The organism is Bacillus sp. 11C, from assembly GCF_055486375.1.
Map to the genome: position 1 here is coordinate 115,344 of NZ_JBUPVZ010000006.1, position 51,719 is coordinate 167,062.

The 51,719-nt window shown below is 44.2% G+C and carries 46 protein-coding genes, 1 tRNA gene, 2 pseudogenes, 1 riboswitch and 1 other annotated feature (1 of these 51 only partly in view); of the genes and pseudogenes, 44 read left to right on the plus strand and 5 right to left on the minus strand.

Annotated features, from left to right (window positions below):
• The 9 genes from ACY3LV_RS10705 to ACY3LV_RS10745 all read left to right on the plus strand — a co-directional run.
• Positions 1 to 1,244, plus strand: the 3' portion of a protein-coding gene (locus ACY3LV_RS10705; RefSeq protein WP_464863761.1) for an AMP-binding protein. It extends 445 nt beyond the left edge of the window; 1,244 of the gene's 1,689 nt are visible here — the last part of the coding sequence; its start codon lies off the left edge, out of view; the stop codon is at positions 1,242 to 1,244.
• A 110-nt stretch (positions 1,245 to 1,354) separates the two neighbouring features.
• A complete protein-coding gene (gene fadR, locus ACY3LV_RS10710; protein WP_464863762.1) occupies positions 1,355 to 1,939 on the plus strand; it encodes a fatty acid metabolism transcriptional regulator FadR in 585 nt (194 codons plus the stop codon).
• Positions 1,940 to 1,953: 14 nt separating this feature from the next.
• The gene (locus tag ACY3LV_RS10715; RefSeq protein ID WP_087992367.1) at positions 1,954 to 2,730 is read left to right on the plus strand and encodes an enoyl-CoA hydratase; all 777 of its coding nucleotides are present in this window, start codon (positions 1,954 to 1,956) and stop codon (positions 2,728 to 2,730) included.
• Between the two features lie 14 nt (positions 2,731 to 2,744).
• Positions 2,745 to 3,518 (plus strand): electron transfer flavoprotein subunit beta, encoded by a 774-nt coding sequence (gene etfB / locus ACY3LV_RS10720; RefSeq protein WP_148962274.1) that lies wholly within the window; start codon positions 2,745 to 2,747, stop codon positions 3,516 to 3,518.
• A 35-nt stretch (positions 3,519 to 3,553) separates the two neighbouring features.
• Positions 3,554 to 4,531 (plus strand): electron transfer flavoprotein subunit alpha, encoded by a 978-nt coding sequence (gene etfA, locus ACY3LV_RS10725; RefSeq protein ID WP_087992365.1) that lies wholly within the window; start codon positions 3,554 to 3,556, stop codon positions 4,529 to 4,531.
• A 214-nt stretch (positions 4,532 to 4,745) separates the two neighbouring features.
• On the plus strand, positions 4,746 to 6,233 hold the full coding sequence (abfB, locus tag ACY3LV_RS10730) for an alpha-L-arabinofuranosidase AbfB (protein WP_464863763.1): 1,488 nt from the start codon (positions 4,746 to 4,748) through the stop codon (positions 6,231 to 6,233).
• Between the two features lie 323 nt (positions 6,234 to 6,556).
• Positions 6,557 to 6,871 (plus strand): thioredoxin, encoded by a 315-nt coding sequence (gene trxA / locus ACY3LV_RS10735; protein WP_087992363.1) that lies wholly within the window; start codon positions 6,557 to 6,559, stop codon positions 6,869 to 6,871.
• A gap of 135 nt (positions 6,872 to 7,006) precedes the next feature.
• Entirely contained in the window at positions 7,007 to 8,779 is a 1,773-nt protein-coding gene (gene uvrC / locus ACY3LV_RS10740; protein ID WP_148962271.1) for an excinuclease ABC subunit UvrC, read from the plus strand.
• Positions 8,780 to 8,843: 64 nt separating this feature from the next.
• A riboswitch (Lysine riboswitch) is annotated at positions 8,844 to 9,022 on the plus strand.
• A gap of 127 nt (positions 9,023 to 9,149) precedes the next feature.
• Complete coding sequence (locus tag ACY3LV_RS10745; RefSeq protein WP_464863764.1) at positions 9,150 to 10,379, plus strand: aspartate kinase; 1,230 nt, start codon at positions 9,150 to 9,152, stop codon at positions 10,377 to 10,379.
• A gap of 38 nt (positions 10,380 to 10,417) precedes the next feature.
• On the opposite strand, the gene ACY3LV_RS10750 is transcribed toward ACY3LV_RS10745, so the two are convergent.
• Complete coding sequence (locus ACY3LV_RS10750; RefSeq protein ID WP_087992360.1) at positions 10,418 to 10,864, minus strand: YslB family protein; 447 nt, start codon at positions 10,862 to 10,864, stop codon at positions 10,418 to 10,420.
• Between the two features lie 292 nt (positions 10,865 to 11,156).
• Here ACY3LV_RS10750 and sdhC point away from each other — a divergent pair, with 292 nt between their 5' ends.
• The 14 genes from sdhC to ACY3LV_RS10820 all read left to right on the plus strand — a co-directional run bounded on the left by sdhC (position 11,157) and on the right by ACY3LV_RS10820 (position 21,695).
• The gene (gene sdhC, locus ACY3LV_RS10755; RefSeq protein ID WP_003222512.1) at positions 11,157 to 11,765 is read left to right on the plus strand and encodes a succinate dehydrogenase cytochrome B558; all 609 of its coding nucleotides are present in this window, start codon (positions 11,157 to 11,159) and stop codon (positions 11,763 to 11,765) included.
• A 33-nt stretch (positions 11,766 to 11,798) separates the two neighbouring features.
• On the plus strand, positions 11,799 to 13,559 hold the full coding sequence (sdhA, locus tag ACY3LV_RS10760) for a succinate dehydrogenase flavoprotein subunit (protein WP_087992359.1): 1,761 nt from the start codon (positions 11,799 to 11,801) through the stop codon (positions 13,557 to 13,559).
• Between the two features lie 2 nt (positions 13,560 to 13,561).
• Positions 13,562 to 14,323: a succinate dehydrogenase iron-sulfur subunit gene (gene sdhB / locus ACY3LV_RS10765; protein ID WP_087992358.1), complete on the plus strand. Its 762-nt coding sequence runs from the start codon at positions 13,562 to 13,564 to the stop codon at positions 14,321 to 14,323.
• Positions 14,324 to 14,382: 59 nt separating this feature from the next.
• Complete coding sequence (locus ACY3LV_RS10770) at positions 14,383 to 14,826, plus strand: acyl-CoA thioesterase (RefSeq protein ID WP_148962269.1); 444 nt, start codon at positions 14,383 to 14,385, stop codon at positions 14,824 to 14,826.
• Between the two features lie 115 nt (positions 14,827 to 14,941).
• Positions 14,942 to 15,166 carry a spore germination transcription factor GerE gene (gerE, locus tag ACY3LV_RS10775; RefSeq protein ID WP_003184172.1) on the plus strand — a complete coding sequence of 75 codons (225 nt, stop codon included), beginning with the start codon at positions 14,942 to 14,944 and terminating at the stop codon, positions 15,164 to 15,166.
• 248 nt (positions 15,167 to 15,414) lie between these two features.
• Positions 15,415 to 15,855 carry a MarR family winged helix-turn-helix transcriptional regulator gene (locus ACY3LV_RS10780; protein WP_003222521.1) on the plus strand — a complete coding sequence of 147 codons (441 nt, stop codon included), beginning with the start codon at positions 15,415 to 15,417 and terminating at the stop codon, positions 15,853 to 15,855.
• A gap of 7 nt (positions 15,856 to 15,862) precedes the next feature.
• Complete coding sequence (gene racE, locus ACY3LV_RS10785) at positions 15,863 to 16,681, plus strand: glutamate racemase (RefSeq protein WP_087992355.1); 819 nt, start codon at positions 15,863 to 15,865, stop codon at positions 16,679 to 16,681.
• Between the two features lie 114 nt (positions 16,682 to 16,795).
• Positions 16,796 to 17,896, plus strand: coding sequence for a spore germination protein GerM (gene gerM, locus ACY3LV_RS10790; RefSeq protein ID WP_333561448.1), 1,101 nt, complete (start codon positions 16,796 to 16,798; stop codon positions 17,894 to 17,896).
• Positions 17,897 to 18,006: 110 nt separating this feature from the next.
• Entirely contained in the window at positions 18,007 to 18,744 is a 738-nt protein-coding gene (gene rph / locus ACY3LV_RS10795; RefSeq protein WP_464863765.1) for a ribonuclease PH, read from the plus strand.
• Positions 18,745 to 18,756: 12 nt separating this feature from the next.
• Positions 18,757 to 19,353 (plus strand): XTP/dITP diphosphatase, encoded by a 597-nt coding sequence (locus ACY3LV_RS10800; protein WP_148962265.1) that lies wholly within the window; start codon positions 18,757 to 18,759, stop codon positions 19,351 to 19,353.
• A 15-nt stretch (positions 19,354 to 19,368) separates the two neighbouring features.
• The gene (locus ACY3LV_RS10805) at positions 19,369 to 19,878 is read left to right on the plus strand and encodes a YfcE family phosphodiesterase (protein ID WP_464863766.1); all 510 of its coding nucleotides are present in this window, start codon (positions 19,369 to 19,371) and stop codon (positions 19,876 to 19,878) included.
• A gap of 129 nt (positions 19,879 to 20,007) precedes the next feature.
• A tRNA-Arg gene (locus ACY3LV_RS10810) sits at positions 20,008 to 20,081 on the plus strand.
• A 349-nt stretch (positions 20,082 to 20,430) separates the two neighbouring features.
• Positions 20,431 to 20,868: a Kelch repeat-containing protein gene (locus tag ACY3LV_RS10815; protein WP_464863767.1), complete on the plus strand. Its 438-nt coding sequence runs from the start codon at positions 20,431 to 20,433 to the stop codon at positions 20,866 to 20,868.
• Entirely contained in the window at positions 20,853 to 21,695 is an 843-nt protein-coding gene (locus tag ACY3LV_RS10820) for a Kelch repeat-containing protein (protein WP_464863768.1), read from the plus strand. The genes ACY3LV_RS10815 and ACY3LV_RS10820 overlap by 16 nt, the downstream gene beginning before the upstream one ends.
• A gap of 221 nt (positions 21,696 to 21,916) precedes the next feature.
• Here the strand turns inward: ACY3LV_RS10820 and ACY3LV_RS10825 are convergent, their stop codons facing one another.
• Positions 21,917 to 22,738: a YsnF/AvaK domain-containing protein gene (locus ACY3LV_RS10825; protein ID WP_464863769.1), complete on the minus strand. Its 822-nt coding sequence runs from the start codon at positions 22,736 to 22,738 to the stop codon at positions 21,917 to 21,919.
• A 212-nt stretch (positions 22,739 to 22,950) separates the two neighbouring features.
• Here ACY3LV_RS10825 and ACY3LV_RS10830 point away from each other — a divergent pair.
• Positions 22,951 to 24,216, plus strand: a pseudogene (locus ACY3LV_RS10830) (Kelch repeat-containing protein).
• A gap of 166 nt (positions 24,217 to 24,382) precedes the next feature.
• Here the strand turns inward: ACY3LV_RS10830 and ACY3LV_RS10835 are convergent.
• Both ACY3LV_RS10835 and ACY3LV_RS10840 read right to left on the minus strand, forming a co-directional pair.
• Positions 24,383 to 24,838, minus strand: a complete 456-nt coding sequence (locus tag ACY3LV_RS10835; protein WP_464863770.1) for a GNAT family N-acetyltransferase — start codon at positions 24,836 to 24,838, stop codon at positions 24,383 to 24,385.
• Between the two features lie 180 nt (positions 24,839 to 25,018).
• Positions 25,019 to 25,345, minus strand: coding sequence for a hypothetical protein (locus tag ACY3LV_RS10840; protein ID WP_464863771.1), 327 nt, complete (start codon positions 25,343 to 25,345; stop codon positions 25,019 to 25,021).
• A gap of 426 nt (positions 25,346 to 25,771) precedes the next feature.
• Positions 25,772 to 26,018: a binding site (T-box leader), on the plus strand.
• A 122-nt stretch (positions 26,019 to 26,140) separates the two neighbouring features.
• Here ACY3LV_RS10840 and ilvB point away from each other — a divergent pair.
• The 13 genes from ilvB (at position 26,141) to yihA (ending at position 43,231) form a co-directional block, all read left to right on the plus strand.
• On the plus strand, positions 26,141 to 27,865 hold the full coding sequence (ilvB, locus tag ACY3LV_RS10845; RefSeq protein WP_464863772.1) for an acetolactate synthase large subunit: 1,725 nt from the start codon (positions 26,141 to 26,143) through the stop codon (positions 27,863 to 27,865).
• Positions 27,862 to 28,380 (plus strand): acetolactate synthase small subunit, encoded by a 519-nt coding sequence (gene ilvN / locus ACY3LV_RS10850; protein WP_148962258.1) that lies wholly within the window; start codon positions 27,862 to 27,864, stop codon positions 28,378 to 28,380. The genes ilvB and ilvN overlap by 4 nt, the downstream gene beginning before the upstream one ends.
• Positions 28,381 to 28,403: 23 nt before the next feature.
• Positions 28,404 to 29,432, plus strand: a complete 1,029-nt coding sequence (gene ilvC / locus ACY3LV_RS10855; protein WP_148962257.1) for a ketol-acid reductoisomerase — start codon at positions 28,404 to 28,406, stop codon at positions 29,430 to 29,432.
• Complete coding sequence (locus ACY3LV_RS10860) at positions 29,419 to 30,975, plus strand: 2-isopropylmalate synthase (RefSeq protein WP_333517253.1); 1,557 nt, start codon at positions 29,419 to 29,421, stop codon at positions 30,973 to 30,975. The genes ilvC and ACY3LV_RS10860 overlap by 14 nt, the downstream gene beginning before the upstream one ends.
• A gap of 20 nt (positions 30,976 to 30,995) precedes the next feature.
• Entirely contained in the window at positions 30,996 to 32,093 is a 1,098-nt protein-coding gene (leuB, locus tag ACY3LV_RS10865) for a 3-isopropylmalate dehydrogenase (RefSeq protein WP_087992341.1), read from the plus strand.
• Between the two features lie 50 nt (positions 32,094 to 32,143).
• Positions 32,144 to 33,562 carry a 3-isopropylmalate dehydratase large subunit gene (gene leuC, locus ACY3LV_RS10870; protein ID WP_464863773.1) on the plus strand — a complete coding sequence of 473 codons (1,419 nt, stop codon included), beginning with the start codon at positions 32,144 to 32,146 and terminating at the stop codon, positions 33,560 to 33,562.
• A gap of 12 nt (positions 33,563 to 33,574) precedes the next feature.
• On the plus strand, positions 33,575 to 34,174 hold the full coding sequence (gene leuD, locus ACY3LV_RS10875; protein ID WP_087992339.1) for a 3-isopropylmalate dehydratase small subunit: 600 nt from the start codon (positions 33,575 to 33,577) through the stop codon (positions 34,172 to 34,174).
• Positions 34,175 to 34,292: 118 nt separating this feature from the next.
• Positions 34,293 to 35,297 (plus strand): DNA damage checkpoint antagonist DdcA, encoded by a 1,005-nt coding sequence (gene ddcA / locus ACY3LV_RS10880; protein WP_464863774.1) that lies wholly within the window; start codon positions 34,293 to 34,295, stop codon positions 35,295 to 35,297.
• Between the two features lie 226 nt (positions 35,298 to 35,523).
• The gene (gene tig / locus ACY3LV_RS10885; protein ID WP_087992337.1) at positions 35,524 to 36,798 is read left to right on the plus strand and encodes a trigger factor; all 1,275 of its coding nucleotides are present in this window, start codon (positions 35,524 to 35,526) and stop codon (positions 36,796 to 36,798) included.
• A gap of 271 nt (positions 36,799 to 37,069) precedes the next feature.
• Positions 37,070 to 38,332, plus strand: coding sequence for an ATP-dependent protease ATP-binding subunit ClpX (gene clpX, locus ACY3LV_RS10890; protein ID WP_087992336.1), 1,263 nt, complete (start codon positions 37,070 to 37,072; stop codon positions 38,330 to 38,332).
• Positions 38,333 to 38,484: 152 nt separating this feature from the next.
• The gene (gene lonB, locus ACY3LV_RS10895) at positions 38,485 to 40,143 is read left to right on the plus strand and encodes an ATP-dependent protease LonB (RefSeq protein ID WP_087992335.1); all 1,659 of its coding nucleotides are present in this window, start codon (positions 38,485 to 38,487) and stop codon (positions 40,141 to 40,143) included.
• Positions 40,144 to 40,322: 179 nt separating this feature from the next.
• The gene (gene lon, locus ACY3LV_RS10900; RefSeq protein ID WP_394715807.1) at positions 40,323 to 42,647 is read left to right on the plus strand and encodes an endopeptidase La; all 2,325 of its coding nucleotides are present in this window, start codon (positions 40,323 to 40,325) and stop codon (positions 42,645 to 42,647) included.
• Positions 42,644 to 43,231, plus strand: a complete 588-nt coding sequence (gene yihA / locus ACY3LV_RS10905; protein WP_087992333.1) for a ribosome biogenesis GTP-binding protein YihA/YsxC — start codon at positions 42,644 to 42,646, stop codon at positions 43,229 to 43,231. The genes lon and yihA overlap by 4 nt, the downstream gene beginning before the upstream one ends.
• Before the next feature lie 27 nt (positions 43,232 to 43,258).
• On the opposite strand, the gene ACY3LV_RS10910 is transcribed toward yihA, so the two are convergent.
• Positions 43,259 to 43,756, minus strand: coding sequence for a hypothetical protein (locus ACY3LV_RS10910; RefSeq protein WP_464863775.1), 498 nt, complete (start codon positions 43,754 to 43,756; stop codon positions 43,259 to 43,261).
• A 198-nt stretch (positions 43,757 to 43,954) separates the two neighbouring features.
• Between ACY3LV_RS10910 and hemA the strand changes: the two genes are divergently transcribed.
• The 7 genes and pseudogenes from hemA to ACY3LV_RS10945 all read left to right on the plus strand — a co-directional run.
• Complete coding sequence (gene hemA / locus ACY3LV_RS10915; RefSeq protein ID WP_464863776.1) at positions 43,955 to 45,322, plus strand: glutamyl-tRNA reductase; 1,368 nt, start codon at positions 43,955 to 43,957, stop codon at positions 45,320 to 45,322.
• A gap of 7 nt (positions 45,323 to 45,329) precedes the next feature.
• Positions 45,330 to 46,160 carry a cytochrome c biogenesis protein gene (locus ACY3LV_RS10920; protein WP_087992330.1) on the plus strand — a complete coding sequence of 277 codons (831 nt, stop codon included), beginning with the start codon at positions 45,330 to 45,332 and terminating at the stop codon, positions 46,158 to 46,160.
• 36 nt (positions 46,161 to 46,196) lie between these two features.
• Positions 46,197 to 47,138: a hydroxymethylbilane synthase gene (hemC, locus tag ACY3LV_RS10925; RefSeq protein WP_148962251.1), complete on the plus strand. Its 942-nt coding sequence runs from the start codon at positions 46,197 to 46,199 to the stop codon at positions 47,136 to 47,138.
• Positions 47,128 to 47,916, plus strand: coding sequence for a uroporphyrinogen-III synthase (hemD, locus tag ACY3LV_RS10930; protein ID WP_464863777.1), 789 nt, complete (start codon positions 47,128 to 47,130; stop codon positions 47,914 to 47,916). The genes hemC and hemD overlap by 11 nt, the downstream gene beginning before the upstream one ends.
• Positions 47,913 to 48,887 (plus strand): porphobilinogen synthase, encoded by a 975-nt coding sequence (hemB, locus tag ACY3LV_RS10935; RefSeq protein ID WP_464863778.1) that lies wholly within the window; start codon positions 47,913 to 47,915, stop codon positions 48,885 to 48,887. The genes hemD and hemB overlap by 4 nt, the downstream gene beginning before the upstream one ends.
• Positions 48,888 to 48,916: 29 nt before the next feature.
• Positions 48,917 to 50,209, plus strand: coding sequence for a glutamate-1-semialdehyde 2,1-aminomutase (gene hemL, locus ACY3LV_RS10940; RefSeq protein ID WP_148962248.1), 1,293 nt, complete (start codon positions 48,917 to 48,919; stop codon positions 50,207 to 50,209).
• A gap of 133 nt (positions 50,210 to 50,342) precedes the next feature.
• Positions 50,343 to 51,719: pseudogene (locus ACY3LV_RS10945) on the plus strand (LysM peptidoglycan-binding domain-containing protein); the annotation flags it as partial.

Sequence of the window (51,719 nt, forward strand, 5' to 3'; positions counted from 1 at the left end):
TAACCAGCATAAAAGACTATTTGCCTTTTCCGAAAAATATTCTTTATCCACTGACGCAAAAACAAAAAGTACAAATTGATTTTGACAAAAAGGATCACATTCACACGTTCGCCTCCAGCGTGAAACAGGAAAAAATGGAGCTCCTGACAATCCCAAAGATCGAGCCTGAGCATGATATCGCTGTTCTCCAGTATACCGGGGGAACAACAGGGGCTCCAAAAGGGGTCATGCTCACGCACCGGAATATCTTGGCCAATACCGAAATGTGCGCGGCTTGGATGTACGATGTAAAGGAAGGTGCTGAAAAAGTGCTTGCCATCGTACCGTTTTTTCACGTTTACGGACTGACGGCAGTGATGAATTATTCGATGAAGCAAGGCTTCGAAATGATTCTTCTTCCTAAGTTCGACCCGCTCGAAACGCTTAAAATCATCGACAAACAAAAACCGACGCTCTTTCCAGGCGCACCGACGATTTACATTGGCCTTTTGCATCACCCCGAATTACAGCAATATGATCTGTCATCCATTAAAAGCTGTCTTAGCGGATCAGCCGCACTCCCTGTTGAGGTAAAGCAGAAATTTGAAAAGGTGACTGAGGGAAAGCTTGTGGAAGGCTATGGTTTGTCTGAGGCATCCCCTGTGACGCATGCCAATTTTATCTGGGGGAAGAACAAGCCCGGCAGTATCGGCTGTCCTTGGCCGAGTACGGACGCCGCGATCTATTCTGAAGAGACGGATGGGTTTGCCGCTCCGTATGAGCATGGAGAAATCATTGTTAAAGGGCCGCAAGTGATGAAAGGATATTGGAACAAACCGGAGGAAACCGCCGCTGTACTGAGAGATGGCTGGCTGTTCACCGGAGACATGGGCTATATGGATGAAGAGGGCTTTTTCTATATTGCCGACAGGAAGAAGGACATCATCATCGCCGGCGGCTATAATATTTACCCGCGTGAAGTAGAAGAAGCGCTTTATGAACATGAAGCCATCCGGGAAATTGTCGTTGCAGGTGTGCCGGATTCCTACAGGGGGGAAACAGTAAAAGCATTTGTCGTGTTGAAGAAAGACGCAAAAGCCGATGCAGAAGAACTGGACGCTTTTGCCAGATCCCGCCTCGCTCCCTACAAGGTGCCGAAAGCCTATGAATTCAGAAAAGAGCTGCCGAAAACGGCGGTAGGAAAAATTTTAAGAAGGCGTTTACTTGAAGAAGATGCCGAAAATCATCATATCAATAACTCATGACATAAGAAAAAGAGAACACCTATGAATAAACTTGACAAAGTCGAAAATCCTCCTTATCATGAAAATATGAATGAATAGTCATTCATTTCAATAGGAAGGAACGATGAACTTTGAAGCAAAAACGGCCAAAGTATATGCAGATTATTGATGCAGCAGTAGAAGTCATTGCGGAAAACGGCTACCACCAGTCACAGGTATCCAAAATCGCCAAACAAGCCGGAGTAGCGGACGGCACCATCTATCTCTATTTCAAAAACAAAGAAGACATTTTAATTTCTCTTTTTAAAGAAAAAATGGGCCAATTTATTGAGCGGATGGAAGAGGACATAAAAGACAAGGAGACAGCCAAAGAGAAATTAGCGCTTGTGATTTCAAAGCATTTTTCCCTTTTGGCGGATGACCATAATCTCGCGATTGTCACTCAGCTTGAGCTCCGCCAGTCCAACTTGGAGCTGCGCCAGAAGATCAATGAAATATTAAAGGGCTACTTAACTATTTTAGAGGGCATTTTGACGAAAGGCATACAATCAGGCGAATTAAAAAACGGCCTCGATGTCCGCCTCGCCCGGCAGATGATTTTTGGAACGATTGACGAAACCGTGACAACTTGGGTTATGAATGACCAAAAGTACGATATAGCTGCCTTATCAGACAGCGTTTTAGAATTGTTGGTGTCCGGAATTCACAATAAGTAAAGGAGTTCTGTCCTATGAATGCAATATCACTGGCAGTTGATCAATTTGTGGCAGTTTTGACGATTCACAATCCGCCGGCAAATGCGCTTTCCAGCCGAATTTTAGAAGAGCTCTCCTCCTGTCTAGATCAATGTGAGACAGATGCAGGCGTACGAAGCATTATCATTCACGGTGAGGGAAGATTTTTCTCAGCGGGCGCTGATATTAAAGAATTTACATCGCTAAAAGGCAATGAGGATTCCTCAGAGCTGGCTGAGCGCGGCCAGCAGCTAATGGAAAGAATTGAAGGCTTCTCTAAACCAATTATCGCAGCGATTCACGGTGCTGCACTTGGCGGCGGTCTTGAGCTTGCGATGGCGTGTCATATCAGAATCGCCGCAGAAGATGCCAAGCTGGGGCTCCCGGAACTTAACCTCGGTATCATTCCAGGTTTTGCGGGAACACAGCGTCTTCCGAGATATATAGGTATAGCCAAAGCATTAGAGCTCATTGGATCAGGAGAACCGATATCCGGAAAAGAAGCGCTTGATCTCGGACTTGTTTCAATTGGAGCAAAGGATGAAGCAGAAGTGCTTGAAAAAGCAAATGCGCTTGCCGCTAAGTTTGCGCAAAAAAGCCCGCAAACGCTGGCATCACTGCTTGAGCTTCTTTATTCAAACAAGGTGTATTCCTATGATGGCAGCTTAAAGCTTGAAGCAAAGCGGTTTGGAGAAGCATTTGAGTCAGAGGACGCCAAAGAAGGCATCCAGGCATTTCTCGAAAAAAGAAAGCCTCAGTTCAAAGGCGAATAAAAGGGGATATGATCATGAATCTATTTGTACTGATGAAACGGACGTTTGACACAGAAGAAAAAATCGTCATTGAAGCAGGAAAGATTCAGGATGACGGAGCGGAATGGATCATTAATCCATACGACGAGTACGCGATAGAAGAAGCCATCCAGCTGAAGGAAAAGCACGGGGGCACGATCACCGCCGTCACTGTCGGCGGTGAAGAAGCGGAAAAGGAATTGCGTACGGCGCTTGCCATGGGATGTGACCAAGCCGTTTTAATCAACATAGAAGATGATCTCGAAGAACCCGACCAATATTCCATTTCTCAAGTTTTATACCATTATATGAAGGATCAAGAGTTTGATTTAATTCTCGGCGGAAATGTTGCCATTGACGGAGGATCAGGACAAGTCGCGCCTCGGCTTGCCGAGCTGCTGGATATTCCGTGCATCACTACGATCACCAAACTCGAAATCAATGGCACTGATGCAGAAGCAGAAAGGGACGTCGAAGGGGATGTTGAGAAAATCAAAACCACACTTCCATTGCTTGTCACAGCTCAGCAAGGTTTAAACGAACCGCGTTACCCATCGCTTCCGGGCATTATGAAGGCCAAGAAAAAACCACTTGAAGAGCTAGAGCTTGATGATCTTGATCTTGACGAAGAGGATGCCGAACCAAAAATGAAAACCATTGAACGTTTTCTGCCGCCGAAAAAAGAAGCCGGGAAGCTTCTCCAAGGTGATCCTGCCGAACAGGCAAAAGAGCTCGTCTCATTGCTCCGCAGCGAAGCTAAAGTCATTTAAAGCTTGGACATTCAAAGAAACAGGGGGATGTTAGAATGGGAAAAAAAGTGATCGTACTCGGGGAAATTCGCGATGGAGAATTGCGGAATGTCACCTTTGAAGCATTAGCTGCAGGAAGAACCATTTCAGGCGATGGAGAAGTCATCGGTGTTCTCATCGGAGAAAATGTACAAAACATTGCACAGGAGCTTATCCATTACGGAGCGGATAAAGTTCTCACAGCCGAGGATCCGAAGCTGAAAGCCTATACGGCAGACGGATACAGCCAGGTCATGAGGGTCATTATTGACCAAGAAAAGCCCGATTCGGTCATATGCGGGCACACGGCAATGGGCAAGGATCTCTCACCAAAACTTGCGGCCCGGCTGCAAACAAGCTTAATTTCTGATGCTACAGATGTAAGCGTTACCGGAGAAAATGTCGTATTCACAAGGCCGATTTACTCGGGAAAAGCATTTGAACGTGTGATTTCAACCGATCCCATGATTTTTGCAACAATTCGTCCCAATAACATTCAAGCTTCAGAAATAGACGCCGGCAGGTCGGGGAGTATCGAAAGCGTTGATGTTTCTCTTACTGACCTCCGCACCGTTATCCAAGAGATCGTGAAAAAAACAGCGGACGGCGTTGATCTCTCCGAAGCAAAAATTATCGTTGCGGGCGGCCGCGGAGTCAAAAGCAAGGAAGGATTTCAGCCGCTGCAGGAGCTTGCCGAGGTGCTGGGAGCCGCAGTCGGAGCTTCTCGCGGGGCGTGCGACGCTGACTATTGCGATTACGCTCTCCAGATCGGGCAGACCGGGAAAGTCGTCACCCCGGATTTGTACATCGCCTGCGGCATTTCCGGCGCCATCCAGCATTTAGCCGGCATGTCAAACAGCAAGGTCATTGTCGCCATCAATAAAGATCCTGAAGCCGATATTTTTAAAATAGCGGATTATGGCATCATAGGCGATTTATTTGAAGTGGTTCCATTATTAACTGAGGAATTCAAACAATTAAATATTCACTCGTAAAGGAAACCCCGGACTGCTGAAGTTCGGGGTTTTTTATATGTTTAAATATATACGTACAAATAAATATATAATGAAAAATATTGTTGACATGTACGAACATATATAATATGGTTACTTTAAAAGCGCTTACATTCATGCTGACTCCTCAGGCAAAAGACAGATCACATATTTGACTGTGGTGCTTTTCATATTCGTATGAAAGGAATGATCAGGCATGTCTAAACATCAAGCAGTGATCCAGACAGATATTGTAAAAGGAACCATTAACAAAAATATATACGGTCATTTTGCGGAGCATTTAGGAAGAGGGATTTATGAGGGGATTTGGGTCGGATCGGACTCAAGCATTCCCAATATAAACGGAATACGAAAGGATGTGCTGGAAGCGCTCAAGCAGCTTCATATTCCTGTCCTCAGATGGCCGGGCGGTTGTTTTGCGGACGAATACCATTGGGCAAACGGTGTCGGTGACCGAAAGACGATGCTTAACACGCACTGGGGCGGAACAGTTGAATCAAATGAATTCGGAACACATGAATTTATGATGCTTTGCGAGCTGCTTGAATGCGAGCCTTATATTTGCGGCAATGTCGGAAGCGGAACCGTTCAGGAAATGGCGGAATGGATCGAGTATATGACGTTTGATGCGGGCACGCCGATGTCAGACTGGAGAATACAAAATGGAAGAGAGGAGCCCTGGAAGCTGAAATATTTCGGTGTGGGCAATGAAAACTGGGGTTGCGGCGGAAACATGCACCCTGAATACTATGCTGATCTGTACCGGCGTTTTCAAACCTATGTCCGCAATTACAGCGGCAATGAAATCTATAAAATTGCAGGCGGCGCAAATGTAGATGACTTTAATTGGACGGACGTGCTCATGAAAAAAGCCGCCGGCCTGATGGATGGATTGAGCCTTCATTATTACACGATTCCGGGTGATTTCTGGAAGGGCAAAGGATCAGCGACAGAATTCACGGAGGATGAATGGTTCATTACGATGAAAAAAGCCAAATACATCGATCAATTGATTCAAAAACACGGTACGATTATGGACCGGTACGACCCGGAGCAGCGGGTCGGGCTGATTATTGACGAATGGGGCACGTGGTTTGATCCTGAGCCAGGCACGAACCCTGGATTCCTTTATCAGCAAAACACCATTCGTGATGCACTGGTCGCGGCTTCTCATTTCCACATTTTCCATCAGCATTGCCGCCGGGTACAAATGACCAACATTGCCCAAACGGTAAACGTTCTTCAAGCGATGATTTTGACTGAGGGAGAGCGGATGCTTTTGACACCGACGTACCATGTATTTGATATGTTTAAGGTACACCAGGATGCTTCTCTTTTAGACACTGAAACAACCTCTGCTGACTATGAATGGAAGGGGGAAACGCTGCCGCAAATCAGTATTTCAGCATCGAAACATGCGGAAGGTGATATCAATATCACGATTTGCAACATCGACCATCAAAACAAAGCGGAGACCGAAATTGAGCTGAGAGGTCTTAACAAGACTGCGGACCATTCCGGAGTCATTCTCACGGCAGAAAAAATGAATGCGCATAACACGTTTGACGATCCTCATCACGTCAAACCGGAATCTTTCAGCCGATATACCCTCAACAAAAACAAACTGAAAGTAAAACTGCCGCCAATGTCGGTCGTCTTACTCACGCTGCGTGCGGATTCTTAACGCGGGAGAGCGCCGGAGCTTCATGCCGGCGCTCTTTTTCAGGTTTTAAAACAGCTCCGGGAGGGCATGGTAAAGTACATGACAGTGAAGAGGAGATGTTAGCTTATGCTTCGTACAATTCTAATGATCATCGGGGCTATTGTAGTGATCGGGGCAATTATCAGATTCGTGTTTTAATAAAAGTGACATATCCCATTCAATCCAGATAAAAATGAGTAAACCGATTGTGATCAGGAAAAAATAATTTGTAAGCATTAAAATAGCGTGAACGAATGGGAGATGCTATACTAAAAATCATCATTCACAATTGGAGGAATTCAATAATGGCTATCGTAAAAGCAACTGATCAATCTTTCCCAGCTGAAACAAGCGAAGGCGTCGTACTGGCTGACTTCTGGGCTCCTTGGTGCGGACCTTGTAAAATGATTGCGCCTGTTCTTGAAGAACTAGATCAAGAAATGGGAGACAAACTGAAAATCGTAAAAATCGATGTGGATGAAAACCAAGAAACAGCCGGAAAATACGGCGTTATGAGCATCCCGACACTTCTTGTGTTAAAAGACGGAGAAGTTGTTGAAACTTCTGTCGGCTTCAAACCGAAAGAAGCGCTTCAAGAGCTTGTAAACAAACATCTTTAATTTACGGCTGCTTACATGCCAGAGCGATTCCGATTGAGGGATCGCTTTTTTTATTCGCCAATTGTGAACCATAGAGAAAAACAAACGTTCGTGTTAAACTGGAAACAAAGGACTAAATATAAGGAAGGGTAACATATGAACAAACAACTGAAAGAAAAACTCGCCCTCCTTCCTGATCAGCCCGGATGTTATCTGATGAAGGACCGACAGCAGACTGTGATCTACGTAGGAAAAGCGAAAGTGCTGAAAAACAGAGTGCGCTCCTACTTCACCGGTTCTCACGATGCGAAAACACAAAGGCTTGTGACGGAAATCGAGGATTTTGAATATATCGTGACGTCCTCTAATCTCGAAGCGCTTATTTTAGAAATGAATTTGATCAAAAAGCATGATCCGAAATACAATGTCATGCTGAAAGACGATAAAACCTACCCTTTTATAAAACTCACCCATGAACGCCATCCAAGGCTGGTTGTCACCCGCAATGTCAAAAAAGACAAAGGGCGCTATTTCGGGCCGTACCCGAATGTGCAAGCAGCAAGGGAAACAAAAAAACTGCTCGACCGTCTGTATCCTCTCAGAAAATGCTCCAAACTGCCGGACAGAGTGTGCCTTTACTATCATCTGGGCCAATGTCTCGCTCCTTGCGTAAAGGATATTTCCGAAGAGACGAACAGAGAGCTGGTTGAGAGCATTACTCGATTCTTAAAGGGCGGCTATAATGATGTCAAAAAAGAGCTTGAAGAGAAAATGCATGAGGCTGCGGAGAATCTTGAGTTTGAAAGGGCAAAAGAGCTTCGAGACCAAATTGCCCATATCGACTCAACGATGGAAAAACAAAAAATGACGATGAACGATTTAGTCGACCGTGACGTATTCGCTTACGCATATGATAAGGGCTGGATGTGCGTACAGGTCTTTTTCATCCGGCAAGGAAAGCTCATTGAACGCGATGTCAGCATGTTCCCGCTCTATCAGGAAGCTGATGAAGAGTTCCTTACGTTCATCGGGCAGTTCTATTCAAAAAACAACCACTTCCTTCCAAAGGAAATTTTAGTTCCGGACAGTGTAGATCAATCCATGATTGAGCAGCTGCTGGAAACAAACGTCCACCAGCCGAAAAAAGGACCTAAAAAAGAACTGCTCATGCTGGCCCATAAAAATGCGAAAATCGCGCTGAAAGAAAAATTCTCCTTAATCGAACGGGATGAGGAGCGCTCAATCGGGGCTGTGCAAAAACTCGGTGAAGCCTTGAATATTTATACGCCTCACAGAATCGAAGCGTTTGATAACTCAAACATACAGGGGACAAACCCGGTTTCCGCGATGATCGTGTTTATCGACGGCAAACCGAACAAAAGAGAGTACCGCAAATATAAAATCAAAACCGTTACAGGCCCGGATGATTACGGCTCAATGAGAGAGGTCGTCAGAAGGCGTTATTCAAGAGTGCTTCGTGAAAACCTGCCGCTGCCTGATCTGATCATCATTGACGGAGGAAAAGGGCAGATCAACGCTGCAAGGGATGTCATTGAAAATGAACTCGGTCTGGATATTCCCATCGCCGGTTTAGCGAAAGACGAAAAACACAGAACCTCAAATTTACTCATCGGGGATCCGTTGGAGGCGGTGTATCTGGAACGAAACAGCCAGGAATTTTACCTTCTGCAGCGCATCCAGGACGAGGTGCACCGGTTCGCGATCAGCTTTCACAGGCAAATCCGCGGTAAAAGCGCGTTTCAATCCGTATTGGACGACATCCCGGGTATCGGAGAGAAAAGAAAGAAAATGCTGTTAAAGCATTTCGGTTCTGTTAAAAAAATGAAGGAAGCAAGTCTTGAGGACCTCAAAAAAGCGGGTGTTCCCGCAGCGGCGGCTCAGCTCCTTTACGACAAATTGCAAAAATAATGTTGTCCTTTTAAAAAAGATCTGATAAAATGTGAATTAATTTCATAGTTAGATCGTGTTATATGGTGAAGATAGAGGTGCGAACTTCAAGAGTAAGCCTTTGGAGAAAGATGGATTCCGTGAAAAAGGCTGAAAGGGGAGGTCGCCGAAGCAAATAAAATCCCATCGGTGTTATTTGCTGGCCGTGCATTGAATAAATGTAAGGCTGTCAAGAAATCATTTTCTTGGAGGGCTATCTCGTTGTTCATAATCATTCATGATGATTAATTGATAAGCAATGAGAGCAAATTCCTCTCATTGCTTTTTTTATTGTGGACAAAGCGCTCTTTCTCCTCACCCGCACGAACCAAAATGTAAAGGGTGGTCATTCATGGGTCTAATCGTACAAAAATTCGGAGGTACTTCCGTCGGCTCAGTCGAAAAAATTAATAATGCGGCAAACCGCGTCATCGCGGAAAAACAGAAAGGCCATCAAGTCGTCGTAGTCGTTTCAGCTATGGGGAAATCGACTGACGCATTGGTCAGCCTTGCAAAAGACATCACCGATCAGCCGAGCAAACGCGAAATGGATATGCTGCTGGCGACAGGCGAACAGGTCACGATTTCCCTGCTTTCAATGGCCTTGCAGGAAAAAGGCTATGACGCGGTGTCCTATACTGGCTGGCAGGCGGGAATCCGCACGGAATCCGTACACGGAAACGCCAGAATTACAGATATCGACACTACAGTTTTAGCAGACCAGCTTGAGCAAGGAAAGGTTGTGATTGTCGCGGGATTCCAAGGCATGACGGAGAATTGTGAAATCACGACATTGGGCCGGGGCGGTTCAGACACAACAGCAGTCGCTTTGGCTGCCGCATTAAAAGCGGATAAATGTGACATATACACCGACGTGCCCGGCGTGTTTACAACCGATCCGCGGTATGTGAAATCAGCGAGAAAGCTTGCCGGAATCTCATACGATGAAATGCTTGAGCTTGCCAATTTAGGCGCCGGCGTTCTTCATCCGAGAGCCGTTGAATTCGCTAAAAATTACCAATTGCCGTTAGAAGTGCGTTCAAGTACAGAAACAGAAGCAGGGACATTAATTGAGGAGGAATCATCCATGGAGCAGAATTTAATTGTCAGAGGCATTGCGTTCGAAGATCAAATCACAAGGGTAACAATCTACGGGCTGACAAGCGGCCTAACCACTTTGTCTACCATTTTTACAACTCTTGCAAAAAGAAATATTAACGTGGATATCATTATCCAAACGCAGGCGGGAGACCATGATGCCGGGATTTCCTTCTCTGTTAAATCTGAAGACGCGGACCAGACTGTTGAGGTGCTTGAAGAGTACAAAGGCGCGCTGGAATTTGAGAAAATCGAGACAGAAAGCAAGTTGGCTAAAGTATCCATTGTCGGATCAGGTATGGTATCAAATCCTGGTGTAGCGGCTGAAATGTTTGCTGTACTGGCGGAAAAAAACATTTTAATCAAGATGGTTAGCACATCTGAAATCAAAGTGTCAACAGTCGTAAGCGAAAATGACATGGTGAAAGCGGTCGAAGCGCTGCACGATGCATTTGAGCTTTCAAAACACCCTTCAGCTGTGTAATCAAAAAAGGCGGGACTATGCAGTCACCGCCTTTTTGGTTACACGGGGTCTTTCATATCCCATTTCACAGTCAGAACCACTTTATCGGCTCTCTTTTTCACTTGTTCATATGATTCGGCAATCTGGTCATTCATCAATTGAATTTGTTCAGCGATAAAACCAGCTTCAAGCTGAAAGCATGGTTCTTTCTGATGTTTAAGGCGGTTGGAAATGATCGGCCCTTCAAGTTCAAATTCAAGCTCCTGTTTTTTAGCGCTTGTGTTAGTGAGGGTTCCCCAGCCCGCTTCTTCAAAGAAGGCCGGAAATTCCTCCCATGATTCAAGAGGAAACTTACGGGCGAGATGTTTCCCTGCCCAATACATCATGGAAGAGTAATCTTGGCCAAGCATATCTGGGAGAACGATCTCTCGTATTAGTTCGTAGGCATAGGCGTTCATTTCAATTTCTTTTAGATTGTCAATAGATCCTTCAAATTTAGACTTCATAGCTGTCTCCCCTCTCTCCTTCGTATATTATAGCCCAAAGAGGGGGGAGGATTACAGAATGATCCTGTAATTCTTATGAAAAATTAAGGGAGAAATATATATTGATAAAATAAAATTTTTGAATCAACTAATTAATTCGGAAAATTGTAATTTATGTACGCGTTTTCTTGACGCCCTTTTGAGGGAGGAGTAAAATGAAATTGTCAATAAATCTTAATAAAGTGCTTACAATTGAAAGAAGTGGGGGAAGAGATTTAGCACATTTCGCACTTATCAAACAGGGGGTAAAGTAATGTCTGGGAACAGAGAGTTTTATTTTCGAAGATTGCATTCCTTGCTTGGCGTCATACCGGTCGGCATCTTTCTCATTCAGCATTTAGTCGTCAACCAGTTTGCCGCAAGGGGCGCTGAAGCATTCAATAGTGCTGCTCATTTTATGGATAGTCTGCCTTTCAGGTATGCATTGGAAATTTTTATTATCTTCTTACCATTAATTTATCATGCAGTTTATGGTGTGTACATAGCGTTTACTGCAAAAAATAACGCAGGTCAATACAGCTATATGAGAAATTGGCTCTTCGTCCTGCAGCGTGTAACCGGTATCATCACCCTCATTTTCGTCAGCTGGCATGTGTGGGAAACCCGTATTGCAGCACAAATGGGCGCTGAGGTCAATTTCGACATGATGGCGAATATTTTGAGCTCTCCGGCTATGCTTGGCTTCTACATTGTCGGTGTTTTATCAACAATTTTCCATTTCTCGAACGGTTTATGGTCTTTCGCTGTTACATGGGGCATTACGGTAACGCCTCGTTCTCAAAGAATTTCGACATACGTTACGCTGATTATTTTTGTTGCACTGTCATACGTAGGCTTAAAAGCGATTTTCGCATTTGTATAAGAGTACTAGATTACTAGAGGGAGAGGGGCTATCATGAGTCAATCAAGCATTATCGTAGTCGGCGGGGGTCTTGCCGGCCTCATGGCGACAATTAAAGCAGCGGAATCAGGAATGGCGGTTAAGCTTTTTTCCATCGTTCCTGTCAAACGTTCTCATTCGGTTTGCGCGCAAGGCGGCATAAACGGAGCGGTCAACACAAAAGGGGAAGGCGACTCTCCGTGGGAGCATTTTGATGACACTGTATACGGGGGAGACTTTCTTGCGAACCAGCCGCCGGTCAAAGCGATGTGTGACGCGGCGCCTTCTATCATCCACTTATTAGACCGGATGGGCGTCATGTTTAACCGGACGCCTGAGGGCCTGCTGGATTTCCGCCGATTCGGGGGTACACAGCACCACAGAACAGCTTATGCGGGTGCGACAACGGGACAGCAGCTGCTTTACGCACTGGACGAGCAAGTGCGCAGATACGAAGTTGCGGGTCTGGTTACAAAATACGAAGGCTGGGAATTCCTTGGCGCTGTATTGGATGATGACAGAACCTGCCGCGGAATTGTTGCGCAAAACCTGACAAACATGCAAATTGAATCCTTCCGTTCAGACGCTGTCATCATGGCGACGGGCGGACCGGGAATCATTTTTGGAAAATCGACTAACTCCATGATTAATACAGGATCTGCTGCGTCGATCGTTTATCAGCAGGGAGCGTATTATGCAAACGGAGAATTCATTCAAATTCACCCGACAGCGATACCGGGCGATGACAAACTAAGACTGATGAGTGAATCGGCGCGCGGTGAAGGCGGACGCGTGTGGACATATAAAGACGGGAAACCGTGGTATTTCCTGGAAGAAAAATACCCGGCTTACGGAAACTTGGTGCCGCGTGATATAGCGACACGCGAAATATTTGATGTGTGTGTCAACCAGAAGCTCGGCATTAATGGTGAAAACATGGTGTATCTTGATCTGTCCCATAAAGATCCCAAAGAGCTTGACATTAAGCTCGGCGGCATCATTGAAATTTATGAGAAGTTCATGGGAGATGACCCGCGGAAGCTTCCAATGAAAATCTTCCCGGCGGTTCATTACTCAATGGGCGGTTTATGGGTGGATTACAATCAAATGACAAACATCCCGGGACTGTTTGCGGCTGGGGAATGTGATTACTCTATGCACGGCGGCAACCGCTTGGGAGCGAACTCCCTGCTCTCCGCGATATACGGAGGAATGGTGGCCGGACCGAATGCCGTGAAATATGTAAATGGCTTAGAATCTTCAGCAGAAGACATGTCTTCCTCTTTATTCGACGCTCACGTCAAAAAAGAAGAAGAAAAATGGGCTGACATTATGAGCATGGACGGAACCGAAAATGCCTATGTCCTTCACAAAGAGCTCGGTGAGTGGATGACGGCAAACGTAACGGTTGTCCGCCATAACGATAAGCTTTTGAAAACGGATGACAAAATTCAGGAATTAATGGAGCGGTTTAAAAAGATTAACATCAATGATACGACAAAATGGAGCAATCAGGGGGCGATGTTCACACGCCAGTTCTCGAACATGCTTCAGCTTGCGAGGGTGGTTACCCTTGGCGCTTACAACCGCAATGAAAGCAGGGGCGCCCATTATAAACCGGATTATCCTGAACGTAATGATGATGAATGGCTCAAAACAACAATGGCTAAACATGTAAGCCCGTATGAAGCGCCGGAATTTGAGTATCAGGATGTCGATGTATCACTGATAACGCCTCGGAAACGGGATTACTCGAAGAAGAAGGTGGCGAAATAATCATGAGTGAACAAAAAACCATACGATTTATTATCACACGGCAAGATACAACCGACAGTACGCCTTACGATGAAGAATTTGAGGTTCCATACCGCCCGAACCTAAACGTCATTTCCGCTCTGATGGAAATACGCAGGAATCCGGTTAACGTTAAAGGTGAAAAGACAACCCCTGTTACATGGGACATGAACTGTCTTGAAGAAGTGTGCGGCGCATGTTCAATGGTCATAAACGGAAAGCCCCGCCAGTCTTGTACGGCGCTTATCGACCAGCTTGAACAGCCGATTCGCTTAAAACCAATGAAAACGTTCCCGGTCGTGCGTGATTTGCAGGTTGACCGGAGCAGAATGTTTGATTCATTGAAAAAAGTAAAAGCGTGGATACCGATTGACGGTACGCACGATTTGGGACCGGGGCCGAGAATGCCGGAAAAACGCCGTCAATGGGCATATGAATTATCAAAATGCATGACGTGCGGCGTCTGCCTCGAAGCCTGCCCGAATGTGAACAGCAAATCGAAGTTCATGGGGCCGGCACCGATGTCTCAAGTCCGCCTGTTTAACGCACATCCGACAGGCGCCATGAATAAATCTGAGCGGTTAGACGCGCTGATGGATGAAGGCGGCCTTGGAGATTGCGGTAACTCGCAAAACTGCGTTCAATCTTGCCCGAAAGGCATCCCGCTCACCACTTCGATTGCAGCCTTAAACAGAGATACAAACTTACAAGCGTTCCGCAATTTCTTCGGAAGCGACAGAGTATAAGAAGAAAAAACCTCTTCCGCATGGGAGAGGTTTTTTTAACCATAAGGAGATGAGTAAAGATGAAGCTTCCCGCTTATATTGATATGCCGTTTCAAAAATGGAAAGCGTCCTTTTCTTTTTTTAATGAAGTATCCGTGCGATTTTCCGAGACGGACATGTTTGGACATATGAATAATGTAACGCCTTTTATATACTTTGAGGAGGCGCGGATTTCTTATTTTAAAAAGCTGAATATGATGAATCAAAACAAACAGACTATGACGGTCGTGGCAAGCCAGCAATGCGATTATCTGCGGCAAGTCATGCCTTATGAAGAGCTGCGCATCTATGTGAAAACAAGCGCCGTCGGCAGCTCATCCCTTACCTTGCATTATCTCGGAGAAAATCGGGAAGGCGAGCCCTGCTTCACCGGAGCAGTTGTGATGGTCCAAGTTTCAAAGGAAAGCGGCAAGACTGTCAGCTGGACGGATGAGGAGAAAGAAACGCTGCTCCATACACCATAAACTAATTCTCTTGTAAACGTCACCTCCTGTGCCCTTCTTACATAAGATATCTTGACTATATCAAAACCCATTCGTTTCTGATTCGCTCTCACCTTAGCAAGGAGGGTTACAATACTTGAAGGAGAAAGAATTTCAATCGAAGCCGCTGCTAACGAAAAGAGAAAGAGAAGTGTTCGAATTGCTCGTTCAAGATAAGACAACAAAGGAGATTGCAAGCGAGCTATTTATCAGTGAGAAAACCGTTCGAAACCATATTTCAAATGCCATGCAGAAATTGGGTGTGAAAGGGCGTTCGCAAGCCGTTGTTGAGCTTCTTAGAATGGGTGAGCTAGAGCTTTAATCCTTGCCGGTATTCCTTCTTTTCAGGAAGGAGCCGGTTATTGCTGTTTGTTTGGAGCGTTTGAAACCATATTTGGAATGCTATGCAGAACTTGGATGGCAAAGCTTAAAACAGTTTTTGCTATTTGATCTTGTTTGCCTAAAGTCCTCTAATTCTCTCGCGCGAGTCTTGCATTTTCTTCAAAAAAGAAGGAAAATAGACACGGAACGCTTTTGTGCGTAAGAGATCCTTGAGTGAGGGATGGACAAATGACATCAAAACCTTTGGAGCATGTTGCGGATATTGAAAAGTCACTCCGCCACATTGCCGCGATCATTAAGCAAAAAGGACGAGAAATCCTTAACCAATATGCAATTACGCCGCCGCAATTTGTCGGCCTGCAATGGCTTTATGAACTAGGAGATATGACAATCGGCGAACTATCGGGCAAAATGTATCTGGCATGCAGCACGACAACGGACTTAATCGACCGCATGCAAAAAAATGAGCTTGTCGAACGGGTCAAGGACCCGGCGGACAGACGTGTGGTCCGGATACATCTGCTGCCTGAAGGAGAACGGATTATTCAAGAGGTCATTACAAAAAGGCAGGAATATCTGCGTGATATGTTCGAAACGTTTACAGATGAAGAAATAGCCATCTTCGAAAAATCATTGATGAAACTGCAGCATGAAATGAAGAGAAAATGAGGCGATTTTGTTGGGGCAACCAATAGGAGTCATTGATTCCGGGGTTGGCGGTTTAACCGTTGCAAAGGAAATCATGAGACAGCTACCAAAAGAAAATATTATCTACGTCGGGGATACGAAACGGTGTCCATACGGGCCGCGTCCTGAAGAAGAAGTGCTTCAATATACGTGGGAGCTGACGAATTATTTACTCGAAAACCACCACATTAAAATGCTCGTGATCGCCTGCAACACAGCAACAGCGATCGCATTGGAAGACATCCAGCGAAGCGTCGGTATACCGGTGGTCGGAGTGATCCAGCCGGGTGCGAGAGCAGCGATAAAAGTGACGGAAAATCAGCATATCGGAGTCATCGGCACAGAGAATACAATTAAGAGCAATGCGTACGAAGAGGCGCTTTTGGCATTGAATTCTGACCTGAAGGTTGAGAACCTTGCCTGCCCGCTGCTTGTGCCTTTTGTAGAAAGCGGAAAGTTTCTTGACAAGACAGCAGACGAGATTGTCAAAACATCCCTGTATCCGTTAAAAGACACATCGATTGATTCACTGATTTTAGGCTGCACCCACTATCCTATTTTAAAAGAATCCATTCAGAGATATATGGGAGAGCACGTAAACATTATTTCGTCCGGCGATGAAACAGCAAGGGAAGTCAGCACGATTCTCTCATATAAAGGGCTGCTGAACCAGTCTCCGATTGTTCCGGATCATCAGTTCCTGACAACAGGAGCACGTGATCAGTTTGCGAAAATCGCAAATGACTGGTTTGGCCATGAGGTGGGCCATGTGGAATGCACTTCACTGCAAGAACCGATTAGAAAATAGCTTTGCCCGCAACGTTATGTTGCGGGTTTTTTCTGTTTTGCCGGAATTCTTCGGTCTATTTCCTGATAAGGGCTCGTATACATAATAGTACAAACAGCCTTAGGAGGGAAAAGTATGCTGAAAAAAGGACCTGCAGTCATTGGTGCCACTTGTCTCACCTCTGCCCTGCTTTTATCCGGATGCGGTTTGTTTCAATCTGATAAGGCAGCCGAGGAAATTGATCCGCCTCAAGACGTTACATACGTGAACGATGAAGCGGGGGCCGATTCAAATACAACAGCAGCCGAAAAAACAGAAAGTGAAAAAAACGATACCGCCAAAGCGGATCAAGCCGCATCTACAATCATGAGGGAGCTTTATCTCATTGATAAAAACGGGTATGTCGTTGCGCAAACGCTGCCTCTTCCAAAAAGTGAAGGCACGGCCAAGCAGGCGCTTGAATACCTCGTTCAGGGCGGACCTGTGTCAGAAATTCTTCCGAATGGCTTCAGAGCCGTATTGCCGGCTGACACAACCGTTAACGTTGACATCAAAAAAGATGGAACTGCAATCGCCGACTTCTCTAATGAATTTAAAAATTATAAGAAAGAAGACGAACAGAAAATTGTTCAATCCGTGACGTGGACGCTGACGCAATTCAGTTCGATAGATAAAGTGAAGCTGAGAATAAACGGCCATGAATTGAAGGAAATGCCTGTAGGCGGCACGCCGATCTCAGATGATTTAAGCCGTAAAGACGGGATTAATATGGAAACATCGGGCGTAAATGATCTTACCGCAACACATCCGCTCACCGTTTATTATTTGGCGGAAAATGAAGACAGTGAGTACTATGTGCCTGTGACGAAACGGATCGACAATACTGAAAAAGATGATATTTCTGCAGCGATCAACGAATTGGCTAAAGGCCCAAGCAAAGTGAGCGGGCTGTTAACAGATTTCAGTGATGACGTAAAGCTGGTCAGCAAGCCGAAAATCAAAGACGGACGCGTGACGTTAGATTTCAATCAATCCATATTTGGCAGCGCTGATGAAAAGACAAAAATGATTTCTTCAGAAGTGCTGAACAGCATTGTACTGACGTTAACGGAGCAGCCGAATGTAAAAAGCGTTTCCGTCAAAGTAAACGGGAAATCAGAGCTAGTAAATGAAAAAGGCGAAAAGCTCACTGAACCGGTCTCCAGACCATCTCAAGTGAATACGGGTAGTTTTTAAATTGAAATTTTTGATATACTAGAAAGAAAGAGGTTAGCGTTCCGGCTGCCTCTTTCTTTATTCAATTCCGGAACAAAAATGGTTTATGTACATACAATCGGAGGTAAAACATGAGACATGACGGAAGACAACATGATGAGCTGCGTCCAATCACATTTGATTTGGATTTTATCAGCCATCCGGAAGGTTCTGTTCTAATAACAGCGGGAAATACAAAAGTAATCTGCAACGCGTCTGTTGAGGATCGCGTGCCGCCGTTTTTGCGGGGCGGTGGAAAAGGCTGGATTACAGCTGAATACAGCATGCTGCCGCGGGCAACAAACCAAAGAACAATCAGAGAGTCTTCTAAGGGGAAAATCACCGGCAGAACAATGGAGATCCAGCGCCTGATCGGCCGCGCGCTTCGGGCAGTCGTAGATTTAGACAAGCTCGGTGAACGGACGATTTGGATTGACTGCGATGTCATTCAGGCTGATGGCGGAACAAGAACTGCTTCTATTACAGGAGCATTTCTAGCCATGGCAATTGCGATTGGCAAACTGCTCAAAGCGGGAACGATCAAGGCAAATCCGATTACTGATTTTCTTGCTGCGATTTCTGTCGGAATGGATAAGGAACAGGGAATTTTGTTAGATTTAAATTATGAAGAAGATTCTTCCGCTGAAGTTGATATGAATGTCATTATGACAGGCGGCGGCCGCTTTGTGGAGCTGCAGGGAACCGGGGAAGAGGCGACTTTCTCAAGGGAGGATCTGAACGGTCTTCTCGGTCTTGCGGAAAAAGGCATTCAGGAACTGATTGACAAGCAAAAAGAAGTGCTGGGTGATTCTCTGCCAGAACTGAAATAAAGACAGAAAGGCTTGATCATCATGAAAGAGGCAATTATTGCGACACATAATCCGGGAAAAGTGAAGGAATTCAAAGAAATCCTCGAGCCAAAAGGCTATGATGTCAAATCGTTAGCTGAAATCGGATACACAGAGGAGATCGAGGAAACAGGCCATACGTTTGAAGAAAATGCCGTTTTGAAAGCGGAAGCTGTTGCAAAAGCAGTGAATAAAATGGTGATTGCGGATGACTCCGGCCTGTCTATCGATAATCTTGGCGGCAGCCCCGGCGTTTATTCCGCGCGCTATGCAGGGGAACAGAAAGACGACCAGGCAAATATCGTTAAAGTGCTCGGCGAACTGAAAGGAATTGAAAAAGAACAGCGTACCGCCCGTTTTCGCTGCGCGCTGGCTGTGAGTATCCCCGGTGAGGAAACAAAAACAGTCGAAGGCCATGTTGAAGGATATATCGCTGAAGAACCGAGAGGAGAATACGGCTTTGGCTATGACCCAATCTTTATCGTGAAAGATAAAGATCAGACAATGGCTGAACTGACAAGTGATGAAAAAAATAAAATCAGCCATAGGGCTGACGCGCTTAAAAAGCTGTCTAAGCTTTTAGAGGCATAAGGAGGAAGCTTGTACATGAACGTGCTGATTATCAGTGACAGCCATGGGCTTGAAGAAGAACTCCAAACCATCGCGAAACGGCATGAAGCGGAAGTTGATCTCATGATTCATTGCGGAGACTCTGAACTCGAAATCGGGCATCCGGCATTGGATCCTTATAAGGTTGTAAAAGGAAATTGCGATTTTACAGGCGATTTTAAGGACGAGCTTCTTCTGAATGCCGGTTCAAAAAAAATACTGGTCACACACGGCCACCTTCACGGTATAAAACAGACCTTGTTAAACGTATACTATCGTGCAGAGGAGCTTGGAGCTGATATTATTTGCTTCGGGCATTCACACATCGCGGGAAGCGAAGTGCTGCGCGGAAAGCTGATGATTAATCCCGGCAGCATCCGGCTTCCAAGGGTGCGAAGGACAGAAAGCTATGCTATACTGACTTTAGAAAATGACGCCGCAACAGTGCGTTTTTACGACCAAGCAGGCCATGAAATTGACGATCTGCAAAACCGTGTCCTACTATGAAAATGTCATGAGGAAGAAATTTTTCTTCCTCATGAAAAAAATTCTAAAAACCGTTGACTTATTGTTGCATCCCATATATAATAAATCTTGTCGCTGATAGTTAAAGCGAAAAACGAAAACACAAACCGTGTCCCAGTAGCTCAGCTGGATAGAGCAACGGCCTTCTAAGCCGTCGGTCGGGAGTTCGAATCTCTCCTGGGACGTCTAAAAAAGTCTCAAACCATAAAAATGGTTTGAGACTTTTTTGTTTTGGGAATTTTATATTGTTTTGAATTTGAAAATTATTGAAAAAATATAAAAAATGTCGATCTCGATAAGCTTAAAAATAGCGAGAGCTTTTTAAATCGATAAGGAGCTTTATAACAATCTTTGATGGAAATCTTAATCAGAAGAAAAGTGAGCAGTTTAAATGGTTTAGTCTACGAAGGAGAGTGCTTCGATTTTAAGGTGGATGGGATTTATAAATTGATAAAAAATATTTGAAAGTTAAACTTTTGATAAGAAAAGACGATATTACAGGAGTTGGCTAATTTTATAAAAGGAGTGATAATATTGAAAAAAGTAATTTTAGTGTTTGTGCTGACTCTTTGCGGAATGATAAGCCCTTTTTATCAAGCGGATGCAACAGCAGAGGAAAAAGGATGGGTGAGTCAGGCTGACTTAACTGAACCAAGAAGCCATGCGGCAACAGCTGTTGTTGGAAATGACATTTATGTTATCGGTGGATTTGGTAAAAATAAATCAGCTACAAATACTACACTTGTATATGATTCTCAGAAAAATACATGGTTAAAGAAAGCAGATATGCCAATAAACTTAGCGGGATCAGCTGTAGCAGTAGTAAAAGAAAAGATTTATGTCATGGGAGGAAATAAAACTAATACGGATTCAAATCAAAATTCTTCGAAACTATTAATTTATGATACCAAAACTGATACGTGGGAAGAAGGGATAGATGTACAAAAAAAAGCTATTTGGGCACAGCGGTAGCCATTGATAACACTATCTATCTCATGACACAGCAGAATACATCTACACCTAGGCATTTTGCTTATGACACTTTATCAAAGACATGGACAAACAAAGCGAACCAACCAACAAATTCAAGAGCTGCCGCTTCAGCTGTTGTGAACGGAAAAATTTATTACTTTGGCGGGGGATCTACTAGTGGCGGAAAAAATATTTATGAATATAATCCGTCGAGTGATTCTTGGGAGAGGAAAGCGGATTTATTAAATCCTTTATGGTATACTTCCGCCGCTGTGTCGAATGGGAAAATTTACATAGTCGGAGGGTTCCTTTCTGCATCTACTACAACTACTAATAACGTTCAAGTGTATGACCCTGCATCTGATAAAGTAAGCATTATGGAAGAAAAAATTCAACATGCTCGCGCAGGGGCAGGGACAGTATCAATAAATAATGAGCTTTATACTGTTGGGGGAGCGCCAAAAAGCAATACGCAAAGTAATGCCTTTAACTCTTTAGAAAAATATACAATAAAAGAAACTGTGAATACTCCAGATCCAGGCACAGATGACGGTAACGGAACAAAACCAGATGATGAAACTGAATCTGATGACGGAGAAGCCCTCCTCGTCATCACGATGATTAACGGCCTGCAAAAAGAGTACCAGCTTCCAATGAAAGAAGTGAACGGCTTCCTCAAATGGTACAAGCAACGCGACGCTGGAGAGGGGCCGGGCTTTTATGAAATTGATGAGCACGACAACAACAAAGGACCCTTTGAAAGTAAAAAGGATTATGTTGTTTTTAACAATATTTTGATGTACGAAGTGAATAAGTACAAACATTAAACGTGTTATTAAAACCATTCAATATAGTGCTGGATGGTTATTTGTATGAGACTTTCTGAAGTTTGGAGTTTATAAAAGCCTTATTACAGTAGTTTTATCATAAAACTGTATGAAGATTTAAATAAACCAGTTACAAACAACGTTCTTCTTGTTTCTTTTCGATACTGAATATAAAAGGCTGCCTTACCAACACATCAAGGCAGCCTTTTACATATAATAATTTATTTGTTATTTAACGTATCATCATCCAAGCCGTTAACTTTTCCTTCTTTATTGAGACGAGGCTCTTCTTTTTTCACGGTGTCGGAAATGTGCTCATTCTCTTCGACAGTCCGTTTTCCGACAACTACTTCATCAGTGACAACCGGTTTTTTAGTCACTTCCAGCTTTTCTTCAACGATTGGCACTCTGATCTCTTCCGAATCGTTGACGGGAGAAGCGTCTGTTTTATTTTCATCCACTGGGCGGCGTTCGACATAAATTTCATCGTGTCTCACCGGGATGTCCATATCTCTTTGTTCTGTTTTCACTTCTTTTCCTATCTCGACTTCTCCAGTTTGAACGTCTTCCTTATCGACTTTCAACTGTTCTTCCCGCAGCGGCATTGTTTTTTCTTCTTTCGTTGTATAATCCGCCGTTTCATTTGTCGAAAAGCCGCCTGATAGGGCATGGCCGTTATCAATAGGCGGATTTACATTTGTATCTGTATCAACAGCTACAAGGAGTTTTCCATCATCCAGATCCTCTTGATACTTGTCTATTTCCCCAGTCGTGATATCCAAGTCTGACAAGCTCTTGCTGTGTTCAGCAGTATCGTCCATTGTAAAATAGTCTTTCAGTTTATCGAAAAATGACTCGGATTCGTCCTTATGTTCATCGACAGCCTGATTGACTTCTGTTCCGGTACGCGACTCAAGATAATCTGTATCTCGCCGGCTCGTCACAACAGCAATGTCGTCGGAATCATAACCTTTTGTTAATAAGCCTTCAATCGCTGCAATGGTTTCTTGCGGAGTTTCGTATACACCAACTATACTTTTCATATTAATCTCCTCCTTTATGAATTTGCATTTTATCGTTCATGTCGTTTTTAATTCCCGTTGCTCTTTAAAATAAACAAGATTGAAAACATCCGAGTTTTTTAGAGAAAACTTTCATTATAGAATTTCCTGAAAAATGAATATATAGGAAAAGATGTGAAAAAAAACCAAAGTCATGCCGATATTTGTTATGTGAAACTAATTAAATAAAGGGAGTGCTTTCTTTTGAAAAATGGTTCATTGTTTTTTTCTTATTCGTTATTACGTTGTTTCAATCGCTTCAAACAGTTAGCGCGGAAACAGTTGAATGGAAAGAAAGAGCAGATTTGCCTGAGCCGCGTGTGGGCGCAAGTAGTGGTGTGGTAGATGGAAAGATATATGTGATAGGTGGCGGGACAGTAAAATCAGGTACTTATGGGAATCAAACGTTTGTCTACGATCCTAAAACAAATGAATGGACAAGAAAAGCGGACATGCCCACGGAGAGGGGAGGAGCTGCGACTGTTACAGTTGACGGTAAAATTTATGTCATGGGTGGAAGGTCAACGATGGAGTTGTCAAGACAGTAGAAGTATATGATCCAAAAAAAGATACGTGGGAAAAATCGGATGGTCTCCCCTTTGAAAAAAAAAGTTCCAGCTTATAGAATTTATGCTGAAGCTATTGGAAAGAAAATATATGTTGTGGCCTATGAAAATACAAGATATGCAACGACTTACAGTTATGATCTCGAAACGAAGAAATGGGAGAAAAAACAAAACTTAAATGATCAAATCTATGCGGGTATTACAGCAGTAATCGATAATAAACTATATATCCTTGGCGGAACGCAATATACTGGTCGAACTGTTTATGTCTATGATCCAAAAAATGATAGCTGGGCAAGAAATGGTAAAGGATTCACAGCAGGATATTATTCTGCACTTGTTTATAAAGGGAAAATTCTGATGACTGGAGGTGTAAACCGAATTAAGGTGTACGATCCTAAAAGTCAATCAGCTACAGCAGTGACAAATCCGAAAGCACTATACAGAATGGCGCATTCTTCTGCCATTATTGATGATACGCTTTACGTCATCGGTGGAAGGGAGGAGACATCAAGTTTTGTTGGTGGATATGCAAATTCTAAAATTAAATCAGTCATATCTATTTCGTTAAAGGATTTAAACATACCATCTGATTCGGAGGAAACTCCGGGAGATAAGGATAATGGATCAACAACCCCTTCTGAGGATAACTCAGCAGAAGACGGAGACGCCCTCCTTGTTGTCACCATGGTAAACGGTTTGCAAAAAGAATATCAGCTGTCTATGAAAGAAGTGAACGGATTTCTCAAATGGTACAAGCAGCGTGATGCTGGAGAGGGACCAGGCTTTTATGAAATAGATGAGCATGACAACAACAAAGGACCTTTTGAAAGTAAAAAGGATTATGTTGTGTTTAAAAACATTTTGATGTATGAAGTAAATAAATATAAATAATTCATATAAAAACCATCCAGTGCTGGATGGTTTTTGTATGATAAAGCAATAACCGATTTTGTTCTGCTCTTCTTCTGCTCTATTGAATTTTAACGGGGAAATTGATGAAATATACAAAAGAGATAACATGAAATGTCCTCTGCACTTTACCATCAGAAAAAATATCTCACAACTTCTTCGTCATAAACACACTGTTCGGATCTTCAACATAGTCAGCAAACGGTTCACAGTACTGAAAACCAAAGCTTTCATACAATTTTCTTGCCGGCTCAAATGAAGCCATTGAACCTGTTTCTAAGCTTATCCGCTCATAGTCCCGCTCCCTAGCCTTCACTAGGATGTGCTGGAGAATTTGTTTGGCAACCCCTTTTCTTAAATGGGATGCAGACGTGCGCATTGATTTGATTTCTCCATGTCGGCTGTCCAGTTCTTTAAGCGCTCCGCAGCCGGCTAGTTCATTGCCCTCCCATGCGCTCCAAAATGTTATTTCAGGCCCTCTCAGTGTTACTGCATCTAAGGCATGGATGCTTTCTGGCGGGGACATGAGCGTCATGCTATGTAAATGCTCATTTACAAAAGAGATCACTTCATGCCCAGTTACATCATCTATTTTTATAAACAATTCTATACCTCCTCAAAAATTTGCAGGTTATCAGAACATATTTCATTTCATCATAATCATATTCCGTCTTTTTTCCAAATAGAAAGACAGAAAATCTGCCGGTATGAATCATTTTTGCAATGATTTGATTTGTGAAAGGCGTTTCAAGGCAAAAAAAGAGGCCGAAAACAATATTCGGCTTTAATATCGAAACCCTCCGTGAGCGCCAGGTGCTCCGCTGAATACGCCGGCGTGCGTCGCCGGGATACTGAAACCGCCGCCATGGCCGCTATAACCGGCACCTGCAAATTGCTGCCCGTAAAATCCTGATGCATATGGGAATGAGGAGTACATAGCAGATGGAGTGCTTATCGGGCTGTATGACTGGCTGTAGGGCTGACCGTATCCATAGCCTCCAAAAGGCTGATCGTTTTGCTGATAAAAGGAAGGAGCTGTCGGATAATATGGCTGCGGAAAGGTGGGAAAGCCCGCTGGGAACCCTTGCATGTCAGCTAATGATTTATTCATCGTATCACCTTTTCTTTACAAGATACCACCAATGTATGCCGGGGGAATAATGGAAGTGCCTATCCGATCTTTCATACATATATCCCATCAAAAACGATAGCGCGTCATATTTTATGACAGTTTTCTATCAGATTGAAAAATTCTGTTGTATTCTTATTAGATTAATAAAAAAATTATAAAAACTTTTAATAGTTACAATTCCTTATGCGCCAATAATGAAAGCGTATACAATATAGATTGATTAATCAAAATTGTCTAATAATTTTAAAAAATGCTGTTGACACTGCGTCCAAAGCGGCGTAATATGAGTTCAACAAAAGATAAATGCAAGCTTCACAAAGCAAAAATGATCGCAATATGATTCTCTAAACAATAAAAACAAACGACCTTCTTGAACAGCTGAAAAGCTGTTCCGGAGACTGAATATGAAAAGCGCAGATGAGGATAAGTAGCCTTGATAAAAGCTTTCCACAGAGAACCGGGTTAGCTGAGAACCGGTGAAGTTTTACAAGGTGAACTCGCCTCAGAGTGCCAGTCTGAAATCATAGTAGGACTTGGCCGGGTGAATGTGATTCACTCGTTATTAAAGCGGATAGAAATATCCATGAGACGGCTGATAATATGCCGTAAACAAGGGTGGTACCGCGGAAAGAAAAGCCTTTTCGCCCCTTTTAGCTATCGCATCATTGCGCGGCTGATTGTGGGTGGAAGGGCTTTTTTTATTGAATAGTCAGCTAGCAGGCTAATAAAACGATGGATCTTTAGAGGATGAAAATCCAAAAGGAGGAACTGAAAATGGGGACTAATGTACAGGTGGATTCGGCGTCTGCCAAATGTACACAGACGATGAGCGGAGCATTAATGCTGATTGAATCATTAAAGAAAGAAAAAGTAGAAATGATATTCGGTTATCCGGGCGGGGCTGTGCTTCCGATCTACGATAAGCTTTACAATTCAGGGATGGTACATATCCTTCCCCGTCACGAACAAGGGGCGATTCATGCAGCGGAAGGATACGCAAGAGTCTCCGGAAAACCGGGTGTCGTCATTGCCACGTCAGGCCCGGGAGCGACAAACCTTGTTACAGGCCTGGCGGATGCCATGATTGATTCATTGCCATTAGTCGTCTTTACAGGGCAGGTAGCCACATCCGTTATCGGGAGTGATGCATTTCAGGAAGCGGACATTTTAGGAATTACCATGCCGGTGACAAAACACAGCTATCAGGTTCGCCAGCCGGAAGATCTGCCGCGCATCATTAAAGAAGCGTTCCATATTGCAACAACTGGAAGACCCGGACCTGTATTGATTGATATTCCGAAAGATGTAGCAACAATTGAAGGAGAATTCAGCTATGATCATGAGATGAAACTCCCGGGATACCAGCCGACTATCGAGCCGAATTATTTGCAGGTCCGCAAGCTTGTGGAAGCCGTAAGCGGCGCAAAGAAACCGGTGATCCTGGCGGGGGCGGGCGTACTGCACGGAAAAGCGTCAGAAGAATTAAAAAATTATGCAGAACAGCAGCAAATCCCAGTGGCACACACGCTTTTGGGGCTCGGAGGCTTCCCGGCTGACCACCCGCTTTTCCTGGGGATGGCGGGAATGCACGGAACGTATACAGCCAATATGGCCCTTCATGATTGTGATCTTTTAATCAGTATCGGTGCCCGTTTTGATGACCGCGTCACAGGAAACCTGAATCACTTTGCAAAAAACGCAAAGATTGCCCACATCGATATTGATCCGGCTGAAATCGGAAAAATCATGAAAACACAGATTCCTGTAGTCGGAGACAGCAAAATTGTCCTGCAGGAGCTGATCAAACAAGACGGCAGACAAAGCGATTCAGGTGAATGGAAAAAACAGCTCTCCGAATGGAAAGAAGAGTACCCGCTCTGGTATGTAGATAATGAAGAAGAAGGCTTTAAACCACAGAAATTAATTGAATATATTCATCAATTTACAAATGGCGAGGCTATAGTCGCAACGGATGTCGGCCAGCATCAAATGTGGTCAGCGCAATTCTATCCGTTCCAAAAAGCAGATAAATGGGTCACATCAGGCGGACTTGGAACGATGGGATTCGGCCTTCCGGCAGCGATTGGCGCACAGCTGGCGGATAAAGATGCTACTGTAGTGGCGGTTCTCGGGGACGGCGGTTTTCAAATGACGCTCCAAGAACTCGATGTCATTCGCGAATTGAATCTTCCGGTCAAAGTCATCATTTTAAATAACGCTTGTCTCGGAATGGTCAGACAGTGGCAGGAAATTTTCTATGAAGAACGCTATTCAGAATCTAAATTTGCTTCTCAGCCTGACTTCGTCAAATTGTCAGAAGCATACGGCATTAAAGGCATCAGAATTTCATCGGATGCGGAAGCGAAAGAAAAGCTGGAAGAGGCATTAAAATCAAAAGAGCCGGTTGTCATTGACGTGCGGGTTGCCAGAGAAGAAAAAGTATTCCCGATGGTGGCTCCGGGGAAAGGGCTGCATGAAATGGTGGGGGTGAAACCTTGAAAAGAATTATCACGTTGACTGTGGTGAATCGTTCCGGCGTATTAAACCGGATCACCGGTCTATTTACAAAAAGACATTACAACATTGAAAGCATTACAGTTGGCCACACAGAAACAACCGGCGTTTCCAGAATCACCTTTGTCGTTCACGTTGAAGGAGAAAATGATGTTGAACAGCTGACAAAACAGCTCAACAAACAGATTGATGTCCTGAAAGTCACAGACATCACGAATCAATCGATTGTCCAGAGGGAGCTCGCCTTAATCAAGGTCGTTTCCGCACCGTCAACGAGATCAGAGATTAATGGAATGATAGAACCGTTCAGAGCCTCTGTCGTTGATGTCAGCAGAGACAGCATCGTTGTTCAGGTGACAGGCGAATCTAACAAAATTGAAGCACTTATTGAATTGTTAAAACCTTATGGCATTAAAGAAATCGCGAGAACAGGTACAACGGCTTTTGCGAGGGGAACCCAGCAAAAGGCGTCATCCAATAAAACAATATCTATTGTATAAAACATAACAAGGGAGAGATTGAAATGGTAAAAGTATATTATAACGGTGATATCAAAGAAAACGTATTGAGTGGGAAAACAGTAGCGGTTATCGGGTACGGTTCGCAAGGTCACGCACATGCCCTGAACCTTAAAGAAAGCGGAGTTGACGTGATCGTCGGTGTTAGACAAGGGAAATCTTTCACGCAAGCCCAAGAAGACGGACATAAAGTATTTTCAGTAAAAGAAGCGGCAGCCCAAGCTGAAATCATCATGGTTCTGCTTCCGGATGAACAGCAGCAAAAAGTATACGAAGCTGAAATCAAAGATGAATTGACAGCTGGAAAATCATTGGTGTTCGCTCACGGATTTAACGTTCATTTCCATCAAATTGTTCCTCCTGCGGATGTAGATGTATTCTTGGTAGCGCCTAAAGGTCCGGGACACTTGGTAAGAAGAACATATGAGCAAGGAGCTGGCGTGCCGGCATTGTTCGCGATTTACCAAGATGTGACTGGAGAAGCAAGAGACAAAGCCCTTGCGTATGCAAAAGGAATCGGCGGCGCTAGAGCGGGCGTTTTGGAAACAACATTTAAAGAAGAAACAGAAACAGATTTGTTCGGTGAGCAAGCAGTTCTTTGCGGAGGATTAAGCGCGCTTGTAAAAGCAGGTTTTGAAACATTAACTGAAGCAGGTTACCAGCCTGAACTTGCGTACTTCGAGTGTCTGCACGAGTTGAAATTAATCGTAGACCTTATGTACGAAGAAGGACTTGAAGGCATGAGATATTCAATCTCTGACACAGCACAGTGGGGAGATTTCGTATCAGGGCCGCGCGTTGTGGACGCTAAAGTAAAAGAATCTATGAAAGAAGTATTAAAAGATATCCAAAACGGGACATTCGCAAAAGAGTGGATCGTCGAAAACCAAGTAAACCGTCCTCGTTTCAACGCGATCAATGCGAGCGAAAACGAACATCAAATCGAAGTGGTGGGAAGAAAACTTCGTGAAATGATGCCGTTTGTGAAACAAGGCAAGAAGAAGGAAGCGGTGGTCTCCGTTGCGCAAAATTAATTTTTTCGACACGACGCTTCGTGATGGTGAACAGTCCCCTGGCGTGAACTTAAATACACAGGAGAAACTTGCCATAGCAAAGCAGCTCGAAAGACTCGGGGCAGATATCATTGAAGCGGGGTTTCCCGCTTCGTCCCGAGGTGACTTTTTAGCTGTTCAGGAAATTGCAAGAACCATTAAAAATTGTTCAGTGACTGGTCTTGCCCGTTGTGTAAAAGGTGATATTGATGCTGCTTGGGAAGCGTTAAAGGACGGTGCTTACCCGAGAGTTCACGTATTTATCGCCACATCGGACATTCACTTGAAACACAAGCTGAAAATGACTCGTGAGCAAGTCATCGAAAGAGCGGTTGAAATGGTGAAATACGCAAAAGAGCGTTTTCCGGTTGTGCAATGGTCAGCTGAAGATGCATGCCGGACTGAACTGCCGTTTTTAGCGGAAATCGTCGAGAAAGTCATTGACGCAGGCGCCAGTGTTATCAATCTTCCAGATACGGTCGGCTACCTGGCTCCAGCGGAATACGGAAATATCTTTAAATATATGAAGGAAAACGTTTCGAACATTCATCAAGCAAAGCTTTCAGCCCACTGTCATGATGATTTGGGAATGGCAGTCGCAAACTCTCTTGCTGCGATTGAAAATGGCGCTGATCAAATCGAATGCGCTGTGAACGGGATCGGTGAAAGAGCCGGAAACGCGGCATTAGAGGAGATTGCCGTTGCCCTCCATATCAGAAAAGATTTCTATCAAGTTGAAACAGGCATTACATTGAACGAGATTAAGCGAACAAGCGATTTAGTAAGCAAGCTGACAGGTATGGCTGTTCCGCGCAATAAAGCGGTTGTGGGCGATAATGCATTTGCTCATGAATCAGGCATCCATCAGGACGGCTTCTTAAAAGAAAAATCGACTTATGAAATTATTTCACCGGAGCTTGTCGGTGTAACAGCTGATGCGCTTGTCCTGGGTAAACATTCCGGACGCCACGCATTTAAAGACCGGCTGACTGCTTTAGGATTCCAATTTGATAGTGAAGAGATTAATAAATTCTTTACGATGTTCAAAGAGTTGACTGAGAAGAAAAAAGAAATCACTGATGAGGATCTTGTTTCTCTTATTTTAGAAGAAAAAGTAACAGACCGCAAGATTGGGTATGAATTTCTTTCCTTACAAGTGCATTACGGAACAAGCCAGGTTCCTACGGCTACACTTTCTTTGAAAAATCAAGAAAACGCAGAGCTTATTCAGGAAGCGGCAACTGGAGCAGGAAGCGTGGAAGCGATCTACAACACGCTTGAGCGCTGCATCGATAAAGACGTGGAGCTCTTGGACTACCGCATTCAGTCCAATCGAAAAGGCGAAGACGCATTTGCCCAGGTGTATGTAAGAGTTTTATTGAACGGAAAAGAATCAGCAGGGCGGGGCATAGCGCAAGACGTATTAGAAGCTTCAGCGAAAGCCTATTTGAACGCAGTCAACCGTCAATTGGTTTTCCAGTCGAATATGAGCGGACTTAAAAACCATACAGCTGTCGGGTCATAAAAGAAAGGAGAACGGTTAACTTGAAGAAACGAATTGCTCTATTGCCCGGAGACGGGATCGGCCCTGAGGTATTAGAATCAGCGACAGACGTACTGAAAAGTGTTGCCGAACGCTTTAAACATGATTTTGAATTTGAATATGGCCTGATCGGAGGGGCGGCGATTGATGAACATAACAACCCCCTCCCGGAGGAAACCGTTTCGGCTTGTAAAAATGCGGACGCTATATTGCTTGGCGCTGTAGGCGGACCGAAATGGGATCAAAATCCTTCGGAGCTGAGACCGGAAAAAGGGCTGCTCAGCATCAGAAAACAGCTAGATTTATTTGCGAATTTGCGGCCTGTGAAGGTGTTTGAAAGCCTTTCTGACGCTTCACCTTTGAAAAAAGAATATATTGATAACGTTGATTTCGTTATCGTCCGTGAGCTGACAGGCGGCTTGTATTTCGGCCAGCCGAGCAAACGTTATGTAAACACTGAAGGTGAGCAGGAAGCTGTAGACACACTGTTTTATAAGCGGACGGAAATTGAGCGCGTGATCAGAGAGGGCTTTAAAATGGCGGCGGCCAGAAAAGGCAAAGTGACCTCTGTTGATAAAGCGAACGTTCTTGAATCAAGCAGGCTGTGGCGTGAAGTGGCAGAGGACGTTGCAAAAGACTTTCCTGATGTGAAGCTGGAGCATATGCTTGTGGACAACGCGGCCATGCAGCTGATTTATGCACCGAATCAATTTGATGTCGTGGTGACTGAAAACATGTTCGGCGATATTTTAAGCGATGAAGCATCCATGCTTACAGGCTCACTCGGAATGCTCCCGTCAGCCAGCCTGTCAAGTTCAGGTCTTCATCTTTTTGAGCCTGTTCATGGATCCGCGCCTGACATAGCCGGTAAAGGGATGGCAAATCCGTTCGCGGCCATATTGTCAGCGGCAATGCTTTTGAGGACATCTTTCGGGCTTGAAGAGGAAGCGAAAGCTGTAGAAGATGCGGTTAATAAAGTCTTGGCTTCCGGAAAAAGAACAAGAGACTTGGCACGAGGCGAAGAGTTCAGCAGCACTCAGGCCATTACAAAGGAAGTTAAGACATTAATTATGAGTGAAAATACAATTTCTAATGTGTGACAGCTTACGTTAAGCGGTCTTAGTTCATAGGTAGAGGGAGGAAATAAAAGATGATGCCTCGAACAATCATCGAAAAGATTTGGGATCAGCATATTGTCAAACATGGTGAAGGGAAACCGGATCTTCTCTATATTGATTTGCATCTTATTCATGAGGTGACGTCTCCTCAGGCATTTGAAGGGTTGAGACAAAAAGGAAGAAAGGTCAGAAGACCCCAAAACACATTTGCGACAATGGACCACAACATCCCGACCGTCAATCGTTTTGAGATAAAGGATGAAGTTGCGAAACGCCAAGTGACGGCGCTTGAACGAAACTGTGAAGAATTTGGCGTGCGCCTTGCCGATCTTCACAGTGTGGATCAAGGGATTGTCCATGTCGTCGGTCCTGAACTGGGCTTAACGCTTCCGGGGAAAACGATTGTATGCGGCGACAGCCATACATCAACCCATGGCGCATTCGGCGCCCTTGCATTCGGGATCGGGACAAGTGAAGTTGAGCATGTCCTTTCCACACAGACACTTTGGCAGCAGCGTCCGAAAACACTTGAAGTGCGCGTAGACGGAACGCTACAAAAAGGGGTAACGGCAAAGGATGTCATTCTTGCTGTCATTGGTAAATACGGGGTGAAATTCGGCACTGGCTACGTCATTGAATACACTGGGGAAGTATTCAGAAATATGACGATGGATGAACGAATGACCGTGTGTAACATGTCAATTGAAGCAGGGGCAAGAGCAGGGTTGATTGCACCTGACGAAGTGACATTTGAATATTGCCAAAGCTGCAAATACACGCCAAAAGGCGAAGAATTTGACAAGGCCGTAGAGGAATGGAAGGCGCTGCGCACAGATTCTGGCGCTGTTTACGATAAATCTATCGTCCTTGACGGCAACGAAATTTCTCCTATGGTGACATGGGGCATCAACCCGGGAATGGTTCTTCCTGTCGATTCTGAAGTTCCTGCGCCGGAAAGCTTTTCCGCAGAAGATGACAAAAAAGAAGCGATTCGCGCTTATGAATATATGGGGCTGACCCCCCATCAGAAAATTGAAGACATCAAAGTGGATCACGTATTTATCGGTTCCTGCACAAATTCCCGCATGACTGACCTTCGCCAGGCTGCTGATATGATCAAAGGGAAGAGGGTAGCTGACAGCGTAAGAGCCATCGTCGTTCCCGGATCTCAAAGCGTAAAGCTTCAGGCTGAAAAAGAAGGGCTTGACCAGATTTTCTTGGAAGCTGGATTTGAATGGAGAGAGTCAGGCTGCAGTATGTGTTTAAGCATGAATAATGACGTTGTTCCTGAGGGAGAGCGCTGTGCGTCAACCTCTAACCGCAACTTCGAGGGCAGACAAGGAAAAGGTGCAAGAACACATCTCGTCAGCCCGGCAATGGCTGCGATGGCTGCCATTCACGGACACTTCGTTGATGTCAGAAAGTTTTATCAGGAAAAAACAGTTGTGTAAGGAGTGCGCGAGATGGAACCTTTGAAAACACATACGGGGAAAGCGGCCGTATTAAATCGAATCAATGTGGACACAGACCAGATTATTCCTAAGCAATTTTTGAAGAGGATTGAAAGAACAGGCTACGGCCGATTTGCATTCTTTGATTGGAGATATGATGCGAAAGGTGAACCGAACCCTGAATTTGAATTAAACCAGCCTGCTTATCAAGGGGCTTCCATTTTAATAGCAGGAGAAAACTTCGGGTGCGGTTCATCACGTGAACACGCTCCATGGGCGCTTGATGATTATGGGTTTAAAATCATTATCGCGCCGTCATTTGCTGATATTTTCCACCAGAACTGCTTTAAAAACGGTATGCTGCCGATTCGTATGCCATATGACAATTGGAGAACGCTTGTCGGTCAGTATGAAAACCAGTCATTGCAAATGACTGTTGACCTTGAAAATCAGCTTATTCGTGATAGTGAAGGCAATCAAATTTCATTCGAAGTTGATCCGCATTGGAAAGAGATGCTCATCAACGGCTATGATGAAATTTCATTAACGCTTTTGCTGGAAGATGAAATCAAGCAGTTTGAATCACAAAGAAGCTCTTGGCTTCAAGCCTGAAAAAGCTGCCGGCATTTGTCCGGCGGCTTTTTTAGCCTGGCGAAACCTTTCATTCCTTGTTTTTGTTCGCAGGTGTTGATACACTTGAACAAAATAAATGCCTGAAAGGAATATAGGTATGACGCATGACAAGAAAAACGCAAAAATTATTCCTTTTCCTCATCTGAAAGACCGTCTTGTGGAAAAAGGGATGTCATCACTGAAGGAAAAAAAGTATCAAGAAGCGCTTGATCTGTTTTCAGAAGCGATGAAATATGATGATACTGAATCTGATCTTCACTTAGGGATGGCCATCTGCTTTTTAGAGATGGGCGAATTGGAAGAGGCAGAAAGCGTATGCGAGAAGATGCTAAAAGAAGGTTACGGCCATTATTTTACGGTTTTACAGGTGTACATGACCATCTTAATTCAGCTCAAAAAATACGAAGAAGTCAAAAGCACGATTGAAGCTGTTTTGGAAGAAAACCAGCTGCCTGCGGAAAGTGCCGAACAATTTTATAAGCTGCTTGATTTCAGCCGTAAAATGACCGATCCGGAACGTGAAGACGAGGCTTGGGCCGAGGAATATGAGGATACAATTGACACGGAGAAAGTGCTGGCAAGCCCTGAGGAGCAAATGAATTTAATTCATTCTTTAAAAGACCGGAATGTAGCGAAGTATACAGGTCTGCTCAAAACAATCCTTCAAGACCCCTCAGCTCACCCGAATATCAAAACGATGATCGTCATGCTGTTGGCTGAGCATGAGTATAGCAAACCCGTGCACATTACTAAATTTGGCGAGTCGCTGACAATTGAACCGTCTGAGATTGTCCCGCCTGATGCCGCACCGATTTTACACCGTGTTCTTCGGGTGCTGGATGAGACACTTGGAAATGAAAATCCAACCTTATATGCGGCAGTTGAAGAACTGTGGAGAAGACATTTATATGTTTTATATCCGTTCCAGCCGAAATTGCTTTCGGCTGACCTTTGGGCGGCTGCCCTGCATAAAGTCGGTTACGAGATGCATGGGATTGAAATTGAAAGAGAAGAACTTCATATGACGTATGAGTTTACCGACAGAGAACTCGATGAAGCGTGCACGATGATAAAAGATATTGAAGAAATTTCTTATTTGTAAATCGCGCCATATAGTTGAAAGCGGTATGTGTTATGTTATAATATAATGGTTGTATTTGTGTATAACGGGTTATAAGAAATACGGTTGGACAGGCTTTGCAGTTCATTATTAACATCTATACATAATGATTCTGATCTTTGGCAGCTTTGTTTTGTTGGACGAAGCCGAATGATTGCTTTAGAATGGAAGACCGACACAACCTGAATAGATTTTTGGAGGGAAACACATGTCTGTAAAATGGGAAAAACAAGAAGGCAACGAAGGCGTTTTAACGGTTGAAGTTGATGCTGAAACGTTTAAAACAGCACTTGATGATGCATTTAAAAAAGTAGTAAAACAAGTTTCAATTCCTGGATTCCGTAAAGGAAAAATTCCTCGCGGATTATTCGAACAGCGCTTTGGCGTAGAAGCTCTTTACCAAGATGCTTTGGATATTCTTCTTCCTGTAGAATACCCGAAAGCGGTTGAAGAAGCTGGAATCGAGCCTGTAGACCGTCCTGAAATCGATGTTGAAAAAATCGAAAAAGGCGAAAGCTTAATCTTCACAGCGAAAGTAACAGTGAAACCTGAAGTGAAGCTTGGCGAATACAAAGGCCTAGGCGTTGAAAAAGACGATGCAACTGTAACTGACGAAGATGTTCAAAACGAACTAAAAGCCCTTCAAGAGCGTCAAGCGGAGCTTGTTGTAAAAGAAGAAGGCGCTGTTGAAGAAGGAAACACAGTTGTTCTTGATTTCGAAGGTTTCGTTGACGGCGAAGCGTTCGAAGGCGGAAAAGCAGAAAACTACTCTCTTGAAGTAGGTTCTGGTTCATTCATCCCTGGCTTCGAAGAACAGGTAGTCGGCCTTGAAGCAGGCGCTGAGAAGGATGTTGAAGTGACATTCCCTGAAGAGTATCACGCTGAAGAGCTTGCTGGCAAACCAGCTGTGTTCAAAGTGAAAATTCACGAAATCAAAGCGAAAGAGCTTCCTGAGCTTGACGATGAATTCGCAAAAGATATTGATGAAGAAGTGGAAACACTTGCTGAATTAACTGAAAAAACAAAGAAACGTTTAGAAGAAGCGAAAGAAAACGAAGCTGACGCTAAATTGCGTGAAGAGCTTGTTCTGAAAGCTTCTGAAAATGCTGAAATCGATGTACCGCAAGCAATGGTCGACACTGAGCTTGACCGCATGCTGAAGGAATTCGAACAGCGTCTGCAAATGCAAGGCATGAACCTTGAGCTTTACACTCAATTCTCTGGCCAAGATGAAGCTGCGTTAAAAGAGCAAATGAAAGAAGATGCTGAAAAACGCGTTAAATCTAACCTGACTCTTGAGGGGATTGCGAAAGCGGAAAACCTTGAAGTATCAGATGAGGAAGTTGATGCTGAGCTTTCTAAAATGGCTGAAGCATACAACATGCCTGTTGAAAATATTAAACAAGCCATCGGTTCTACTGACGCGATGAAAGAAGATTTAAAAGTTCGCAAAGCGATTGATTTTCTTGTAGAAAACCGTTAATATGGTGCATAATAATAGTAATAATAAAACAGGGCGCGAATCATTCGTGCCTTGTTTTGTACAATTATGATATATCTCTTTTTCTTGGGGCAAGATAGTTAATGAAGGGCAGTTTTTTGTCATACATATAGAATGTGCAAGTCAGAAACACATTGTTACCGTCTTTTTGGAAAGTATGGTAAAATGCAATACATACTCGTTCGTTTCAAGAACCATTTTCTTTTGCTCTGCCGGTAAAAGAAAAAGTGAGACAAGATTAAGGGGTGAAAGAATGTTTAAATTTAACGAGGAAAAAGGACAATTAAAATGCTCGTTTTGTGGAAAAACACAAGATCAGGTTCGTAAGCTTGTAGCCGGACCTGGTGTATATATATGTGACGAATGTATCGAACTCTGCACTGAAATTGTGGAGGAAGAACTCGGAACTGAAGAAGAAGTAGAATTTAAAGACGTACCGAAGCCTCAGGAAATTCGCGAAATTCTAAATGAATATGTCATCGGACAGGATCAAGCGAAGAAATCACTCGCTGTTGCTGTGTATAACCACTATAAGCGCATTAACTCCAACAGTAAAGTTGATGATGTTGAGCTTTCAAAAAGTAATATTTCATTAATCGGTCCTACAGGAAGCGGTAAAACCCTTCTGGCGCAAACATTGGCCCGCATATTAAATGTGCCGTTTGCGATTGCGGACGCTACGTCTTTGACTGAAGCTGGATATGTGGGTGAAGATGTAGAGAATATTCTCTTGAAGCTCATCCAAGCTGCTGATTATGATGTAGAAAAAGCCGAAAAAGGCATTATTTATATTGATGAAATCGATAAAGTGGCAAGAAAATCAGAAAACCCGTCTATTACACGTGACGTGTCAGGTGAAGGTGTACAGCAGGCATTGCTTAAAATTCTTGAGGGTACAGTGGCAAGCGTGCCGCCTCAAGGAGGACGTAAGCACCCTCATCAAGAATTCATTCAAATTGACACAACAAACATTTTGTTCATTTGCGGCGGTGCTTTCGATGGTATCGAGCAAATCATCAAACGCCGTTTAGGTCAAAAAGTGATTGGATTCGGCGGGGACAATAAAGCTGCTGATCTTGAGAAAGAAGATCTTCTTTCAAAAGTGCTTCCTGAAGACTTGCTCCGCTTCGGGTTAATTCCTGAATTTATCGGACGTCTTCCGGTTATTGCGAGCCTTGAAAAGCTTGACGAAGAAGCATTGGTTGCGATTTTAACAAAACCGAAAAACGCTCTTGTTAAGCAATTCAAGAAAATGCTTGAGCTTGACAATGTTGAGCTTGAGTTTGAAGAAGGAGCGCTTTCTGAAATTGCTAAAAAAGCAATTGAACGTAAGACTGGAGCGCGCGGACTCCGTTCTATCATTGAAGGCATCATGCTTGATGTGATGTTTGATCTGCCTTCTCGTGATGACATTGAAAAATGTGTGATTACCGGGGCAACTGTGACACACGGAGAGCTTCCCCGCCTCTTATTAAAAGACGGCACTGAGGTAAGCCAAGATAAAACATCTGCATAAAGATAAGCACAAACCTCCTGAGTGGTGACATTCAGGAGGTTTTTTGTCGTGCAAACTCTTCCGGAAAAACGTTTATTCCCGTCTTCTGTGGGAGATACTAGCATTCAGAGGAATGAATTGGATACATAAATTGTTTTTCAGGAGGGACCATCATGAGTTGGACAGGGATCGCGTTATTTATTCAGCTGTTTTTTGGGATCATCATCGGTTTGTATTTTTGGAATTTACTTAAAAATCAAAGGACACAAAAGGTCACGATAGATAAGGAATCGAAGAAGGAAATGGAGCAGCTTCGGAAAATGCGTGCCATCAGCTTGTCGGAGCCATTATCTGAAAAGGTACGCCCCAAAAGCTTTCAAGATATCGTTGGGCAGGAAGACGGCATTAAAGCATTAAAGGCCGCTTTGTGCGGGCCCAATCCTCAGCATGTCATTGTCTATGGGCCTCCGGGCGTCGGAAAAACAGCTGCTGCACGGCTTGTGTTAGAAGAAGCGAAGAAACATAAACAATCGCCGTTTAAAGAGCAGGCTGTTTTTGTGGAACTCGATGCGACAACAGCTCGTTTTGATGAAAGAGGAATTGCCGATCCGCTCATCGGCTCTGTCCATGATCCCATATACCAAGGGGCAGGAGCGATGGGACAGGCGGGGATTCCGCAGCCGAAGCAGGGTGCTGTTACCCATGCTCATGGCGGTGTGCTGTTTATTGATGAAATAGGTGAACTGCATCCTATTCAAATGAATAAAATGCTGAAGGTGCTTGAGGACAGAAAAGTCTTTTTAGACAGCGCGTATTACAGCGAGGAAAACACACAAATCCCGAATCATATTCACGATATTTTTCAAAATGGGCTGCCGGCTGATTTTCGCCTGATTGGCGCAACGACAAGAATGCCGAACGAAATTCCGCCAGCTATCCGATCCCGCTGTTTAGAGGTGTTTTTCCGTGAGCTTGAAAAGGATGAACTGAAAACAGTTGCCAAAACAGCAGCAGATAAAATTGAAAAAAACATTTCTGCTGAAGGTCTGGATCTGCTGACCAGCTTTACGCGGAACGGGCGGGAAGCCGTTAACATGATTCAAATCGCGGCGGGAATGGCTGTAACGGAGAATCGGAAAGACATTACGATTGAGGATATTGAATGGGTCATTCATTCCAGCCAGCTTATTCCGAAGCACGAGCAGAAAATCGGCGCTGAACCGCAAGTCGGCATCGTAAATGGGCTTGCAGTATACGGACCTAATAGCGGATCGCTGCTGGAAATCGAAGTGAGTGTAAGCCCGGCTCAGGACAAAGGATCCATTAATATCACAGGAATAGCTGAAGAAGAGAGTATCGGCAGCCAATCAAAATCAATCCGGCGAAAAAGCATGGCAAAGGGGTCGGTTGAAAACGTGTTAACCGTCCTCCGGACAATGGGAATGAAGCCGTCTGATTATGATATACACGTTAATTTCCCAGGAGGGATTCCGATTGACGGGCCGTCGGCAGGCATCGCCATGGCAGCAGGAATTTTCTCGGCGATTCACAAAATCCCAATTGACAATACTGTTGCCATGACGGGCGAAATCAGCCTGAATGGTCTTGTAAAACCCATTGGGGGCGTGATTCCGAAAATAAAAGCAGCTAAGCAATCCGGTGCGAAAAAAGTGATCATCCCGTATGAAAATCAGCAGACGATCCTAAAGCAGATTGACGGAATCACAATTATTGCAGTGAAGACGTTCCAGGAAGTGCTTGATGAAATTTTAGTGAATCCGCCAACAGAACAAAAACCGTTTAATATGCAAATCAATAAAGAATCCGTCTGACCCTATTTGTAAAATAGGGTTTTTTCTATGAAGGACATCTTTTCCTTTTTCATATCGGAAAGAAAGGGTATACTACGAGGAGACTGTATTATAGAAAATAGAACCATGCCGTTTATTGTACAAGGATGAAAAAGTTGTATTATAATGGTTCATACTAAAGTCACGGAGGTGTCAGTCATATGGCAGAAGAAATAAAACGCAGCATCCCGCTCCTCCCTTTAAGAGGTTTATTAGTGTACCCGACGATGGTTTTACACTTAGATGTAGGACGTGACAAGTCGGTTCAAGCCCTTGAACAGGCAATGATGCATGATCATATGATATTTTTAGCCACTCAGCAGGATATTTCGATAGACGAACCGGGTGAAGACGAGATTTTCACTGTCGGCACCTATACAAAAATTAAGCAAATGCTGAAGCTTCCGAACGGTACGATTCGTGTGTTGGTTGAGGGCCTCAAACGCGCTCAAATCGTCAAATACAATGAGTATGAGGATTACACGTCGGTCGACATTCAGCTGATTCATGAAGATGAATCAAAAGATACAGAAGACGAAGCATTGATGCGGACTTTGTTAGACCACTTTGATCAGTACATAAAAATTTCTAAAAAAATCTCTGCCGAAACATACGCCGCGGTTACAGATATCGAAGAGCCAGGGAGAATGGCAGACATCGTTGCTTCTCACCTGCCCCTTAAACTAAAGGATAAGCAGGATATTTTAGAAACGTCTGACGTCAAAGACAGACTGAACAAAGTTATTGATTTTATTAATAATGAAAAAGAAGTGCTGGAGATCGAGAAAAAAATCGGCCAGCGCGTTAAACGTTCGATGGAGCGTACGCAAAAGGAATACTACTTGCGTGAGCAAATGAAAGCAATCCAAAAAGAGCTTGGCGATAAAGAAGGCAAAACAGGCGAAGTACAAACGCTGACGGAAAAAATCGAAGAAGCAGGCATGCCTGACCATGTGAAGGAAACCGCGCTAAAGGAATTGAACAGATACGAAAAAATTCCGTCAAGTTCCGCGGAAAGCTCTGTGATCCGCAATTATATCGACTGGCTGATCGCTCTCCCGTGGACGGATGAAACAGATGATAAGCTTGATTTGAAAGAGGCAGGACGCCTCTTGGACGAAGAGCATCACGGACTAGAAAAAGTGAAAGAGCGTATCTTAGAATATTTGGCTGTCCAGAAGCTGACAAAATCCCTAAAAGGCCCGATTCTCTGCTTGGCGGGACCTCCAGGTGTCGGGAAAACGTCTTTAGCGAAATCAATTGCAAAAAGCTTGGAGCGGAAATTTGTCAGAGTTTCACTCGGCGGAGTGCGTGACGAATCAGAGATCCGCGGACACAGACGAACTTATGTCGGAGCAATGCCTGGGCGCATTATTCAAGGAATGAAAAAAGCCGGTAAGCTGAATCCGGTCTTCTTATTAGACGAAATTGACAAAATGTCATCTGATTTCAGAGGCGACCCGTCATCTGCTATGCTTGAAGTGCTAGATCCAGAGCAAAACAGCACCTTCAGTGATCACTATATTGAAGAAACCTTTGATTTATCGAAAGTGCTGTTTATCGCAACGGCAAACAATTTGGCGACGATTCCGGGTCCGCTCAGAGACAGAATGGAAATTATTAATATTGCAGGTTACACAGAAGTAGAAAAACTCGAAATCGTGAAAGACCACCTGCTTCCGAAGCAGATCAAGGAACACGGGCTTAAGAAAAGCAACCTGCAACTGCGTGATCAGGCGATTCTCGATATCATCCGCTACTATACGAGAGAAGCGGGTGTGAGAAGCCTTGAACGCCAGCTTGCCGCGATTTGCCGTAAGGCCGCAAGAACCATTGTTGCTGAAGAGCGAAAACGGATTACGGTTACTGAGAAGAACCTTCAGGACTTTATCGGAAAGCGCATTTTCAGATATGGACAAGCTGAAACAGAAGATCAAATAGGTGTAGTTACAGGGCTTGCTTATACAACCGTCGGCGGAGATACTCTGTCGATTGAAGTATCGCTTTCTCCGGGTAAAGGGAAATTGATCCTGACAGGAAAGCTTGGAGATGTCATGAGAGAGTCAGCTCAGGCTGCATTCAGCTATGTGCGTTCAAAAACAGAAGAACTTGGCATTGAACCTGACTTTCATGAGAAGTATGATATTCATATACATGTACCTGAGGGTGCGGTGCCTAAAGATGGTCCGTCAGCCGGTATTACGATGGCGACAGCTCTTGTTTCTGCTTTAACTGGACGGGCAGTTTCACGTGAAGTCGGCATGACTGGGGAAATCACGCTTCGCGGACGCGTGCTTCCGATCGGCGGATTAAAGGAAAAAGCGCTTGGCGCGCATAGAGCGGGATTAACGACCATTATTGCGCCTAAAGAGAATGAAAAAGATATAGAGGATATTCCGGAAAGCGTCAGAGAGGGCCTGACATTTATATTGGCGTCCCACTTAGACGAAGTTTTGGAACATGCCTTAGTAGGAGAGAAGAAATGAAAGTCACAAAGTCAGAAATCGTGATCAGTGCGGTTAAGCCGGAACAGTACCCTGGGGGGGGACTTCCGGAAATTGCACTGGCCGGAAGATCGAACGTGGGAAAATCGTCTTTTATCAATTCATTAATCAATCGCAAAAATCTTGCGAGAACATCATCAAAACCGGGAAAAACACAAACGCTGAATTTTTATATTATCAATGATGTATTGCATTTTGTGGATGTACCGGGTTACGGTTTTGCCAAAGTGTCAAAGTCTGAGCGTGAAGCTTGGGGCAGAATGATTGAAACTTATATTACGTCACGCGAGGAATTGAAAGCAGTGGTGCAGATCGTTGATTTGCGGCATGCGCCGTCTAATGATGATGTGCAGATGTATGAATTCTTAAAGTATTACGGCATCCCTGTCATTATTATCGCTACAAAGGCGGATAAGATCCCGAAAGGAAAATGGGACAAACACGCAAAAGTTGTCCGCCAGACATTAAATATTGATCCTGAAGATGAGCTGATTCTCTACTCCTCAGAAACGAAAAAGGGGAAAGACGAGGCTTGGGGAGCGATCAAAAAAATGATAAACCGGTAGAGAGTTTTCTCTGCCGGTTTTTTTGTTTTATCGCATAGATTTTTTTCGTTTTATCAATAATAACAATAAACTGATTCCAATAAAGACAAACGGCCAATACTCTTTCAGTAGTGCTGTCGGAATATGCGCAGACTCAAGCCACGCCATAATGTGTTTGAAAAAGTACAAAAACAGGGAAAAACAAATCATTGATACAGCTTCATATACATATTCTTTTTTCTGAACGGCTGAAACGAAGAGCGAGAAGCCGATCATAAATAGAAGCATTTCAAAATCATCCGGCCACCATACCCATTTCGGCTTGGCGAAAAAGTGCAAACCGATCCCCAAAAGAAGCAAACCTATAAAAAAATGGGGTGTGACGGCTTCTTTTTTTCCTTGATATATAAAGGCTGCGCCTAACAGCATGAGGAGAACAGGCCATTGATCCTGCCCTGAAAACAGTTGGGCTTGGCCGCTTTCAAGCCATGCATATACAGAAGCGGCAAGCAGCAGACAAGGGAATAAAATTGATTTTTGTTTCATGCATATCACCTTCTTATTTTTAGAGCTGATGTGTAGTAAATTTCTGCTGTTTTTGGTATTGTCAATAGGAATGCTTATTGGGACGTGAAGCTTTTTCTAATATAGCATAAGAATTTTAAAATCTGTTCACATTTTGCGAAAGAAACTATGTTAGAATGATTATAAATAAAGATTGGGTGTTGGGGGTGTAATTAAGCTATGCATATACTTGTTGTGGGAGTAGATTATAAATCCGCCCCTATTGAGATACGTGAAAAAGTAAGCTTTCAGCAGGAAGAGCTGGCAGAAGCGATGGTGCAGCTGAAAGCGGAGAAAAGCATTCTTGAAAACATCATTGTCTCAACCTGCAACCGCACTGAAATTTATGCGGTCGTCGACCAGCTCCATACCGGCCGTTATTATATAAAGAAGTTTTTAGCTGACTGGTTTCAATTAAGCAAAGAAGACCTTTCACCGTTTTTAAGATTTTACGAAAGCGATGCGGCTGTTGAGCATTTGTTCCGTGTAGTCTGCGGATTGGATTCTATGGTTATCGGTGAAACGCAAATTCTCGGCCAGGTGCGCGACAGCTTTAAAACAGCTCAGCAAGAAAAAACGATCGGCACGGTTTTTAATGAGTTGTTTAAGCAGGCGGTTACAGTGGGTAAACGGACTCACGCCGAAACAGACATTGGCTCTAATGCAGTGTCTGTTAGCTATGCGGCCGTTGAGCTTGCGAAAAAAATCTTCGGAAACCTTTCAAGCAGGCACATATTGATTCTTGGTGCAGGAAAAATGGGCGAGCTTGCTGCGGAAAACTTGCACGGACAGGGAATTGGCAAGGTCACTGTCATTAACCGAACGTACTTGAAAGCAAAGGAGCTTGCAGACCGTTTCTCTGGTGAGGCGAGAAGCTTAAGTCAGCTTGAAAGCGCGCTGGCAGAGGCCGATATTTTAATCAGTTCAACCGGTGCAAGTGATTTTGTCGTGTCCAAAGAGATGATGGAAAATGCGAATAAGTTTCGCAAGGGGCGTCCGCTGTTTATGGTGGACATTGCCGTTCCTAGAGATCTTGATCCGGCGCTGAATGATCTAGAAGGTGTTTTCCTTTATGATATCGACGATCTGGAAGGCATTGTAGAGGCGAACATGAAAGAGCGCAGAGAAACCGCTGAAAAAGTTGAACTGTTAATTGAAGAAACCATTGTGGAGTTTAAACAATGGCTGAATACACTTGGTGTCGTTCCGGTTATTTCCGCATTGCGCGAAAAGGCGCTTGCCATCCAGTCAGAAACGATGGACAGCATCGAGCGGAAGCTGCCTCACTTGAGTACGAGAGAGAAAAAACTGTTGAACAAACATACCAAAAGTATCATTAACCAAATGCTTCGAGATCCGATATTAAAGGTGAAAGAGCTTGCGGCAGATGCTGATTCTGAAGAAAAGCTGGCCTTGTTTATGCAAATTTTTGACATTGAGGAAGCTGCGGGCCGTCAAATGATGAATACTGTTGAAAGCAGCCAAAAGGTCCATTCTTTTAAAAAGGCTGAATCAAAAGCGGGCTTTGCCCCACTTGTAAGTGAGTGAAAGCTGAATGATTGATACTGCAATGGCAAGACTTAATGAGGGGACAATCGTCATTTACGCATTAAGTGTACTCTTTTATTTTATAGATTTTCTTCAACACAACCGGAAGGCTGGAAAAATGGCCTTCTGGTTGCTTTCTATTGTCTGGACTCTGCAAACTGTGTATTTGGCCTACTTTATGTGGGTGACGGGGCGGTTTCCGGTATTAAATGTGACGGAGGCGCTTTATTTTTATGCCTGGGTTCTTGTCACGCTGTCACTTGTACTGACAAAGCTTTTACGAGTTGACTTTATTGTGTTTTTCACAAATGTAATAGGATTTTCTATGATCGCCATTCATACATTTTCACCGACAGAGCAGCAGTCAGCCGCTTTTTCCGGGCAGCTTGTATCCGAGCTGTTGGTGATTCATATTACAATGGCGATTCTTTCATACGGCGCTTTTTCCCTTTCTTTCGTTTTTTCAGTGTTATATCTGTTTCAATATCGTCTGCTGAAAAAGAAAAAATGGGGGAAGTGGCTGTTGAGAATAGAAGATTTGTCTAAGCTTGATTATATGGCGTATGTTCTGAATGTCATCGGGGTCCCGATGCTGTTGCTGAGTTTGATTCTCGGCGTCATTTGGGCGTATGTCTCACTAGAAACGCTGTATTGGTTCGACGCCAAAGTGCTTGGTTCGTTTGTCGTCCTGCTGCTGTACAGCTATTATCTTTATATCAGGCTGATTAAAGAGCTGCAAGGAAAGGTCGCTGCACTGTGGAATACGGCTTGTTTTCTTGTGCTGATGATCAATTATTTCCTGCTTGGAAGCCTGTCGCAATTCCATTGGTTCAGTTAAATGATGTCCCAAGCAGATTCGGGAGGAAAGAAAAATATGAGAACGATTAAAGTAGGTTCCAGACGGAGCAAACTCGCTATGACTCAAACAAAATGGGTCATTCAAAAACTGAAGGAAATCAATCCTTCATTTGCTTTTGAAATTAAAGAAATTGTGACAAAGGGCGACCGAATCGTCGATGTTACACTATCAAAAGTGGGTGGAAAAGGGCTGTTTGTCAAAGAGATTGAACAAGCGCTTTTAAACGAAGAGATTGATATGGCGGTACACAGCATGAAGGACATGCCTGCTGTTTTGCCTGAAGGCCTTGTGATCGGCTGTATTCCTGAACGAGAAGACCCTCGTGATGCCCTTATTTCAAAGAATCGCGTAAAGCTTTCAGAAATGAAGGAAGGCGCTGTCATCGGCACAAGCAGTTTAAGAAGAAGCGCGCAGCTTTTGATTGAGCGTCCTGACATTACAATTAAATGGATTAGAGGTAATATAGATACGAGACTTCATAAGCTGGAAACTGAGGATTATGATGCGATTATATTAGCCGCTGCCGGACTTTCCAGAATGGGCTGGAAGCAAGACGTTGTAACCGAATTCCTCGAGCCTGGACGCTGTTTGCCTGCAGTGGGCCAGGGGGCACTGGCGATTGAGTGCCGAGAATCGGATGAAGAACTATTGGCATTGTTTTCACAGTTTACAGATGAATATACAAAACGGACTGTGTTGGCGGAACGTGCTTATTTAAACGCGTTGGAGGGCGGCTGCCAGGTTCCGATCGCAGGCTACTCCGTCTTAAACGAGCAGGATGAAATTGAATTGACAGGTCTTGTCGCTTCTCCGGACGGCAAAATCATTTATAAAGAAACCGTTACAGGAAACGATCCGGAAGAAGTCGGAAAGCGCTGTGCCGCTCTTATGGCTGCCAAAGGAGCCAAAGAATTAATTGATCGTGTAAAACGGGAGCTTGATGAGGATGAAAAATGATTTTCCGCTGAAGGGAAAAACAGTGCTAGTCACTCGGAATAAGGCGCAGGCAAAATCGTTTCAGCAAAAAGTGGAGGCACTTGGCGGAAAAGCGGTTTTGACCTCTTTAATTACGTTTCGCCGCGCTTTGCCAAACGATGTTGCGAAACAGGTACAAGAGGATCTTGCCGCGTCTGGCTGGCTTGTTTTTACAAGCGTGAACGGAGCGGACTTCTTTTTTTCTTACCTAAAGGAAAATCAGCTTATTCTTCCTGCGCATAAAAAAATTGCGGCAGTCGGTGAAAAAACGGCCTGCAGGTTGGAAACGCATAACGTATCGGTTGATGTGATGCCTAAGGATTATATCGCTGAACAATTGGCAGAGACCCTTAAGCTGCACGCTGAACCCGAGGAACGGATTACTGTGATTAAAGGTAATTTGTCACGTGATGTGGTGAAAAAAGAGCTTATCCCGCTTGGTTTTGAAGTGAAGGAATGGGTTGTCTACGAAACGATTCCGGATGAAGAAGGCATCAAGGCACTGAAAGAGGCTGCGAGTCAATACTCATTTGATTATGTGACTTTTACGAGTTCATCTACCGTACATACGTTTATGCATGTCTTAAAAGAAGAATTGAAAAAGTGGCAGATGAACAGGACGGCCTGTATCAGCATCGGACCTTTAACAAGGGACGCCCTGATGACGTACGGCATCACATCGCATACGCCTGATACATTTACAATAGATGGCATGCTTGAGTTAATGTGCAGCATGTCAAGAGAGGAAGAGAGAATATGAGTCAATCATTTAACAGACACCGCCGCCTGCGGTCTTCAAAAGCAATGAGGGAGATGGTAAAGGAAACACGTTTGCATCCATCCGATTTTATTTATCCGATTTTCGTCGTTGAAGGGCTGGAAGGTGAAAAAGCGGTTCCGTCAATGCCTGATGTTTACCATGTATCATTGGATGTATTGAAGGATGAAGTGGCAGAACTGGTCAAACTGGGCATCCAATCTGTTATCGTGTTCGGCATCCCGGAAGAAAAAGATGATTGCGGTACACAAGCGTACCATGATCACGGCATCGTCCAAGAAGCCATCACAGAAATTAAAAAACACTTCCCTGAGATGGTTGTTGTCGCTGATACGTGCTTATGCGAATATACAGATCACGGCCATTGCGGACTTGTCAAAGACGGGGTCATCCTCAATGATGAATCGCTGGAACTTTTGGCGCAGACAGCTGTCAGTCAAGCGAAAGCAGGTGCGGATATCATTGCGCCGTCAAACATGATGGACGGATTTGTTACGGTTATCAGAGAAGCGCTTGATAAAGAAGGGTTTGTCAATATTCCGATTATGTCTTACACCGTGAAATATTCAAGTGAGTTTTACGGTCCGTTCCGTGACGCAGCAAACAGCACACCGCAATTTGGGGACCGCAAAACATATCAGATGGACCCTGCCAACCGTATGGAAGCTCTCCGCGAAGCACAATCAGATGTCGAGGAAGGCGCGGACTTTTTGATTGTCAAACCTTCGCTTTCATATATGGATATCATGCGTGATGTGAAAAATGAATTTACTTTGCCGCTCGTCGCTTATAATGTAAGCGGAGAGTATTCAATGGTGAAGGCTGCAGCGCAGAACGGCTGGATCAAAGAAAAAGAAATTGTGTTAGAAATTTTAACAAGCATGAAGCGTGCAGGCGCCGATCTGATTATTACGTATCATGCGAAAGACGCAGCGAAATGGCTTGCGGAGTAATTTTATTCAGTTGACAGGAGTTGAGGCAGATGAGAAGCTATGAAAAATCTAAAGCGGCTTTTAAAGAAGCGCAAAAACTCATGCCGGGCGGTGTGAACAGTCCTGTTCGCGCATTTAAATCGGTAGACATGGACCCGATTTTTATGGAGCGCGGAAAAGGCTCAAAAATCTCCGATATTGACGGAAATGAATATATTGATTACGTCTTGTCATGGGGGCCTTTAATTTTAGGCCATACAAATGACCGCGTCGTAGAGAGCCTCAAAAAAGTGGCTGAATACGGGACAAGCTTCGGTGCTCCGACTGAAGTTGAAAATGAACTGGCAAAGCTCGTCATTGATCGTGTGCCATCTGTAGAAATTGTTCGAATGGTCAGCTCCGGAACGGAGGCCACAATGAGCGCTCTCCGTTTGGCAAGAGGCTATACGGGCCGCAACAAGATTGTGAAATTTGAGGGCTGCTACCACGGACACGGCGATTCCCTTTTGATTAAAGCGGGTTCAGGAGTGGCCACTCTCGGTCTGCCTGACAGCCCTGGTGTGCCTGAAGGCATTGCGAAAAACACCGTTACTGTCCCGTACAATGATTTAGAAAGTGTAAAGCTTGCTTTCCAGCAATTCGGTGAAGACATTGCAGGTGTTATCGTTGAGCCGGTTGCCGGAAATATGGGAGTTGTTCCGCCGCAAGAAGGTTTCCTGCAGGGTCTGCGTGATATCACTGAGGAATACGGTTCCCTGCTGATTTTTGATGAAGTCATGACAGGCTTCCGGGTTGATTATAACTGTGCTCAAGGTTATTTTGGGGTAACGCCTGATCTGACTTGTTTAGGAAAAGTGATCGGGGGCGGGCTTCCTGTCGGCGCTTATGGCGGCAAGGCTGAAATCATGGAGCAGATCGCTCCGAGCGGTCCGATTTATCAGGCCGGCACATTGTCAGGCAACCCGCTTGCGATGACGGCTGGCTTAGAAACATTGAAGCAGCTGACACCTGAATCCTACAAGAATTTCATCAAAAAAGGCGACAGGTTGGAAGAAGGCATTTCTAAAGCCGCCGAGGCTCATGGCATTCCGCATACCTTTAACCGCGCAGGTTCAATGATTGGTTTCTTCTTTACAAACGAACCTGTTATCAATTATGAAACAGCCAAATCATCTGATTTGAAGCTGTTTGCTAACTATTATAAAGGGATGGCAAATGCAGGTGTATTTCTTCCACCTTCACAATTTGAAGGTCTTTTCCTCTCAACGGCCCATACTGATGAAGATATTGAAAAAACAATCGAGGCAGCTGAGAAAGTATTCGCTGAGATCAGCCGCGGATAAGAGTGAAAACCGGTATCAAGGACATCCTTGTACCGGTTTTTTTCTGTGCTCGCCCACTCATATTTCCCCCAGTTCATACATACACCTTTAGTGACATCTAATTTTAAGGATTAGATGAAAGGAGGATATGAACTTGCCGCAAAATCATCGATTGCAATTTTCTGTAGAAGAATCGATCTATTTCCAAAAAGGACAGGAAGTTTCTGAACTGCTTTCTATTTCATTAGATCCTGACATTAGGGTTCAGGAAGTCAATGATTATGTATCAATCAGAGGATCGCTCGAACTTACAGGTGAGTACAACATAGATCAAAACAAACATACCGAAGAGTTTTATACCGATAAGCGGTTTGTTGAAGAAGTCAGAAAGAGAGAGGATGGAAGCGCGGAACTGACTCACTGTTTTCCTGTGGATATTACTATTCCTAAAAATAAAGTGAGCCATTTACAGGATGTCTTCGTCTTTATTGACGCATTTGACTATCAATTAACAGATTCGCGCATTTTAACAATTCAGGCTGATTTAGCGATTGAAGGGCTATTGGATGATACGGCAGATAAAGAGCCGGAGATTCCTCTTTATGAAGCTCCTGCGGCATTCAGGGAGGAAGAGCTTTCTGAACCGCCGATCCAAAGTGTATTAGAAACGAGTGCACCTCCGGCAGAAGAAGCAGTTGTAAAGGATGAACCGCCAGCCGAGCCGCCAGAACTTATTGTCTCGAAAGCGGGGCTCCGTGAAGAGCTGGAAACAGAAAAAGCAGAATCTGCACCGCCGGAATCAGTTGCTTTAGAACCAGAGGCGCGAGAAGAGGTGAAAGGGGAAGACGATCTAGAGCTTGCGGTGCCGGAAGCAGCGACTCGTGCGGAATTGGAAACAGAAGAAGCTGAGCCAGAATCTGATGCATCAGGAAAAGAGGTTCAAGAGAGTGTTAATGCCAAAAAAGAAACGCCAGAGCCAGCAGCTGCAATAGCAGATGTTCGTGAAGAAGCGGTCTCTCCAGCGGAGGCTCAGCTTCGTGGAAATTCTGGAGCGGAAGAATCGCCGGCTTTGCAAGCTGAGCAACATAAAGAGACTGTGATTGCTGATGAAAAAGCAGAAACACCAGTGGCTCCTATTCTTGAATATGCGTTGCGTCAAGAGGCTCAAAATGAAATAGCAGATCAAGCGGAGCACGTTGAGCCCGCACTTCGTCAAGAACCGGAAGAAGCAGATCAAGCGGAGCACGTTGAGCCCGCACTTCGTCAAGAACCGGAAGAAGCAGACCAACCGGAGCACGCTGAGTCCGCATTCCGTCAAGAACCGGAAAAAGCAGATCAAGCGGAGCACGTTGAGCCCGCATTCCGTCAAGAACCGGAAAAAGCAGATCAAGCGGAGTACACTGAACCTGTACTTCGTCAAGAACCGGAAGAAGCAGATCAAGCGGAGCACGCTGAGCCCGCACTTCGTCAAGAACCGGAAGAAGCAGATCAAGCGGAGCACGTTGAGCCCGCACTTCGTCAAGAACCGGAG

What these genes read in the sequence shown, in the direction of transcription:
- clpX (WP_087992336.1), top strand. Translation starts at nt 37,070, where the DNA reads ATGTTTAAATTTAACGAGGAAAAAGGACAATTAAAATGCTCGTTTTGT.
- ilvC (WP_148962257.1), top strand. Translation starts at nt 28,404, where the DNA reads ATGGTAAAAGTATATTATAACGGTGATATCAAAGAAAACGTATTGAGT.
- leuC (WP_464863773.1), top strand. Translation starts at nt 32,144, where the DNA reads ATGATGCCTCGAACAATCATCGAAAAGATTTGGGATCAGCATATTGTC.
- ACY3LV_RS10840 (WP_464863771.1), bottom strand. Translation starts at nt 25,345, where the DNA reads ATGAATAAATCATTAGCTGACATGCAAGGGTTCCCAGCGGGCTTTCCC.
- abfB (WP_464863763.1), top strand. Translation starts at nt 4,746, where the DNA reads ATGTCTAAACATCAAGCAGTGATCCAGACAGATATTGTAAAAGGAACC.
- gerM (WP_333561448.1), top strand. Translation starts at nt 16,796, where the DNA reads ATGCTGAAAAAAGGACCTGCAGTCATTGGTGCCACTTGTCTCACCTCT.
- etfA (WP_087992365.1), top strand. Translation starts at nt 3,554, where the DNA reads ATGGGAAAAAAAGTGATCGTACTCGGGGAAATTCGCGATGGAGAATTG.
- ddcA (WP_464863774.1), top strand. Translation starts at nt 34,293, where the DNA reads ATGACGCATGACAAGAAAAACGCAAAAATTATTCCTTTTCCTCATCTG.
- ACY3LV_RS10715 (WP_087992367.1), top strand. Translation starts at nt 1,954, where the DNA reads ATGAATGCAATATCACTGGCAGTTGATCAATTTGTGGCAGTTTTGACG.
- ACY3LV_RS10920 (WP_087992330.1), top strand. Translation starts at nt 45,330, where the DNA reads ATGATTGATACTGCAATGGCAAGACTTAATGAGGGGACAATCGTCATT.
- ACY3LV_RS10805 (WP_464863766.1), top strand. Translation starts at nt 19,369, where the DNA reads ATGAACGTGCTGATTATCAGTGACAGCCATGGGCTTGAAGAAGAACTC.
- ilvB (WP_464863772.1), top strand. Translation starts at nt 26,141, where the DNA reads ATGGGGACTAATGTACAGGTGGATTCGGCGTCTGCCAAATGTACACAG.
- yihA (WP_087992333.1), top strand. Translation starts at nt 42,644, where the DNA reads ATGAAAGTCACAAAGTCAGAAATCGTGATCAGTGCGGTTAAGCCGGAA.
- tig (WP_087992337.1), top strand. Translation starts at nt 35,524, where the DNA reads ATGTCTGTAAAATGGGAAAAACAAGAAGGCAACGAAGGCGTTTTAACG.
- ACY3LV_RS10745 (WP_464863764.1), top strand. Translation starts at nt 9,150, where the DNA reads ATGGGTCTAATCGTACAAAAATTCGGAGGTACTTCCGTCGGCTCAGTC.
- sdhA (WP_087992359.1), top strand. Translation starts at nt 11,799, where the DNA reads ATGAGTCAATCAAGCATTATCGTAGTCGGCGGGGGTCTTGCCGGCCTC.
- trxA (WP_087992363.1), top strand. Translation starts at nt 6,557, where the DNA reads ATGGCTATCGTAAAAGCAACTGATCAATCTTTCCCAGCTGAAACAAGC.
- lonB (WP_087992335.1), top strand. Translation starts at nt 38,485, where the DNA reads ATGAGTTGGACAGGGATCGCGTTATTTATTCAGCTGTTTTTTGGGATC.
- rph (WP_464863765.1), top strand. Translation starts at nt 18,007, where the DNA reads ATGAGACATGACGGAAGACAACATGATGAGCTGCGTCCAATCACATTT.
- hemC (WP_148962251.1), top strand. Translation starts at nt 46,197, where the DNA reads ATGAGAACGATTAAAGTAGGTTCCAGACGGAGCAAACTCGCTATGACT.
- lon (WP_394715807.1), top strand. Translation starts at nt 40,323, where the DNA reads ATGGCAGAAGAAATAAAACGCAGCATCCCGCTCCTCCCTTTAAGAGGT.
- ACY3LV_RS10750 (WP_087992360.1), bottom strand. Translation starts at nt 10,864, where the DNA reads ATGAAGTCTAAATTTGAAGGATCTATTGACAATCTAAAAGAAATTGAA.
- uvrC (WP_148962271.1), top strand. Translation starts at nt 7,007, where the DNA reads ATGAACAAACAACTGAAAGAAAAACTCGCCCTCCTTCCTGATCAGCCC.
- sdhB (WP_087992358.1), top strand. Translation starts at nt 13,562, where the DNA reads ATGAGTGAACAAAAAACCATACGATTTATTATCACACGGCAAGATACA.
- hemD (WP_464863777.1), top strand. Translation starts at nt 47,128, where the DNA reads ATGAAAAATGATTTTCCGCTGAAGGGAAAAACAGTGCTAGTCACTCGG.
- ACY3LV_RS10770 (WP_148962269.1), top strand. Translation starts at nt 14,383, where the DNA reads ATGAAGCTTCCCGCTTATATTGATATGCCGTTTCAAAAATGGAAAGCG.
- hemB (WP_464863778.1), top strand. Translation starts at nt 47,913, where the DNA reads ATGAGTCAATCATTTAACAGACACCGCCGCCTGCGGTCTTCAAAAGCA.
- hemL (WP_148962248.1), top strand. Translation starts at nt 48,917, where the DNA reads ATGAGAAGCTATGAAAAATCTAAAGCGGCTTTTAAAGAAGCGCAAAAA.
- ACY3LV_RS10825 (WP_464863769.1), bottom strand. Translation starts at nt 22,738, where the DNA reads ATGAAAAGTATAGTTGGTGTATACGAAACTCCGCAAGAAACCATTGCA.
- etfB (WP_148962274.1), top strand. Translation starts at nt 2,745, where the DNA reads ATGAATCTATTTGTACTGATGAAACGGACGTTTGACACAGAAGAAAAA.
- ACY3LV_RS10910 (WP_464863775.1), bottom strand. Translation starts at nt 43,756, where the DNA reads ATGAAACAAAAATCAATTTTATTCCCTTGTCTGCTGCTTGCCGCTTCT.
- hemA (WP_464863776.1), top strand. Translation starts at nt 43,955, where the DNA reads ATGCATATACTTGTTGTGGGAGTAGATTATAAATCCGCCCCTATTGAG.
- ACY3LV_RS10780 (WP_003222521.1), top strand. Translation starts at nt 15,415, where the DNA reads ATGACATCAAAACCTTTGGAGCATGTTGCGGATATTGAAAAGTCACTC.
- sdhC (WP_003222512.1), top strand. Translation starts at nt 11,157, where the DNA reads ATGTCTGGGAACAGAGAGTTTTATTTTCGAAGATTGCATTCCTTGCTT.
- leuD (WP_087992339.1), top strand. Translation starts at nt 33,575, where the DNA reads ATGGAACCTTTGAAAACACATACGGGGAAAGCGGCCGTATTAAATCGA.